Source organism: Streptomyces sp. NPDC049541 (genome assembly GCF_044465725.1).
Classification (GTDB): Bacteria; Actinomycetota; Actinomycetes; order Streptomycetales; family Streptomycetaceae; genus Streptomyces.
Window position 1 is genome coordinate 531,709 of the sequence record NZ_JBITLY010000006.1, and the last position, 52,984, is coordinate 584,692.

Sequence of the window (52,984 nt, forward strand, 5' to 3'; positions counted from 1 at the left end):
ACCACACACGTCTCGCACCCCCGCGGGAGCTCCGCGACGCGCGGGCCTGTCAGGGCTCGAACTCGTACCCGAGGCCGCACTGTCACGAGGTACCGCGGCGCCCCCGGGACCGACTCAAGCCCGGCGCGCGGGCACATGAGAGGGGCGCCGAGGAACCCACCCCCCTCCACACACGTCTCGCACCCCCGCGGGAGCTCCGCGACGCGCGGGCCTGTCAGGGCTCGAACTCGTACCCGAGGCCGCACTGTCACGAGGTACCGCGGGGCACCCGGGGCCAACTCAAGCCCGGCGCGCGGGCACATGAAAGGGGCGCCGAGGAACCCACCCCCCTCCACACACGTCTCGCACCCCCGCGGGAGCTCCGCGACGCGCGGGCCTGTCAGGGCTCGAACTTGTACCCGAGGCCGCGGACCGTCACCAGGTACCGCGGGGCACCCGGGTCCGGTTCGATCTTGGCGCGCAGGCGTTTGACGTGGACGTCGAGGGTCTTGGTGTCGCCGACGTAGTCGGCGCCCCAGACACGGTCGATGAGCTGCATGCGGGTCAGTACCCGGCCCGCGTTGCGCAGCAGCATCTCGAGCAGGTCGAACTCCTTGAGGGGCAGGTCGACCTTGGAACCGGAGACCGTGACCACATGGCGGTCCACGTCCATGCGGACCGGGCCGGCCTCCAGGGCGGCCGGGGTGACCTCCTCGGGCTCGCCGCGGCGCCGCAGGACGGCCCGGATGCGGGCGACCAGCTCACGCGAGGAGAACGGCTTGGTGACATAGTCGTCGGCTCCTATCTCCAGTCCGACGACCTTGTCGATCTCGCTGTCCTTGGCGGTCACCATGATGACGGGGACGTTGGAGCGGCCACGCAGCTGACGGCACACCTCGGTGCCCGGCAGGCCGGGCAGCATCAGGTCGAGGAGGACGAGGTCGGCGCCGTTGCGCTCGAACTCGTCGAGTCCGTCGGGGCCCGTGGTCGCGACCGCGACCTCGAAGCCCTCCTTGCGGAGCATGTACGACAGGGCGTCGGAGAAGGACTCCTCGTCCTCGACGACGAGCACTCGGGTCACGGAAGGACCTCCGGGGCGGGAAGCGGTTCGTACGGGGATGACTGGGGGGTGTTTCGGTCGGCCTCGTCGTCGAGATCGTCCGGGTCGGGATGGTGGTGCGCGCGGTCGCGGGCAGCCCCCGCCTCCGGCAGCCTCAGGGTGAACGTGGAGCCCTGACCCTCGGAGCTCCACACCGTGACCTCCCCGCCGTGCGAGGCGGCCACGTGCTTGACGATCGCGAGTCCCAGGCCCGTGCCGCCGGTGGCACGGGAGCGGGCGGGGTCCACGCGGTAGAAGCGCTCGAAGATGCGCTCCTTGTCCTTGTCGGAGATGCCGATGCCCTGATCGGTCACGGCGACCTCGATGTGATCACCGCCGGGTGCGGTCACCCGGCGGGCCGCTATGCCCACGCGGGTGCGGGCGGGCGAGTAGTTGACGGCGTTCTCCACAAGGTTGCCCAGGGCGGCGGCCAGCTGACCCCTGTTGCCCCAGACATACAGGTCGGCGGTGCCGCCGGCGGCCATGGTGATCTGCTTGGCGCCGGCCTGGTGGCGGCAGCGGTCGATGGCCTCGGCGACCAGTTCGTCCACCCGGACGGGTTCGGCGTCCTCGAGGGGGTCGTCGTTCTGCACCCGGGACAGGTCGATGAGTTCCTGCACCAGGCTGGTGAGCCGGGTGGCCTCGATCTGCATCCGGCCGGCGAAGCGCTGCACCGCCTCCGGGTCGTCCGAGGCGTCCATGACGGCCTCGGAGAGGAGGGAGAGAGCGCCGACGGGCGTCTTCAGCTCGTGGCTCACATTGGCGACGAAGTCGCGTCGTACCGCCTCGATGCGGCGAGCCTCGGTGAGGTCCTCGACCAGCAGGAGCACCAGCCGGGAGCCGAGCGGGGCCACGCGCGCGGACACGGCGAGCGCCTCGCCGCCCCGCCCTGTGCCCCGCCGCGGCAGGTCCAGCTCGACCTGGCGTATCTCCCCGTCCCGCCGGGTGTCCCGGGCCATCTGCAGCATCGGTTCCACGGAGAGCCTGCCACCGCGGACCAGGCCCAGGGCGTACGCCGCGGAGCTGGCCTTGACGACCGCGTCGGCCTCGTCGAGGACGACGGCCGAGGAGCGGAGCACGGACAGGACGGTGTCCACGCCCGGCGGAAGCACCGGGTCCGTGTGCAGGGAGGTGCGGGTGGGGCGCTTCTGCTCCCGCTCGCTCCAGCGGAACGCCAGCATGGCGATCACGCCGGTGAGCACCCCGGCGATCGCTGCCGCTGCGGCGACCGCCGCGTTCACGTCCATGCAAACAGGTTAGGCATGGGGTACGACATCACCACAGCCGTCGAGGTGCGAGCTCGAACACTCGTCGCCCAGAGTTCACCTTGGAGCCAGTGATGGTTCATTTGGGATGACGGAAACGGACGCGTGCGGGCCGGAACGTGGGAGCGTGGGGTGCGAAGCGCCGTTTTCGAACGGTCGGTTTTCGGCCGTCGGACGCACGAGCCCCTGCCCCGGCAGCCCCGAAGGACACGTAAGAGAGGGATCCCTGATGCGGGACGCGTACCACGAGGAACTGGATTCGATCGGCGACGGTCTGGTGGAGATGGCCCGGCTGGTCGGGTCGGCGATCGGGCGCGCCACGACCGCCATCCTCGACTCCGACCTCAAGCTGGCCGAGAACGTGATCGAGGCCGACAAGAGGGTCGACGAACTCCAGCACGATCTCGAGGCCCGGGCCATAGCCCTGCTGGCCCGTCAGCAGCCGGTGGCCACGGATCTCCGTATCGTCGTCACCTCGCTCCGTATGTCGGCCGACCTGGAGCGTTCGGGCGACCTGGCGCAGCACGTCGCGAAGCTCGCCCGCCTCCGCTTCCCGGAGCGTGCGATCCCGCACGACCTGCACGCGACCATCCTGGAGATGGGCCAGCTCGCGCAGCGTCTGATGGCCAAGGCCGCCGAGGTGATCATCACCAAGGACGTCGACCTGGCGCTCCAGCTGGAGCAGGACGACGACGAGATGGACCTGCTGCACCGCACCCTCTTCCAGCACCTGCTGGACGACCGCTGGCAGCACGGCATCGAGACCGCGGTGGACGTCACCCTCCTCGGCCGCTACTACGAGCGGTACGCGGACCACGCGGTGGCCGTCGCCAAGCGCGTGGTGTTCCTGGTGACGGGTGAGCACGCGGACGAGCTGCAGGCCGACATCCAGCCGGAGATCCAGCCGGTGGGCGGGGGGGACGGCGCGTAGGGCCGCGGGATCCCGGGGGCGTAAACCTCGACGGCGGGGCGTGCGGACGCCACAGTGCGCCGTTGATGCGCCCAGCAGAGCGGGCATGCAATGGGCACAGGCACCAGCCTCTAGGCCTCCAGGAGGACCCATGGCCGAAGCCCCCACCACGCCCGACCCGACGCAGGAGCGCGAGACGGACCAGCCCGCCGAGATCAGGAGCCTCCCGCTCTTCGGCGCATGCGGCTGCGGCTCGGGCTGCGGCTGCGGGTGCCAGTCGGGTAATCCCTGTCAGTGCGGCTGACCGCTCCGGTCGGTTTGCTACGACTCGTACGACGGTGAAGGGCCCCGGTGAGAGTGCCGGGGCCCTTTGCCGTAAGTCGCCCCGGGCTGCGTGCGAGCGCAGCATGGAAGCAGGGAAGCGGAGAAGCCGCCGTCGCAAGGATCGGAAGGAGGTGCGCTGCCATGGCGCAGTTCATGGACGTACACCACGGGATGAAGGGCATCACGGCCGAGCAGCTGCAACAGGCCCACCAGGCGGATCTCGCCATAGAGGAGGAAGAGGGCGTCCACTTCGAGAAGGCCTGGGCGGACCCCGAGTCCGGCACGGTCTACTGCCTCTCGGAGGCCCCCTCGGCGGAGGCGGTGCAGCGCATCCATGAGCGGTCGGGCCACAAGGCGGACGAGGTGCATGCGGTGCCGCTGTCCGTCTGACCTCGGCGCGTCATCAGCGAACGGCCCCCTGCCTGCGCAGTGCGCGGGCAGGGGGCCGTGACCGTAGGGAGTGCACCCGGAAGCAAGCGCGACTCATTCGCCCTTCTGGGTGAACAGGGCGATCAGGTCGCGGGCGGTGTTGGCCTCGGAGTCGATCCCGGGCATCTCGCCGCCCTCGAAGGTGGCCGCCTCGGCGCTGCGGGGGAACATGGCCTGCTCGTACTCGGCGAGGGCGGCCTCGATGTCGTCCGGGTGCGCGGCTATGGCCTTGCCGAGTTCGGCGCCGTCGAGCATGGCGAGGTTGGCGCCCTCGCCGTTGGGGGCCTGGAGATGGGCGGCGTCCCCGAGCAGGGTCACGCCCGGCACCCGGTCCCAGCGGTGCCCCGTCGGCAGGGCGTGCAGGGAACGCAGGACCGGCGCGGTGTCGCTGTCGGTGATCAGCCCGGTGAGCTCCGGTGCCCAGCCCTCGAACTCCGCCGCGATCCGTGAGAGCGCCGCGGCGGCATCGGAGAAGTCGATCGCGGCGAACCAGTCCAGCGGCTCGGCCAGCGCCACGTACATGTGCAGGGTGTCGCCGCTCTCCCGGTGGGCGAAGATCTCCCTGCCCGGTGAGGGCGCGATCATCATCCCGCCGCCGACCGCCTTCGCGGCGACGGGATGCCGGGTGTCGGCCTCGTACAGATAGGTCTCCACGAACGACGTTCCGGTGTACGTGGGTGTGGCGTCGGAGAGCAACGGCCGGACCCGTGACCATGCGCCGTCCGCACCGACGAGCAGGCTGGTGACGAGCGTCGTGCCGTCCGCGAAGGTCACCTCGTGGCGCCCCTCGCCGAGTGCGCGTGTGCCGCTGACCTTGTGCCCCCACCGGATGGTGCCCGCCGGGAGCGAGTCGATCAGCATCTTCCGCAGCTCGCCGCGCATCGCCTCGGGGCGTCCGCCGGTGCCGTCGTCGTCCTTGTCGAGCAGGACGGTCCCGTCCGGGTCGAGGACGCGCATCGCCTCGCGGCCCTCCAGGACGATGGCGCGGAACTCGTCCATCAGACCGGCGGCCTCAAGGGCGAGCTGCCCGTTGTAGTCGTGGATGTCGAGCATTCCGCCCTGTGCGCGGGCCGACGGGGAGGCCTCCGCCTCGTAGACGGTGGCCGGGATGCCGTGGACGTGCAGAACGCGGGCGAGCGTGAGTCCGCCGAGTCCGGCGCCGATGATCGTGACAGGTGTGTTCATGGTGACTCCTCAGGGATTCGGGCCGCCCGGCGAGCTCCGGCCGGCCCCTTCCCTGGAACGTGTCAGCCCCCACCGACGCGCCACCTACATCCACCCGACAGCCCCGAGGGGTCGCCTACATCCGCCCGACAGCGATCGGACTGGCCCCAAAAATCGAACACATGCTTGAATTCGGCCATGCGACCGTTTCCCGACGACCTCGCCCGGGCGCAGCAGGACTGGAGCGCCACCTACCGCCGGCTCGCGGAGCACCCTGGCCGCACCGAGCTGCGCCGGCGCCTGCACCAGCTGTCGGCCCAGCTGTACTTCCACCCCTACTGGCAGCAACGGCGCCCCAGCCCCGCAGCCTGGTGGGAACTGCGGGACCGGGGACGCTCACACGGAAACGCCAGTGGGCGGCTTCCTCGATGACTCGCTGGAGTGCAGGCCCGGACATCCCGGATGATCCTGAAGGCATGGCCGGACCGATTCGCGTGATCGTGCATCCACCGTCACCCACGGGAGGCCGACGCGTGCGCGTGGACGGCGAGATCCTCGGGCTGGCGTACAACGTGGCCGACGTCGCGGAGTTCCTCCGCCGGGCGGGGTTGGAGATCGACCCGGCGGACGTGGCGCAGTCACCGTGGATCGACTGGCGGGGAGTGGGGCCGGAACACTGGGGCCCGGAGGCGTGACGGAAGCCGCGATCACTCGCGGGTCGCCAGGGAGCCGGAAGACGTGCGCGCCTTCCTCCCTCGCCGACGCCGGTGCCAGCGGTCCGACAGCTCCTCGGTCGCGACGGCAGCAGCGGCCAACCCGGCGGACGCCGGCCAACTCCTGAACTCGTCGATGCCCAAGCCGACCAAGCGGATCACGACTGTCGTCAGGATCCACCGGACACCAACCCAGGCCGCCGCTTTGAAGCGTCTGCTTCCACCGGTCACGGGCTCAAGGCAGCCGGCCGCCGAGCGACGACCGGGCTGCGTCCGGACGGTTGCCCTGACAATGCCGACGGCTGTCAGAAGTCGTACGGCTTCTTGGTGCTCCAGTTCAGCACGTCGGCCTCGTTCCAGGTGAACTGCTGCTTCTGGCCCTTCATGACGACGGAGTAGAAGGGGCCGTCGTGGCCGTCCGCGCCCCGCAGCGCGATGGCGAGCGACTGCGCCGTGTGGTTCTTCGAGCCGTAGGCGAAGAGGTTCACCGCGCTGTAGGCCGTGCCTCCGGGCTGGAGCGTGATGTGCTTGTCGCCGCCCGGGTTGTCCTCCTTGGAGTGCGGCAGTGCGACGTCGTGGCCCTTCCAGTCGAGCACCACGGCCGGGTACGAGGTGACCCAGCAGGGCTTGGTGCCCTCGTTCACCGCGGTGATCAGCAGGTGGTCGCCCTGCTGACCGGCGAACCGGTGCACGGCGGTGACCAGCATCTCGTCTCCGCGGCACTGCTGGGCGCCGGCCGTCGTGCCCTTGCTCGCGCCGCCCGAGGCGGTTGCCGGGCGGGCCCCCTTCTCGGCGTTGCCGGCGCTGCCGGCTGCCTGCTGCGCGCTGCCCTTGCCGTCCCCCTTGGACGCGGACAGGTTCTGCGCGGTACCGCCGACGCGGTCGCCGCTCGCCGCCTTCGAGCCGTCCCCGGAACCGCCGCAGGCGGTCAGGCCCAGCGCCAGCGCGGCGGTGACGGCGGCCAGAGCGGCGGAACGGGCGGCGGTGCGCGTACGGTGCGTGGTCATGATGAAAGCTCCCCCATGGTCTGCTGTTTCGCTGCACCCCATGAGATGACGCCCCGCCAGGCATCGTTCAGCCGGATCTGTCCGCATTCGGTAACAGCAACAAGCCCCCTGTCCGCGGCGCCCAACCGCAGACAGGGGGCTTGATCAGTACGGCTTACTTCTTCTTGCCCTGGTTCTTGACCGCCTCGATGGCCGCCGCGGCCGCCTCCGGGTCGAGGTACTTGCCGCCGGGGGTGACCGGCTTGAAGGCGGCGTCGAGCTCGTAGTAGAGCGGGATGCCGGTCGGGATGTTCAGGCCCGCGATGTCCGCGTCCGAGATGCCGTCCAGGTGCTTGACCAGGGCGCGGAGGCTGTTGCCGTGGGCGGCGACGAGGACCGTGCGGCCGGCCAGGAGGTCCGGGACGATGCCGTCGTACCAGTACGGGAGCATGCGGACGACGACGTCCTTCAGGCACTCCGTGCGGGGGCGCAGCTCCGGGGGGATGGAGGCGTAGCGCGGGTCGTCGCTCTGCGAGAACTCCGTGCCGTCCTCGAGCGGGGGCGGCGGGGTGTCGTACGAGCGGCGCCACAGCATGAACTGCTCCTCGCCGAACTCCGCGAGGGTCTGCGCCTTGTCCTTGCCCTGGAGGGCGCCGTAGTGGCGCTCGTTCAGGCGCCAGCTGCGGTGGACCGGGATCCAGTGGCGGTCCGCGGACTCCAGCGCGAGCTGCGCCGTGCGGATCGCGCGCTTCTGGAGGGACGTGTGGACCACGTCGGGCAGGAGGTCGGCGTCCTTCAGGAGCTCGCCACCGCGGACTGCCTCCTTCTCGCCCTTCTCGTTGAGGTTCACGTCCACCCAGCCGGTGAACAGGTTCTTCGCGTTCCACTCGCTCTCGCCGTGGCGGAGGAGGATCAGCTTGTACGGTGCGTCGGCCATGTCCCAGAGCGTAATCCACGCATACGGGCCACAGGAGGCCCGCCCAGCAGGCGGACAGTTGACGGCATCCGTTAATTGAGTGGCCGGGCCGCTCCACCCATGCGTAAGTTGTGCATGCTGTCTGCGCCACTTACGTTCATGGGGGATTCTCGATGTCAGTCGCCGGTCTGAGACGCGCCGCCCGGGAGACCGTCTCCGGACTGCCCCGCGAGTTCTGGTGGCTGTGGACCAGCACCCTCGTCAACCGGCTCGGGGCGTTCGTCGCCACCTTCATGGCTCTGTACCTGACGATCGACCGCGGGTACTCCGCCTCCTACGCCGGTCTGGTCGCGTCCCTGCACGGGCTCGGCGGGGTCGTCTCCTCGCTCGGGGGCGGCGTCATGGCCGACAGGCTCGGGCGGCGGCCCACCCTGCTGATCGCCCAGTCGTCGACCGCCGTCTCCGTCGCCCTCCTCGGGTTCGTGCACGATCCCGTCGCCATCGCCGCCGTCGCCTTCCTGGTCGGCATGGCGTCCAACGCCTCCCGGCCGGCCGTCCAGGCGATGATGGCCGACATCGTGCGGCCCGAGGACCGGGTGCGGGCCTTCTCCCTCAACTACTGGGCCATCAACCTCGGGTTCGCCGTCTCCTCCCTGGCCGCGGGCTTCATCGCCGAGTTCAGCTATCTCGCCGGGTTCCTGATCGAGGCCGGGATGACGGCCGTCTGTGCGGTCGTGGTCTTCCTGAAGCTGCCCGAGTCACGGCCGGCCGCCGCCCTCTCCAAGGGGGTGCGGGAGGAGGCCGTCGGCCTCGGCACCGTCGTCCGCGACAAGCGGTACATGGGCGTCGTCGGGCTGTCGTTCCTGGTCGCGCTCGTCTTTCAGCAGGGGTCCGTCGGGCTGCCCGTCGCCATGGGAGAGGCCGGGTTCACTCCTGCCGACTACGGCATGGCCATCGCCGTCAACGGCGTGCTGATCGTCGCGCTGCAGATCCCCGTCACCCGGCTCATCGAGCGCCGGGACCCCCGGCGGCTGCTCGTCGTCTCGTCCCTGCTCGCCGGCTACGGCTTCGGGCTCACCGCCTTCGCCGGGTCGGTCGGCGTCTTCGCGCTCACCGTGTGCGTGTGGACTCTCGGCGAGATGGTCAACGCGCCGACGCAGACGGGGCTGGTCGTCCGGCTGTCGCCCGTACACGGGCGGGGGCGCTACCAGGGCGTGTACACGCTGTCGTGGTCCCTCGCCGCGCTGGTGGCTCCACTGATGTCCGGCGTGGTGATCGACCGGTTCGGGGCCGAGTGGCTGTGGGGGCTGTGCGCGGTCGTGGGCACGGCGGCGGCCGTCGGGTACGGCGCTCTGATGCGGCGGCTTCCGGCGACGGAGGCGACGGCTACGGTTCCGGCGACCACCGGGGCGGAAGTCGCGGCGGGATGAGGTGCCCGGCGCCCGGGCATGGAGGGCGTCGGAAAAGCCCCCGCCCGCACCGGGAACATCAAGGCGCGGGTCGGGGAATCGAGCAACGCCCGGCACACGGTGGTGCCCGGAAGCCCAGGCCCTGTCGTTTGGATCAGGTCGGCCGTAGGGAACCGCGCCTTGCAGCCGCCCCGAGCGGGGTCATGGGGGTCCCCCCGCTCGGGCGGAGCCGAGAGTGGGGGAGCGTGCAGCTGCAAGGCGGAGCAGGCTGTGACATCAGCCGCTGCCGCGGCGGGCGACGCGGAGCGATGGGGGCCCCTCCCGCTCGAGCAAAATCGAGAGTGGGGGAGAGTGACGACAACGCCGCTGGGGTCCCCCCACGCCCTTGAGGCAGTGGGGAGTGCGTGCCAGGGCCCGCGACGCCGAGCTGATCCAAATGGCAGGGCCTAGTTGAACGTCCCCTCCAGCTTGTCGAAGTCGGGGTCGCCGTTGACCTTGCCCACGTCGCTGGCCGGCCAGTCCTCGTGGCCGTCGGCGAGGGCCTGGGCCGCGCCTCCCAGCAGGACTGTCCCGGCGAGCGCGAGGGCGGCCAGCACGGCACGTGCACGCATGAGCGTCTCCTTCGGTAGGTGTGTGCTTGCCGGAGGTATGCCGCCCAGCCGCCGGGCGGGAAGCACCACCTGCGCACAAGCACCCGAATGCGTCGCACCAGGCACCACTCGTGCGGGCGTAGGAGAAGACATGACAGCGCCCCCCACCTGCGGTTGTCCGCCGGTGGAGGGCTTGTCGCCGTGGCTGTCGACCGGTGCCGGCGCTGTCAGGTCGCCGGCCGTCGGTCAGAAGCTGGCGCTCAGGCCGACCTGGTGCGGGAGGACACCGAGGGTGCCGCCGACGGTGCCGAGGGCCGTCGCCTTGAGCGAGTCGAGCTCGGCCAGGGCGTCCGCGCTGCTGAGCGTCGTGGAGCCGGCAGTGAGGGAGACCTGCGGGGCCAGACCACCGGAGACGGCGTCGAGGTCGGCGTCGGAGATCTCGGCGGTCTGAACCTGGGGAGCGGAGTTCATGCTGAAACTGCCCTTCGCATGGATGTGCCAGAGGGGGAGCGGCCCCGCGGGGGGACAGAAGGCGGGGTCGGTGCGCAGGATCAAACCACGGAGCGTGCCCGGCAGCCAGTGCGAAGGCGCCCGGAGCTGGGCAGTTGAAACGGCCGGCCACCCAAGCGTGTGGGGATGCACACGAATTGGGGGCAGCTTCTCTACACCTTGCGCCACACAGGGAGCCGACAGGTCTTGCCCCGGCTGCCACGAACAGGACAACCCCACATCAACAGAACTCATTCGCGCCGAAGTTGCGCACGGTTGCGCATTCACTGTGCAGATTCGGTCACGGATGCATCCGCGCGCCTTTCAGCACCTTGTCCACAGCGTTTCTCGGACCGTGAACCGCCATCCCCACCAGGTCCAGATCACCGGTCCCCACGGCTCGTACCGCCGCCCGGTTGTCGCGGTCGTTGCCCGTGGCGAACAGGTCGGACGTGAAGAGCGACCGCGGCAGGGCCCGGGACAGCGCCCGCCCGTGGGCCGCCGTCAGCGTCTCCTTCGTCCCCTCGAAGACCAGGACCGGCTGGCGGAACATCGGCAGGTACCGGACGCCGTCCGCGTCCTCGTACGGCTCGCCGATCACCTCGGGAACCGCCGTCCCCAGTCCGCTGACCAGGAACGCGGTCACGTTCAGCCGCTGCCAGGGCTCCAGGTCCTCCCGCAGCAGGACGGCGATCTTGGTGTCGAAGCGCATCGGTTCAGTGCTCATGCACCGAGACTGCCGACCGCCGCAGGACCCCGTCTTGTACGTTCTTTGCATGGCCGCTCAGCGCCCCCGGCAGGAGGTCTCCGCCTGGCGCCCCCGGATACCCGGCGTCGTGGAGGTCTTCCACGCGCACTTCACCGAGTACGCCTACCCGATGCACGTGCACGAGGCGTGGACGCTGCTCATCGTGGACGACGGCGCCGTGCGGTACGACCTCGACCGGCACGAGCACGGGACCCCGCACGACACGGTCACCCTCCTCCCGCCGCACGTACCGCACAACGGCTCCCCCGCCACCCCGCACGGCTTCCGCAAGCGCGTCCTCTATCTCGACGGCACCCAGCTGCCCGACGACCTCATCGGGGCCGCCGTCGACCAGCCGGACCTGCGCGACCCCGTGCTGCGGCGGCGGGTCGGGCAGTTGCACACCGCGCTCGCGCACGCCGGCGACGAGCTGGAGGCCGAGAGCAGGCTGACGTTCATCGGGGAGCGGCTGCGCTCCCAGCTGCGGCCGAGCGCCGCTGCCGACACCCCGCGGCCCGATCCCGTCCTCGCCCGTCGCCTGCGCGAACTCCTCGACGAGCGGGTCGTCGACGGACTCACCCTCGACGAGGCCGCGGGGCTCGTGCACGCCCATCCCGCGCATCTCGTACGGGCGTTCAGCACCGCTTACGGCATCGCACCGCACCAGTACCTGAACTCCCGCCGCGTCGACCGCGCCCGTCGGCTCCTGCTCGACGGCCGGTCGGCGGGAGAGGTCGCGACCGCCACCGGGTTCTTCGACCAGTCCCATCTCACCCGGCACTTCCGGAAGCTGGTGGGGGTGACCCCGGGGCGTTATGCGAAGAAGGTGTGACAAGGACCTCCTTGCGAGGCCCGCGGCCCTATCGTCCGGCTCATGGACTGGCATGAGTGGCACGATGCGTACGACTCACCCGACTCCTATCTGGGCCGGCGCCTGGCCCTCGTCCAGGAACGCATCCGGCTCGCCCTCGACGAGGCCCCACCCGGCCCGCTCACCGCAGTGAGCCTCTGCGCCGGCCAGGGCCGCGATCTGATCGGTGTGCTCCACGACCACCCCCGGCGGGCCGACGTCCGGGCCCGGCTGGTCGAGCTGGACGAACGCAACGTCACGGCGGCACGGGCGGCAGCGCGGGCCGCGGGACTGCCTGACGTCGAAGTCCTCGCCGGGGACGCCTCGCTGACCGACCACTACGCCCCTCTCGTGCCCGCCGACCTGGTCCTCGTCTGCGGAGTGCTGGGCAACCTGGTCGACGCCGACGTCGAGCGGACGATCGACCACCTCACGCAACTCTGCCGACCGGGCGGCACGGTCGTCTGGACCCGCACCCGGCACTTCGAGCCCGACCTGGTGCCCCGGATCTGCGCCTGGCTTGAGGAGCGCGGCTTCGAGCGGCTGTGGGTCTCCGACCCCAGCCTCGGCTTCGGCGTCGGAGCCCACCGCTTCGCCGGTGAACCCCAGCCACTGGACCCCGGGCAGCGCATGTTCGACTTCATCGGCTACGACACCCTGCGCCGCGCCCCGGTCACAGCTCCCGCTGCGCCTCGTACAGGTTCCGCGGCCGGACCTCGTCCGCCGTGGGATACAGCTCCAGCCGGGCATGCAGGTCCCCGGTGAAGTCCGGCACGTCGGTCTGGTCGAACTCCGTGACCTCGTTGACTCCGACGGTCGCGGAGTACGGCGCGAGCCCGTCGATCTTCACCAGGCCCGCCCTGCCGTTCGTCACCCGGATGTTCCAGTGGGTGAAGCGGGCGCCGTAGAGGGGGCCGGCGTTCGCGTCGCCGCCGTGGCGGCCGTTGTTGTCGAGGGTGATGTCGGTGCGGACGTCCGCGAAGGGCAGGCCCCGGTGGGAGTCGAAGGTGCCCATCTGCATGGTGCCGCGCGACCAGACGTTGTAGGAGGACAGGCCCTCGACGTTGATGCCGTGCAGCTGTGTCCCCTCGGGGGCCGGGACCGTGCGCTGTTCGATCGTGAAGTCCTCGATCAGGTTGTCGTGCGAGCCCTCGCGGCAGTAGTAGGGGTGGTGTTCGCCGCGACCGCCGACCCTGGTGCGGCGCAGGGTGCAGGAGGACGCGGCGACCAGCCCGAACCCGTTGTCGACGTTGCGCACGGTCACGTCGTCCACCCAGCAGTCGTAGGCGCACTGCAGCGTGACGCCGTTGTAGCCCTTGTCGAGGAGGTGCGGCGACTGGGGGGTCTCCATGACGTCGAGGGTGAGACCTTCGACGCCCGCTCCTGTCAACTCCCGTACATGCGTGGTGAGTTCGGGGTTCCATTCCGGGCGCAGGTCGAGCGGGAGCGGGCGCTCCAGCCTGACCCTGCGGCCGCGGACGCGGGCCACCCGGACCGGCCACTCGTAGGGGACGTACGACAGCAGCTTGGTCTTGTCCTGCCAGGAGTAGGCCGCCGGCCCGGGGCCGCCGCCCGACATGTGCTGGAGGAGGGTGTGGCCGGCGTCGTCGGCGATGCGCAGCAGGACCAGTCGGCCGGGGCGCAGCCGTGACGGGTCGGCGACCGTCACCGTCCAGTCCCCCTGCCGCGCGGGCTCCACGGCCGTCAGGGTCTCCCACTCGTCCCGCTTGTTGCCGGTCCAGCCCTCGAAGGGCCAGGCCTGGGCCCTGATGGCGGCGACCAGGGAGTCCCAACGGGCCTGCGGGGCCAGCCAGATCAGCCCTCCGGCCCAGGACCAGGCCGACTTGGTGCCGCCGTACCGGGAGCCGTAGACACCGATCAGCTCGGTGAGGCTCCTCGTCGCGTACAGCGTCGTACGGCCGCTTCCGGCGCCGCGCAGCACGACGTTGTCGTACCCGATGTGGATGAGGCCGTCGATGCGGAAGGTCCCCGGCCCGATGGTGACCGTGCCGCCGCCTGCCCTCCCGGCGGCGGCCAGGGCACGGTTGATCGCGGGGGCGCAGTCGGTGGAACCGCCCTCCTCGGCGCCGTAGTCGCGCACGTCGGCCACGGTGGGACGACGGGGGAAGCGCGCCGCCCCGCGCAGGCAGCCGGCCCGGCCGACGTACGGGATCTGCGGGTGGGTGAAGGGGGTGCGGGTGAACTCCCGCCAGATGCCGGGGACCTGGCCGCCGGTCGGGGCGGCGGAGGCGGGTGTACCGGTCGCCGCGGCGGCGGCCACAGCGGTGGCGCCGACGAGAAGGCTCCGTCTGGTCATGCCCTGGTGCGCCGTGCTCATTCCGTACGTCCTTTCCATGCGGCTCTTCATGGATGTGAACGACGTTCAGATCTACGTCGGCCGTGAGCATGCCACGAGGGCAGGTGCTCGGAAAGGGGGCGTGCGGGAGTTATTCAGCAGAGCGCTGGGTCAGATGAGTGAACGCGTCCAGGTTCCGCGTCGACTCCCCCCGCGCCACCCGCCACGCGTACTCCTTGCGGATCGCGGACGCGAAGCCGAGTTCCAGGAGGGTGTTGAAGCTGCCGTCCGCCGCCTCCAGGACCTGGCCGAGCAGGCGGTCGATCTCCTCGGGGGTCACGGCGGAGAGCGGGAGCTTGCCCGCGACGTAGATGTCACCGAGCTGGTCGACGGCGTAACTCACGCCGTACAGCTTGAGGTTGCGTTCCAGGAGCCAGCGGTGGACGCCGGACTCGTTCTCGTCGGGGTGGCGGATGACGAACGCGTTGACGGACAGGGAGTGGCGGCCGACCAGGAGGGAGACGGTCGTCTTCAGCTTGCGGGTGCCGGGGAGCTGTACGACGTAGGTGCCGGGGGCGGGGCTCTCCCATTCGAGTTCGGCGTCCTTCAGGACGCCCTCGATCACCTGGGCCGCTTTCTCTGCATCAGCCATGGTGGGAGCGTACGCGACGCCGGTGCGACTGCATCGCGGCCGCGTAGACGTCCGCCGTCGCGGCGGCCGCGGTGTCCCAGCCGAAGGACTGCGCGTGCCGGGCGGCGGCCGCCCCCATGCGCGACGGGAGCGTCGCGTCGTCGGCGAAGTCGGAGAGCACGCGCGCGTAGTCGGCCGGATTGTGGCCCCGTACGAGGAAACCGGTCTTCCTGTCGCTCACGGCCACCGGAAGTCCTCCGACCGAGGCCGCGAGCACCGGTGTGCCGGCCGCCTGCGCCTCGATGGCGACCAGGCCGAAGGACTCGCTGTAGGACGGCATGACGAGGACGGACGCGGCCCGGAACCAGTCCGCGAGCTGGTCCTGCCCGACCGGCGGCCGGAAGCGCACCACGTCCGCGATGCCCAGGCGGGCGGCGAGTTTCTGCAGGCCCTCGGGCTTGGCGAGGCCGCTGCCGCTGGGGCCGCCGACGATCGGTACGAGGATGCGGGAGCGCAGCTCGGGGCGCTCGTCGAGGAGGACGGCGACCGCGCGCAGCAGCACGTCCGGGGCCTTCAGGGGCTGGATGCGGCCCGCGAAGAGGGGGATCAGGGCGTCCTGCGGGAGGTCGAGGCGGGCGCGGGCGGCGGCGCGGCCGTCGGCCGGACAGAAGCGGTCCAGATTGACGCCCGGGTGGACCACGGCGACCTTGCCGGGGTCGGCCGAGTAGTGCCGTACGAGCTCGTCGGCCTCCTCGGCGGTGTTCGCGATGAGACGGTCCGCGGCCTCGACGATCTGGGTCTCGCCGATCACGCGGGCCGCGGGCTCGGGGGTGTCGCCGTCGGCCAGGTTGGCGTTCTTGACCTTGGCCATGGTGTGCATGGCGTGCACCAGGGGGGCGCCCCAGCGCTGGGCGGCGAGCCAGCCGACGTGGCCGGAGAGCCAGTAGTGGGAGTGCACGAGGTCGTAGTAGCCGGGGCGGTGGCCCGCCCAGGCCTGCATCACCCCGTGCGTGAAGGCGCACAGCTGGGCCGGCAGCTCCTCCTTCGCCAGTCCCTCGTACGGGCCCGCGTCGACGTGGCGGACGAGGACACCCGGGGCCAGCTCGACGCTCGGGGGGAGGGCGGCCGTGGTCGCGCGCGTGAAGATCTCGACCTCGATGTTGATCGCGGCGAGGCGCTGCGCGAGCTCCACGATGTAGACGTTCATGCCGCCGGCGTCACCCGTGCCGGGCTGGTGGAGCGGTGAGGTGTGCACGGAGAGCATGGCGACGCGGCGCGGGCGGCGGTGCAGCCTCAGCCGCGGGGGCGTTGCCTGGGAGCGTCGCCCGAGCCTGCTGACGTACTGGCTCACGTGGCGTTCCTCCTTGTGCGGGCATGCCTGGGGGAGGGCGTGGGGCGCCCTCCAAGGGGGGCAACAGCGCGGGGAGGGGTTCCCATTCCGGGGGGAGTGGATTTTGCCTAGGTATTACGGTCGGGGCTCAACCAAATCCAGTCCGTCGAGGGGGTCCCCCCGCTCGAGCGAAGCCGAGAGTGGGGGAGTTCGAGGACGAGGCCGTCAGGCCGAAAGCGGGGGTCTGGGGGCGGCATCCCCCAGGGCGGCCACTCCAGCGCCGGGCGAGCATCACCCCTGGCCGCATACCCTCGTACGCATGACATCCCGCACCACCCCCCGACCCGTCGGCACGGTCACACGCGGGACGACCAACCCCAACCGGCTGCGCCGCATGGACCGCTGGATCGCCGCCACGCACGGCGCCGAGCTGCGGCGCGCCGTCGATCCCGTCGCCGTCGACCTCGGCTACGGCGCCGCCCCCTGGACGGCCGTCGAACTCCTCACCCGGCTCCGCACGGCGGCGCCCCGCACGCGCGTGGTCGGCGTCGAGATCGAACCGGCCCGGGTGACGGCGGCGAAGCCGTATGAGCGCGACGGGCTCGCCTTCCGGCACGGCGGGTTCGAGATCCCCCTCCCCCAGCGGCCGCAGCTCGTCCGCGCGGCCAACGTGCTGCGCCAGTACGACGAGGCCGAGGTCGCCGCGGTGTGGCAGCGGCTGTGCGCACGGCTGGCCCCGGCGACCGCGCACTCCCGCGGCGGGCTGCTGGTCGAGGGGACCTGTGACGAGATCGGGCGCCGGCACGTGTGGGTCGCGCTCGGGCCCGAGGGGCCGCGGACGGTCACCTTCGCGACCCGGCTCGGCTCCCTGGACCGGCCCTCGGACCTCGCCGAACGCCTCCCCAAGGCGCTCATCCACCGCAACGTCCCCGGCGAACCCGTGCACGCCTTCCTGCGCGACTTCGACCGCGCCTGGTCCGCCGCGGCGCCCTACGCCGCCTACGGCGCCCGCCAGCGCTGGATCCGTGCGGTGCGGGATCTGACGTCCGACTGGCCGGTGACGGACCGGGCCGGGCGGTGGCGGCAGGGTGAAGTGACGGTGACCTGGGAGGCGTTGGCGCCCCGGAGCTGACCGGCCGTCACCCCTGACCTGCGGGGAACGATCTCCGTGAGTCGTTCGTCACAAAGGCGGGGAGATCGCGTAGGGCACGGAGGAGGGGGGAAATCCGACTTGCGTGCGGCTCTGTCGCTTTGCGCGCCGGCGTGGCACGATCCCCCAGGCACCGTAAGTTACTGACGGTAAATCAGCTTTGGGGGTAGCGGTATGGGTTCGGGCAAGCGCGGCCTCGTCGCGATGGCCGTGACCGTGGTCTGCGCGGTCACCGTGCTGGCGGCGCCGGGGACGGCGTTCGCGAATGCCGGCCGGACGCCCTCCCCCAGCACCTCTCCCTCCCCGGACCCGTCCGCCTCCGCGACTCCCGCGCCGAGCAAGGACCTCGAGGCGATCCGCGAGAAGCTCGACCAGCTCTACCACGACGCGGCCGTCGCCACGGACGCGTACAACGCGGCCGAGGAGAAGGCCAAGCAGCAGTCCGCCGCGATCGTCGACCTGGCGCAGAAGATCGTCAAGGGTCAGCGGAAGCTGGACGAGTTGAAGAAGCGGGCGGGCGCCGCGGCCGCCGCCCAGTACCGCACCGGCGGACTGCCCGACGAGGCCCAGCTGCTGCTCAGCGACAGCCCGCAGCAGTTCCTCGACGGCGCGGGCCGGGTGCTGGAGGGCGAACGCGCCACCAAGGGCCTGATCGTGGAAATGACCCGCACCCAGCAGGACTTGAAGCAGTACGCCGCGGACGCCGCCGACCAGTGGAACAAGCTGGAGGCGGGCCGCAAGGCGAAGGACGCCGCCCGGAAGAAGATCAAGCAGCAGATCGCGGCCGCCGAGAAGCTCGAGAGCCGGCTGGAGAAGAAGGAGAAGGAGCGCCTCGCCGAGCTGGAGCAGGATGCCGCCCTCCAGGCGCAGACCGCCTGGCTGGACTCCGGGATCCTCGACGAGATCAACGGCAAGGCGTCCGAACTGGGCAAGAAGGCGGTCGCATACGCCACGGCGCAGATCGGAAAGCCGTACGAATGGGGCGCCGAGGGCCCGGAGACGTACGACTGCTCGGGGCTGACCTCACAGGCCTGGGCGGCCGCGGGGCACGCCATTCCGCGCACCTCGCAGGAGCAGTGGAAGCAGCTGCGGCACGTCGACATCAAGGACATGCGGCCCGGCGACCTCATCATCTACTTCGACGACGCCAGCCATGTCGGGATGTACATCGGCGACGGCGCCATCGTGCACGCCCCGCGGCCCGGGCGGACGGTGACGATCACGGGGGCGGGGTCCATGCCGATCCTCGGGGTGGTGCGCCCTGACGCATAGGGAGGTTCGGCCGGGCGGTCGCGTGAACCCCGTCACGTGACCCACCGCACGCAGAACGCCCCCGCAAACCCGCGGTGGACGTGACGTTCGTCATTCCCGGCCCGCGTCCCTCCTGTCCAACTGCGGTACGGATCGCGGCATATGACAGCGGCGCCTGGCCAAGCAGCGTGTCTCACGCCATTCCTTTACGGCGCCGGCACCCGCTATGGTCCCCGTCGGTGGATCGAGATCTCTCGCTCCACCTGCCCTCGGGGGGAGGGAAGGAACTCAACAAGATGCCCGTACCCATACCGCGGCAGAGAGCGATCCCGGCCGCGGAGAGTGGTCAGGCGCAGGCCGCGCACCAAGGCGGCACCTCCACGGACCAGACCCCGCGCAAGGAAGCCACGGTCGACAAGAACGCCGCCACCGCCACGAACCTGACGCTGCTGCTGATCGAGGACGATCCCGGCGGCGCCACCGTCATACCCGAGCTGCAGGACTCGGCCGGCCGTCCGATCCGCGTCCGCGCCGCCCGCAACCTCACCGAGGCCGCGCGGCTGCTGACCGACGACGTCCACTGCATCCTGCTGGACCTCGCGCTGCCGGCCCCCGGCCGCAGCGATGACGACGACGAGCTCGCCGTGCTCAAGCACGTACTGGAGCTCGCGCCCCGGCATGCCGTCCTCGCGCTCACCGCCTCCGGCGACGCCGAGCGCGCCGCCGAGGCCGTGCGGGTCGGCGCCCAGGACTATCTCTTCCGGGACGAACTGGACGGCCGGCTGCTGAGCCGGGCGATCCGTTACGCCGTGGAGCGGAAACGTTCCGACACGGCGGAGCGGCGGCTCGCCGAGGGCCGGGTGCGGGCGCAGGAGAACCGGCGTCTGGAGCGGGGGCTGCTCCCCACCCCCCTGCTGGAGGGCTCGTCGCTGCGGTTCGCCGCCCGGTATCGGCCGGGGCGGTCGCGGGCGCTGCTCGGCGGTGACTTCTACGACGTCGTACGGACGCCGGACGGCACCGTGCACGCCATGATCGGCGACGTCTGCGGGCACGGCCCGGACGAGGCGGCACTCGGCGTGGAGCTGAGGATCGCCTGGCGGGCGCTGACCCTGGCGGGACTGTGCGGTGACGAGCTGCTCGGGACGCTGCAGCAGGTGCTGGAGCACGAGCGGTCCGACGACGAGATCTTCGCGACGCTGTGCACGGTGGACATCTCGCCGGACGAGCGGCGGGCCGGGCTGTGCCTGGCCGGGCACCCGTCGCCGCTGATCGCCCGGCCGGGGCGGCCGGCCGAGCTGCTGCCGTACGACAACAACGGGCCGGCCCTCGGGCTGCTGCCCGGGGCGCGGTGGCCTCGGATGCAGGTCGAGTTGGGGCGAGAGTGGAGCCTGATGCTCTACACCGACGGGCTGATCGAGGGGCGGCTCGGGGAGGGGCGCCTTGAGCGGCTGGGGCAGGACGGGATGGTGGAGATGGTCCGGCGGCAGTTGGCCGAGGGGTTGCGGGGCGAGGCGTTGCTTCGGGCTGCGGTGAACGAGGTTCGTGAGCTCAATGGGGGCGAGCTCACGGATGACGTTGCGGTGCTGCTGCTGGACCGCGGGGCTTGAGCGGAGCGCTTCAGCGGCCGCCGTTGTACGGACCGTAAGGCCCGTCGCTGCTGGAGCCCCTGCGGTTGCGGCCGCCGCCTGCCAGGCCTCGTAGGGCCGGGCGGACGTCGACCATGTAGACGATGCTGGCCACCAGGCCTATGGCGGGCAGGAACGACAGGATCGGGAAGATCAGGTTCACCACGAAGGCGAGGCCGAGGATGATCAGCCAGAACGGCTTGGTCTGCTTGCCGACCGCGCGGTAGCCGTCCTCGCGACGGATGGCCGCGTCGATCAGCGCGAAGCCGCTGAAAAGGATCAGGGCCATGCTCAGCAGCCACATCAACCCTGCGAATCCCTGCATCAGCACTACGTCCACCACCAGACTCGGCTTGTTCCTACGCGGTCACCGTACCCGTTCCCGAACACCGGCTACCCGCACAACGGGCCGGGCCCTCCAGGAGTGCCCGACCCGTTACCGATCACCCGTCCGTGTTACTTCGCGGGCGGCGTCGTCTTCTTGGCGGTGGTGGTGGTCTTGCGGGCCGGCGCCTTCTTGGCGGCGGGCTTCTTCGCCGGGGCGGCCGTGGCCTCGGCCGGCTTGGCGGCCTCTTCCTTGGCCGGCTCCGCCTTCGGCTCGACGGCGATGGCGAGGTCCTCGATCTCCTCGGCCGCCTCGCCACGCCAGGTCTTCACGGCCTGCTCGCCGTGCTCGGCGACCTTCTCGTAGGTCTCGCGGGCCTTCACGGCGTACTCGGCGGCGACGCCGACACCGCGCAGCGCGAGGTCCTGGGCCGACTCGCCGAGCTTCTTCAGGTCGGCGTCGATGGTGGAGCCGAGCTTCTTGATGTCACCGTCGAGGGTCGCCAGGAACTCGGTGACCTTGGCCTGGAGGTTCTCCTGGGTCTCCTTGACCTTGGCACCGGCCTCCTTGGCGCGGGCCTGGGCCTTCTCCTGGACGGCCTTCGGGTCGGTGGTGCGGACGGCCTCGAAACGGGCCGGGGCCTCAGCGCGCAGCTGCTCCACGAGGCCAGGCACCTTCTTGGCCTGCTGAAGGGCCAGGTCCGCGGTGCCGGCGGCGAAGTAGAGCGGCGTCGGGTCGCTGAGGGTCTTGCGGAGGTCGTCGGTGATGGCCATGGTGATGGTCCTCCCGGATCGCTTGCGCTTGAGGGTTTTGGTTGCCGCGGGCGGCGTGGCCGGTCTGCTCAACCGGTGGGCCGCTGCGGGTCGTGCGGTTCGGCATCGTTGCCGTCGGATGTGCGGGTGCGGCGCGTGTCGGACCTGCGTCCGTCGGCCGTGCGGGTCTTGCGGGTACGGCGCTCACCGTTCTGCTCGCCGTCGTCCTCGCGGGGGCGGCGTATCGCAGCGTCGGTGTCCTGGGCGTCCCGAATGTCCGTGGCGCCCTGGCCGGGCTCGGCGGACAGGACCACCGCGCCGACCTCCAGGGGCGCCTCGGTCACCTCGTCCGCCGCGGCGATCCCGAACCCGTTCTCCTTGCGGAAGGACTCGTAGATCTGGAGCAGCACCTGCTTCTGCCGCTCGTTCAGCGTGGGATCGGCGAGGATGACGGCACGCGTCTCCACCTCGTCACGGTCCCGCTCGGCGTCGAGGATGCCGGCGCGGACGTACAACGTCTCGGCGGAGATCCGCAGCGCCTTGGCGACCTGCTGCAACACCTCCGCGCTCGGCTTGCGCAGCCCGCGCTCGATCTGGCTCAGATACGGATTGGACACCCCGGCGGCGTCGGCGAGCTGCCTGAGCGACAGCTGCGCGGTGCGCCGCTGCTCGCGCAGGTACTCGCCGAGATTGCCGACGTTGAGCGATGCCATGCCTCCACCTTGCACCATCCTCGCTAACTATTGCAAGCAGCCGCTTGCAATAGTGCGCCATGCCACTCGGGAGGGTGCAGCACGGCAACCGCTCCGTGATCTCCGGGCATCCGCTCCGGCACCCACGCCGGTCGCGCAGCACGATCAAGGCTCCTAGCGTGGAACGTACGGCAGCAAGGAGGCGATGGGTGATGGGCCCTGACTGGCAGCTGCGCGAATCCGGCCCGGCAGACGCCGCCGACACGGTCCTGCTGCTTCCCGGGGGCATGTGCAGTGCCGACTCGTTCGCGGAGGTGATGGCACAACCCGAGCTCGGACGGCTGCGGCTGGTCGCCGCGACCATGCCGGGACACGCGGGGGCACCGCCTCTTGAGGACTGCAGCATGGCGTCTTACGCGCGGGTTTCGGCGGAGCTCGCGGCCGAGATCCGGGCGGACGTCGTGGCCGGGTTCAGCATGGGCGCGTGCGTCGCGGTGGAGATGGTCACCTCCGGCGCGTTCTCCGGCCCGGTCGTGCTGTCGGGCGTCAGCCTCAGCTCACCCGACGATCCGGCGTTCTTCCGCGCGCTCGTGGCGCTGGGCCGCGTACTCGGCGGCATCCCGGTGAGGCTGCTGGGCAAGGCCACCGGGGTGATGCTCAAGCACATGCGGATGTCCACGGAGCGTCAGGCCGAACTACGCGCCGACTTCGACAGGAACGACCCGGCGGTCATGCGGTTGATCCTGCTGGAGTACACGCGGTGGCTGCGCCAGGACGAGCAGCGGGCCGTCCGACTGTGCCAGGCGGGCGTGCCGACCTGGATCGTCCACGCCGAGAAGGGCGACGGCGGGCTCACCGACGCCGAGCGCCGCACCCTGGAGCGCTGCCCGAACGCCCGTCTGGTGACGCTCCCGGGCTCGGTGTTCTTCCTCCCGGTGGAGGCCCCCGAACCGCTGGCCGCCGCCATCGCCGAGGCCGTCGCCCACACCACCCGCCGGTAGCCGACGGGCAGCCGGTTCAGCAGCATCAGCCCTCGAACCCCCGCTCCGCCAGGATCTTGTCGACGCGTGCCCGGTGTGCCGCCTCCCACGCATCCGGCGACTCGCCGGCCTCCTTCGCGAGCCTGGCCCGGGCGGCCGTGAGCACCTCGGCACCGCGGGCGGCGGGCACGACGACGACGCCCTCCTCGTCGGCCACGACGATGTCGCCCGCCTCGACGCGTACCCCACCGCACGTCACCGGCTCGCCCAGCGGCCGTACGGCTGACTTGGCGCCCGGGATCGGGATGACACCGCGGGCGAACACCGGGAACCGTGCCTCCCGAACCTCGGCCAGATCGCGGATCAGCCCGTCGAGCACGAAGGCCGCGACACCGCGCCGCTGGGCGACGGCGCAGACGTTGCCGCCCGCGAGCGCCCAGTCCAGGTCGCCGGACTCCACGACGACGACCGATCCGGGCCCGGCGCGGTGGATGGCGGCGTGCAGCATCAGGTTGTCGCCGGGCGGGCAGCTGACGGTGAAGGCCGGTCCGGCCACCCGCTCGTGCGGCCCCCACAGGGGGCGGATCCCGATGTCCATGACCTGTCCGTGGCCCAGGAGGTCGGCGAGGGTGGTGGTGGGAACGGCCCGGAACTCGGTGGCGTCAGTCATACGTCGGACGTTATCGTCCGGGCATGACTGCCGGGTCGGCCTTGTGCCGTGAGCGAGTTGGGTGCCCGGCCTCTGAGTGAGGCCACGGCGGGCGCGAAGCCCGCCTCTTTCTCTGCGCCGCCTTCGAATCCTTCGGAAGACACCAGCTGCAGAGAAAGAAGAGAATGCCCGACGACGACAACAAGAAGTTCATCGACTTCAACCAGCAGGTCATCGACGAGTTCCGCGCCCACCACGGCCGCGTCGGCGGCCCCTTCGAGGGTGGCCGGCTGCTCCTGCTGACCACCACCGGCGCCCGCTCCGGCACCCCGCACACCACTCCCGTCGCCTACTTCCCAGACGGCCCCGAACGTGTCCTGGTCATCGCCTCCGCGGCCGGCTCCCCCAAGCACCCGGACTGGTACCACAATCTCCTCGCCCACCCCCGGGTCACCGTGGAGAGCGGTGTGTTCACGTACGAGGCCGAGGCCGTCGTACTGACAGGCGAGGAGCGGGAGCAAGCCTGGGCGCGGGCGGTGGAGGCCGACCCCGGCTGGGCGGAGTACCAGAGGAAGACCGAGCGGATCATCCCGGTGGTCGCCCTGCACGCGATCACGGACGGTGGCCCCGGGCAGATCAACGCCTCCTCGCCGGGCGAGGCGATCAAGGTGGTGCACGACGCGTTCCGCCGTGAACTCGCCCTGATCCGCAAGGAGATGGCGGCGGGCAACGGCACCCTCGGCGCCCAGCTGCGCGTCAACTGCCTGACCTTCTGCCAGGGGCTGCACAACCACCACACCGGCGAGGACACGATGATGTTCCCGTTCCTCGCCGACCGTCGCCCCGAAGCGAACCCGGTACTCAAGCGCCTGAGCGAGGAGCACGAGCAGATCGCCGTCCTGGTGGCGGAGCTGCGCCGCGCGCTGGCCGCCGAGGACCCGGCCGCCGCCCGCGCCGAGGTCGAGCGCCTCACGCTCGACCTCGAAGCCCATCTGACGTACGAGGAGCAGGAGTTGATCCCCCTCCTCGACGCCCCCGCCTGACCCTCGGGCGGCCGCACCGACCTCGGCCCTCCGGGCTAGAACGGCAGCGGCCGCCCGTGCACCACATCCAGCCGCGACACCGCCCGGGTCAGCACGACATACAGCCGGTGCAGCCCGCGCGCCTCCGCCTCCGCGATCGCCGCGGGCTCGACGGCGACGACATGGTCGTACTCCAGTCCCTTGACGAGCCCCGCCGGTACGACGGTCACGCGGGCGCCGAGCTCCTCCGGTCCCGCGGCCTCGATCCCGGCCGCGCCGAGCGCCTGTGTCACCCGTTCCACATCGGCGTCGGCGGCGACGACCCCGACCGATCCCTCATGACCGAGCGCCTCGCGTACGGCGTCCACGACCGCACCCGGCAGATCGGCCCCCGCCTCCCGCACCCTCAGCGCTCCGTCCCTGCGCAGCGACCGCCCCGCCGGAACGTCGACGTCCAGCCGCTCCAACAGCCGGTTGGCGAGCGCGACGACGGCCCGAGGCACCCGGAAGCCGGTGGTCAGCGGCACCACGGCCGCGTCCGGTTTCCCCAGGTGCCGCAGGACCGTGTCCCAGGAGCGCGCCGCCCAGGGCGTGGTCCCCTGCGCCAGATCGCCGAGCACGGTGAGCGACCCGAAAGGCGCCCGCCGCGCGATGGCCCGGCACTCCATCGGGGAGAGGTCCTGCGCCTCGTCGACGACGACATGGCCGTACCCCTCGGGATGCCCGATGAGCCCGGCGACCTCGTCGAGAAGCACCAGGTCGGCGGCCGACCAGCGAGCCGACTTCCACGACCGCGGGGGCTTGTCCCACAGGAGTGCCCGCTGCTCGTCGGCGTCCAGCAGCCCGTCGGCGGCGACAGCCAACGCCCTTGGTTCTGCGAACAGTCGGGCAACGACCTCCTCGGCCCGCACCCGCGGCCACACGGCGTCGACGTACTCCCGGACCGCCCGCGCCCGCGAGATCCTCTGCACCCAGGCGTTCGACTGCGGCCCGGCCCGCCGCTCGGCCTGCTCCTGGATGCACCGCACGACCCGCATCCGCACCCGCTCACGCCCGATCCCGTACGGCGGCTCCTCACGCCGTGCGCCCTCGACGATCCGCACGAGTTCACCGGCCCCGACCCGCCACCGGTAGGAACCGTCGTCCACGGACAGCGGCTCGACCCCCTCGCTGGAGACATGCGCGTACAGCGCCCGGCGCAGCACCTCCGCCATCCGGGCGTCGTGCTTGACGACGGCGGCCCGTTCGCTGTCGGTCCCCCTGACCGGGTGCGCGGCGATCTCCTCCTGGAGGGTCGACTGCCGTACGCCCGTCTCGCCGAGGGCCGGAAGCACCTGGGAGATGTAGGAGAGGAAGGTCCGGTTGGGCCCGAGGATGAGCAGTCCGCCGCGCTTCATGCGCTGCGGATGGGTGTAGAGGAGATAGGCGGCCCGGTGCAGCCCGACGGCGGTCTTTCCGGTGCCGGGAGCACCCTGCACGCACACGGAGACGCCCAGATCCCCTCGTACGAGATCGTCCTGCTCGGGCTGGATGGTCGCCGCGATGTCCCGCATGGGGCCGACGCGGGGCCGCTCGATCTCCCGGGCGACGATGTCGCTCGCCCGGGACTCGCCCCGGTCGAGGTGCTCGTCCTCGAGGCCGGTGAGGTCGGCGGAGTCGCCGCGGCTGCCGGGGGCCCAGCCGAACCTGCGCCGGACCGCGACGCCCTGCGGGTCGCCGGCGCTCGCCTGGTAGAAGGCGCGGGAGACGGGCGCCCGCCAGTCGACGACCAGCGGCGGGGCGGCGACGTCCTCACTGATCCGCAGCCGCCCGATGTGCAGCGACTGCTCGGCGGTGTCCAGCCGCCCGAAGAACAACGGCCCTTCGGGCAGCTCCCGCATCTCCTTCGCCCGACTGCGCAGCCGGTACCCGAGCACCTCGGCGTCGGCACCGGAGGCGGAGACGTCCTCCCCGGTGACGACCTGCTCCTGGGCCCCGTCGACCATGGCGGCGAGGGCGCTGCGGCAGCGGTCGTGATGGGCGCGTTCGCGGTGGAGGGACTCTTTCAGGGCGGGCGGGGCGGGGTCGGCTGACGTCATGGGCACAAGCGTACCCAACTAACGTAACCGGGTTAAATATTTTACCGAGTCTCACCTATGCGAGATGCGGCAGGCCCGCCGCCAGCACCCCGAACGCCCGCTCCGCCGCGGCCAGGGCATCCGCCCGTACGTCCTCCACCCGCTCCCCGTCGGCGATCCGCCGCCAGTTCTCCATGGCCAGAATCCGCTGCACGGCAACGATCTGCCCGGCGGCGAGCCGGGCCTCCAGCCCACCGCCGAGGACTTCGGCCAGGGCGGCCTCGGACCGCTGCTGGTAGGCGTACACGCGGGCGACGAGGGAGGGGGTGCCGTAGAGGAGGGAGTGAAAGGCGAGGACGTGCGGATGGTCGTTGAGCCCGGTGACCGGATCGCCCCGCTCCAGCCCGTCGAGAAAGTGCCGCCGCAGCGCGGCGAGCGGCGTGGGCCCCCCGGCCACCACCCGAGCGGCCTCCCCCTCGTGATCGGCGATCCGGTGCAGGACGAGATCCTCCTTCGCCGGGAAGTACCGAAAGAGGGTCGGCTTGGAGATCCCGGCGGCTGCGGCGACCTCGGCGACGGACACGGCATCGAAGCCGCGCTCCAGGAACAGCCGGACGGCGATCTCGGAGACCTCTTGATACATCCGCTGCTTCTTGCGTTCACGCAGGCCGGGCCCAGGGGAGGCCGTCTCGCTCATGAGAAGAGCTTACGCAGCGGGTCAGCACCCATGTTCCAGGTGCTGTCGAACGAGTGCCCTCATGATCTGCGCCCGGGTCGGCAGCGTATCCAGGCCGAGCGGCTCGGCCGCAGCCGCCAGGACCTCTTGGAGTCGCCAGGCGGCCCGGGGCAACGCCACCCAGTGGAACTCCGGTCCGCGGCTCAACGACGTCGTGGTGCGGATGACGTCGGTGAACACCGACTGCGCTCGCTTGAACGCGAGGAGCCTCGGCAGGTCCTCCGCCCAGCCGTACGAGCTTCCGCGCCTGACACGCTCCACCACCCGGCACCACTCCTGGGCCATGCGGACTCCCTGAACAGGCGGATACCGCATCAGGTACAGGTGCGTGGCCAGGTCATAGAGGGGGTCGCCGAGCGTGGCCAGCTCCCAGTCGATCACCCAGAGCCGACCCTGTGGATCGAGTATGAGGTTCTTGCGGTGCAGGTCCGCGTGGAGCAGGCAGAACGGCCGGGTCCTCATCCCGGACACGCGCTTCCTGAGCCAGGTGAATGACTCGTGCGTCAGGCCGAGTTCATGGAACAGGCCCTCGAAGCGCGGCAGGTTCCTTGCGTAGACCTGCTCCTGCATGAAGACGATCAGGAGGTCCAGGAAGCCGTCGGTGTCACCGTCCGCGGCACGGTCCTCGTGCTCACAGCGTCGTTCGGCCCAGAGATCCTCCGGTCTGATGCGCACCGTTTCGTGGAACAGGTCGACGATCTGGTCGAACACCGAGTGAGGAACCCGTCCGCCCGCCATACGGCGTGTGGGGAGGGTGCGACCCTCGATGAACCTCTGAAGTCCGACGCCCTCGACCGCGACGACATCGGGGATCGGCGTGATGTGCCCCGCCAGGCTGCGCAGCAGTTGCTCTTCGGATGCGAAGCAGCGCCGGTCGAGCCAGAGGACCCCCTCGCGCGGCTCGCGGAACTTGACGGGCAGCTTTCCGCCCGGCAGCAGGAGCACGTACGTCTCGTGGTGATAGCCCTCCAGGGGACCCTTGATGACCTTGGCGCCGGTCAACAGGTCGTCATCGACGCGCCGCCTCGCCCACAGCGCCGACTCCAGGCTCATGGGCACCCCTCTCCCACAGCTCGCCGGACAAAGGAGCGTACGCCTCCAGCACGACTTCGGTCCCGGCCTGTCGCAGCCGGGCTCTCTTCGCCTCGTTCCTGCCGTACCCGATGAACCGGACGTCCGCCCGTGCGGCGGCCTCGACGTCCGCCGGGGTGTCCCCGATCATCACCGCCGCCTCCGGCGGGAGGTCCAGGCTGCGCAGAGCTCGCAGCAGGACGTCCGGGTGGGGCTTCATCAGGTCGGGGTCGGCGGTCCGGCCGTGGATGACCGTGAAGTGCTCGCGCAGGCCACGGGAGCGGAGGTAGAGGTCGGCCGCGAGCGGCGAGTTGTTGGTGACGATCGCCAGGCGCAGCCCGGCCCCGACCAACCTGCGGACGAAACTGTCCGCATCCGGCGTGGGCCAGGCGGACCACGCCGCCTCCATCTCCCCCACCGTCACGCACCGCTCCAGTGTGTCCACCACGGCCGCGAGGTCCTCGTCTGTGACGCCGAGAGCGCCGGGGTCCGCCTTCCATCGGGCCCCGTGGATCGCGCGCAGCACCAAGTGGGGGTCCTTGTGGTTCAGTTCCTCCCCCGTCAGCAGGTGGGTGAGGCCGAAGTCAGCGACGAGAGCCCGCAGCCGGTCGGCCAGCACGATCGAGGAGCCCTCAGGAAACAGCCGGCAGACGGGCCCGTCGAAGTCGAAAAGGACACACCGGGTGCGCGCACCGTCCTTGCCGTCCGAGCCGTCCCCGAAGAGCATCCGCGCGGCGGCTACCCCAGCAGCCATGCCGTCCCGATCAGCCACGTCGCTCCGATCAGCCACCGCGCCGCCGTCGCGACCGCCCCGCCCCGCGGATGCGGGCTCTGCGGCTTGTCGTTCCGCTGTTCGCGCGGTTCGTCCCATCCACGGGACCCCTTCCTGCTTCCGGCGGCCATCGCGGCCCGCTGCTCCGACGCGTGCCATCGCCTCAGCGCCACCACGGCCTCTTCCTCGTCCACCTGGAGATACGGGAGCCCCAGCGGCTCCCGGGCGCGCCGTACCGCCCTGCATATCCGGGTGGCGGCGCCGGCGAACTCCTGGTCCGTCGGGTGGTCCGACAGGGTGAGGGCTGCGCGCATCACATCGGGGAACACCGACTGGGCGTATTCGAAGCCCAGGTACACGGGCAGGTCGTCGGCCAGGCCTTGCGTCACCGCCGAGTGCCCGGTGCGGTGCATCGCCTCGGCCCACCGCTGGACCATGTGGTCCCGTTCCGTCTCCTCGTAATCCATGCGTACGACATGGATGGCCAGGTCGTGCAAAGGGTCGCCGTACATGCCGAGTTCCCAGTCGATGACCACGATCTGTTCGCCGTCCAGCCCCGGGGTGAGCACGAGGTTGCCCCGATGGACATCGGTGTGGAGCAGGATGAACGGCCGCGAGGTCAGAGACGGCACGGCGCGCAGGAAGCGCTCCATCGCGTCGTCCGGGATGCCCACCGCGCGGAACAGTTCGCCGAAACGCGGCAGGTTGGCCCAGTGCACCCGGGACGCGACGAACCGCGCCAGATGATGCAGGAAGCCCAGGCTGTCCCCGGAGAGGGGCCAGTTCGGCGGCCGGGGCGGGAGGACGTCCGGCGGGACGTCGGCCAGCTCGGCGAAGAAGTCGGCCAGCTGCGCCAGCCGGTCCATGCCGATCGTTCCCTTCCCCACCGCGTCGGACAGCACGCGTCCGGGCACATACGAGTACACGGAGAGCTCCCCGAAGTCCGCGAGACAGCGCGGTGTGCGACTCACGTAGGGCGCGACGGCTTTCAGAATGTCCGACTCGTGTGCCCAGGTCCGCTGGACCACCTCGATCGTCTGGAGGGGCGTTCGGAACTTGGCCCGGACCTGGCCGGACCGTTCGCCCAGCAGCCGGGCCAGCGGCTGTCCGAGCTTCTGGACGTGGTTCATGTTGTGGTGACCCATGATCACCATTTCCTGGGCCGTCCGAAGGCGATATTCAGCGACGATACGCGCGAACAACCCATGCCCTCGGCGGAGCAGTTGGAGCGACATGAGGCGGCACGGTACTCCATCGAATGCCCGATCCCACGTGGTGTCACTATGTGGACGACCTCCTGTCACGGACAGTCCGCAGCGTGGGTTCACTCGCTTGCGAGCACGTCCCAGACCTTGTCGAACCAGGACTGCCAAGTGGTCACGGCGGCCGAGGCCTGCGAGTCCTCGCTGCTGTCCTTGACGATGTAGGTGAACGGCGCGCCGAAACCCTCCACGTCGATCGCCTGGACGTCCTTGTCGAGTGCCCGCAGGTTGACGGGCCGTTCGACCGGCATGTACGGAGCGAACAGGACTTCCTCGCCGTTGAGCAGGTAGAGCTTGAGTGTCGGCGTCAGCCGCACATGGCGGACCTCCAGGTCGACGTCCTTCACCTTGCGCTCGGCCCTGAGGTCGTAGAGCTTTGTGTGGATGGCGGCCGTGTTCCACTGGGTGGTCTCCAACAGGCGCTGGTGTACGGCCTCTTCGTACTGAGGGTCCACGGCCTCGGGGTAGGGCCGCTCCCTCAGGTTCTCGGCAGGCAGCAGCATGCGCAGGGCGATGTGATGCGGAGCAGGCACCAGACCGCCGCGAATGCGTTGCTCCTGCCGGTCGATGTGCCTGTTCAGCGTCTCGGATGTCAGGGTGAAGACGTCCAGGACGACCTCGTCCCTTTCGAAGGCCTTGTCGATCACGGCCCCCAGCGACACGCTGTCCCCGCTGACGGAGGGGATGAGCGACCCGGTCCTGATGACCCTGGAGCCACTCCCCCGTCGTGACTCGATCCAGCGCTCGTTGACGAGCGTCTTCAGCACCCTCTGGACGGTGTCGCGGGAGACACCGAACTCGACCGCCAAGTCGCGCTGAGGCGGCAGATTCGAGTTGAGCGCGTACGTCCCGTTGGTCAGGCGGTTCAGCAGTTCACCCTTGACACGCTCGAACTCGGCGCCGCCTCCGTCCCCGGCCCGCTCTTCGACCTGCCCGTTGGGTCCTTCGCTCACGCAGCGATCGTACTCCTCCAGTCCGGAACCAGCCCACTTCTGGGATCGACAAGTAAGCCGATCGGCCGAAGGTTAGTCGATCAGTCCAGTTGGGCAGGTAACCATCAGGCAACCCATCCAATTGACAGGCACGTGCAGGGATGTGCGAGGGGAGGAAGCGGTGACGATCACGACGAGCCTCTCCGAGCAGGGCCGCTCAAGGCCCGGCGAGCACCCCCAGCACTTCGTCCAGGGAGTGCACCAGGAACCCGGCTCCCGCCTCCCGCAGCTCCTTCTCCTTCCTCTCGTTGCGCGCGTAGCCCAGGAAGGCGACGCCGGCACGCCGGGCCGCCTCGACGTCCGGGGGCGAATCGCCGAGCATCAGAGCGTCCGAAGGGGTCGCCCCGAAGGCACGCAGTGCCTGCTCAAGGCAGTGTGGATGCGGCTTGAGCAGGCCCGGGTTCCGGGTGCGCCCGCAGACATGCGCGAAGCAGTCGTCCAGTCGTCGCCCCTCCAGGTACTTCCGCACCGCCAGGGGGGAGTTGTTCGTGGTGACGGCCAGTTGCGCACCACTCGCCGCCCAGGTGCGGACAAGCGGGTCCGCGTAGTGGGTGGGCATGGAGGACGATACGGCCTTGAGTTCCTCGCGAGTGAGCCGCTCCTCCAGGGAGGTCACCAGACCGCTTCCCGGACGCCGGCGGCCGACCGCCCGCAGCACGTCCCAGGGATCGGTCGTCTGCCTCTCCTCGTCGGTCAGCAGATGCCCTGCCTCCAGGCCGTCGAGCCACTGGACGAGTCCGCGGGCCACGCCGTCCGCGCTGTGTCCGGCAAACACACGGCAGATGGGGCCGTCGAAGTCGAAGAGCACGTAACGGGCTCGCGTGATCAGTTGCTGGAGGTTCTCCGTCTGTGTCGCCACCGGTTCAGTCTGCGCCACACCCGGTGGTCGACGGCATCCGGCCCACGGGCGACATCAGCTCAGCGTCAGGTCCGTCGTGATGGTTTTCCAGAGGGCGTCGAACCACTTCCGGGATTGCTCCACAAAAGCGGCGTCCCGTTGGCCCCCTCTCTGCTCGAAGGAGAAGAGGAGCGACATGCCGCCCAAGGCGTCGTACATCTCGAAGGTTTCGCTGCCCCACTCCTCCTCCCGCTTGGTGATCATGTAATACCCGATCAGCGCCTCGGAGCCGTTGAGCAGGTAGAGCTTGACGGGTGGGGTGAACGGCAGGGCGCGGAAGGTGACGTGCACGTCGATGCCGTACGTGCTGCGCAGGGCCAACAGGTTGTGCCGAAGCACCTGGCCCTGGGCGTTGCGCATGGCCAGCCAGCGCTGATGGACAGGGTCGTCGTCGTCACGGCCGTCGACCGGGACCGGGAACGCGAGGTTGATGTCGCGCGACGGCAGCAGGATGCGGACCTCGACGGACCTGGGTCGGAGGCGGCCCTCGTGGATGAGGCGGAGCGGCTCTCCCAAGGCCAGCATCAACGTCTCCGCCGTGAGGCAGGCCGCGTCGATCCGCACCTCCTCCGCCTCGAACGCCGCAGCCAGGCGTGGGGCGAGGCTCACCATCGTCGGCTGGGGTTCGTCACCGTTCCGAGGAGGTACGGCGATCCGCGGCGGGCTCCCCTTGCTGACGTTGCTGAGCAGCCCGTCCTCCTGGAGGGCGCGCAGAGCCTGGCGGACCGTGCCCCGCTCCACGCCGAACTCGTCGGAGAGTTCGGCCTGGGTGGGCAGCCGGTCCCCCGCCTTGAGGTCGCCCGAGCGGATGCGTTCCCGGAGGATGTCGGCGATCTCCTCGGGCGAGTGCCTTCTCCTGCCGTTCACTGCCACGTTCTCCTGGGTCACGACCAAACGCTACAACTGCGACCCATCCGCAGGGACTTGTTCGGAAGCTGTTCTCAGATGTCGGCCAACTCGGAGCAACTCAAGACGACTGGCAACCAACTTCGCCAAGTTGGCCGAGTCATCAGGTCGAAGGAGGCACCGCCGTGCCCGTGATCGCCTTCCTGCTCGCCGTCTGCGTCATGACCCTCGACCAACTCGCCCAGTGGCGGTACGGCCCGGTCGGCATCGTCGCGCTGATACTGCTCGCCGTCGGGATCAGGGCACGCAACCACACCTGCAGCACCATCGGCGCGGTGGTCCTGGCCCTGCTGGTCACAAGGCCGGCGTTGTGAACCGGCCGGGATCAGCTCTCCAGCGAGAGATCCGAACTGATTGTCTCCCACAGGGCGTCGAACCACAGCTGCGACTGCTCCACGAAGGTGGTGTCACGCAGGCCGGCGCCTTGCGCGAAGGCGAACAGCATGGACTGTGTGCCCTCGGCGGCGTACGTCTCCAGGCGCTCCTGATCGACCTGCTCCTCGCGCCGCGTGAGCGTGTAGTACGCGAAGAGCGCCTCCGTGCCGTTGAGCAGGTACAGCTTCACGGGCGGGGTGAAGGGCAGGGCGCGGAAAGAGACATGCACGTCGATGCCGTGCGTGCTGCGCAGGGCGAGCAGGTTGTGACTGAGGACCTGGCCCTGAGCGTTGCGCTGGGACAGCCAGCGGCGCTGCAGCCGGCCGTCGGCGGACGCGTCCACCGGTGTCGGGAAGGCCAGGTCGATGTCGCGGCTGGGCAGCAGGACGCGGACGTCCACCTTGGCCGGTTTCAGTCGCCCCGCATGGATCTGGCGCAGGGGTTCGCCAATCGCGAGGTTGAGGGAGACGGCGGTCAGACAGAGCGCGTCGATCTCCACGTGCGGGGCCGCAAAAGCCTCCGCCATACGCGGGGCCAGCCCCGCCATCGTAGGCGTCGGCGGGGCCCCTGGGCCGCCCAGGGGCCTGCCGACGCCCAGGTGGGAGGCGACGGTCGCGGGGCTTCCCTTCGACACGTTGGTGAGCAGGTTCTCCGACTGCAGGATGCGCAGCGCCTGTCGGACCGCGCCACGCTCGACGCCGAACTCGTCGGCCAGCATCGCCTGGGTGGGCATGCGCTGCCCCGGCCTGAGCACACCGGCCTTGATCCGCCCACGCAGTTCGTCGGCCACCGCTTTGTGCGACGGCTCAGGCCGCGGGGCCCGCTGCTGCCCGTTGGGTGGGGCGTCGTCCGCGTTCACATCGGAAGATTACAACTTCGAGCCATCTTTCGGCAGTTATCCAGAAGATGGTAACCAGAGACTTCCAACTAAGCATAACTTGGAGTAAGTTGGTAACCAACTTACTCAACATGGTTGCACTTTCCGGTGGTTGGTTGTTCTGGCGGCTCAGCACCTCATATCGGCGGAGCCCGCTCCGCCGCTCGGAAGGATGAACTCCATGCCTCTCGTCGCCCTCGCCATGGCGGCCCTCGCCATCGGATTCGAGCAGCTCATCCAGTGGAGGTACGGGCCGATGGGCATCATCGCCTTCGTCGCCCTGTCCCTCGGACTCAAGGCCAGGAACACCGCGATCAGCGGCCTGGGAGCAGTGATCCTCGTGATGCTGCTCGCCCAACCGAGCTGACTTTCCGTCGGCCGGACCCGTTTCCGGCTGGCCGGGCTCCCTTCCGGAGGGGAGCCGGGAGCCCGGCCAGTCTGTGCCAAGCGCACAGTCACAACTGAACACCGACAACAGAACAGCTCCGCAGCACAGCCACAACCGAAGAGATCTGATCGCACAGTCACAACTTCAGAGCACAGCTACGGATGAGTCATCGACACCGCCTGCCGGAAGGAGGCCTCAGAACATGTCCGGGCACCAAGGCCGCCTGGACGTACGCAGCAGGGCGTCGGCCACCTGGGCGGCGCCCGCTCGTTCTTCCCGCACCCGGCCCAGTGCCGCAAGCCTCAGCGCCGACTCGTCGCCCAGCCACAGCCGCGCCAACTCAGCGACAGGCAGGGAGAGTTCGGCGCTGCTTGTCGTCGGCGTGCAGGACGCGCCCTGCGGCGAGGCCTCCAGCCGGTAGCGCCCGCCGGTGAACCCACCGGGGTCGCTCACCTCCAGCACCACCGAGCCCGCACCCTCGTACGTCCGCGCCTCCAGAGCCCGTACGACGTCCAGGATCCGAACCCACAACCAGTCCGTCTGCGAGGTGATACCGGCGGCTCTCGGGTCCGGCAGCAGGAGAGGAAGCAAATCGTCGGGGGCCCGCTGACCACTCTTGAGGCGGGTGACCCAGTCGATCGAGGCGAGGTAGCGCCACAGGGCCTGCTCGGCGGCCGGGGTCGTGGTGATCAGGCCGCGGACCGTCGCCGTGTCGGCCGGCTGCTTGGCGTCACCCCAGTTGTCGTCCACCTCGTACGCGACCAACCCCTCCAGCGTGCCGTCGGCCGAGCGGTACGCGGCGAAGAAGGGCTCCGTCCACTTCGGGTCGACACGCACGGCACCGGTGTTGAGCTGCCACCACCAGTCACCGCGGCTGACAGCGCCCGGGGTCGCGCGGCGGAAGCGGTCGTGCAGCTCAGGGCCGATCTTGCGGACGTCCTCGGGGTCGACCAGGTCGATACGGGCGCCACCCTCCGGGCCCGACCAGCGGGTGTCGAGGCCGGTGCGCGGGAGATCGACGGTCCACTCGGCGGCGGAGGTGGCGGGGCCGAAGCCGAAGCGGCCGTAGATCGGGTACTCGGCGGCGATGAGCGTGGCCACGACGTCCCCGCGCTCCTTCGCCGCGGCGAGGTCCCGGTTCATCATGCGGGTGAGCAGGCCGCGACGGCGGTGGGTGGCCGTGACGGTGACGCCGGAGACGGCGTCGGCCTCGACCGCGGCGCCGCCCACCGCGGTGACCTCCTGGGCGAAGGAGCGGAACGTCGCCACACACCGGACCCCGTCGAAGGCGCCGAGGTAGCGTCCGGGCTCGAACTGGGTGCGGCGGGACTCGACTTCGGTCTCCCAAGGGGTGGGCCCCTGAAGGAAACCGGCCTTCACCGCGCGGATCCATTCGGGGAATTCGGCCTCGGTGATCGGGCGGACGTCGATAGCGGAGTGTGCGGAGGTCATGAGGGCCACGGTAGGTGGCGGGAAGGAGGACGTCGCACGAATTTCAGTGCAGCTCGCGCACCAGTTCCAGGAGCGGCTGCAGGGAGGACACGACGGTCTCGGCACCCGCGTTCCTGAGCAGGCACGCGGACGTCTCGGTGCGCGCATGGCCGAGGAAGGGTATGCCCGCCCGCCGTGCCGCCTCGTGGTCCCCAGGGCTGCCACCGATCACCAAAGTGGCTGAAGGGGTGGCGCCCATGGCGTGTACGGCCTGGTTGAGGATGTGCGGATGCGGTTTCAGCAGGTCGAGGTTGCTCGTACGACCGTAGATGTGCGGGGCGAAGCAGCCGAGCAGCTGACGGCCGCCGAGATACCGGGTCACCGTACGCGCGGAATTGTTGGTCACCACGGCGAGCCGCGTGCCGACGGCTGTCCATGTGCGTATCAGCGGATCCGCCCAGACCGTGGGGTACGCGGTCCGGGCCGCCTCGAGTTCGTGCTGCGTCAGCAACTCCTCCAACTCGCCCAGCAGATCACTGCACGGACGGCGCTCGTTGACCGCGTGCAGGACGACCTGCGGATCCGGGTGCTGCCTCTCCTCTGGCGTCAACAGCCCCCGAAACCCCTGACCCTCCAGCCAGGACACCAAGCACGCTGCGACATCCCGTGCCGGATACCCCGCGAACAGGCGGCAGATCGGCCCGTCGAATGCGAAGAGGACGAAGCGGGCTCGGACGATCAGCTCGCGCAGGTTCTCCGCATCTGCTGCCACCGGTTCCGTCTGCGCCGTATCAGAGGTCACCAGAAGAGTGTCGGCCCAGCGGCGGTGGTTTCCCAGAGGGCGTCGTACCGTCACACGAGCAGGTCGTCCACCTGAGCCTCCCCGTCCCGGTACCGTCGCGCGATCTCGGCGCTGCACTCGTCTGTCGTGTGCTGCAGTCGCTGCCGGCGCCGGGAGACCTGCTGCTCGTACCCGACGAGACGGCCCATCGCGGTGTTCAGCTCCAGGTCCGTGCGTGCGGCCAGGTCGGAGAGTTCGACCTCGGCAAGCATGTCGGCAGCCAGCTGCCGATACTCCTCGCTGTGGGGTGTGCCCAGGGTGACGTGGCGGGCCGAGGAGCGGTGGCGGGCCGGGGCGTCCGTGAGGATCTCCGGGAGGCGCTCGACGACGGAGGCCGCTCCTGCAGGCGACCTCCGCGCCAGCTCGGCGCGCAGGATGTCGATTCGGCCCTGGAGCAGTCGCCGTACATAGCTGAGGTCCGCCTCGTCGCGCTGCGCGTCCCTGCGCAGGGTGCGCAGTTCGGGCAGGCTCAGCACGGCCAGATCGTGCTCGGGCGGACCGTCGGGCAGTCGCGGGCCGCCGAGGCTGTCCCCGCTCTCTCTGCCTTCCCCGCTGTCCGGGCTGTCCGTGCGCTGCACGGGCGGCCGCAGCGGCGCCCGCTCTCCCGCGCGGATCAGCGAGACAACCCCAGGAGGCTGCCCAGTACTCGGTGTGCTCATGTGCCTCAACCGTCCCCTCGACCGGCGTGTGGGAGCATCGTGCCACCCCAAGTGGCCGCTATGTGACCGAGTGCCCCCGAACAGCCCCAGATGGGGGGTTAAGGATCATTGACGAACCCCTCAGCGGGTCGCCCCCGTCCGCACGGCATCATGGCTGCATGCGAGCAGTGGTGCAGAGGGTCGACGGCGCGAGCGTCGTCGTCGACGGCGAGACGGTCGGGGAGATCCGTGGTGAGGGCCTGTGCGCCCTGGTGGGAGTCACACACGAGGACACCAAGGAGAAAGCGGCGCAACTCGCGCGCAAGCTGTGGTCGATCCGCATGCTGAATGACGAGAAGTCGTGCAGCGACATCGACGCCCCGCTCCTCGTCGTCAGCCAGTTCACGCTCTACGGCGACGCCCGCAAGGGCCGCCGCCCCACCTGGAACGCCGCCGCGCCGGGGGACGTCGCCGAGCCCCTGGTCGACGAGGTCGTCGCCCAGCTGCGGGCACTGGGCGCGACGGTGGCCACGGGCCGGTTCGGCGCCAAGATGCGGGTGTCCCTGACGAACGACGGGCCGTTCACCGTTCTGCTGGAGATGTGAGCGGCCAAAGGCTACAACCTGTCGTCGTCTTAGGGCAGTTCTTCGAGAGTTGTTTATCAGTGGGGACCAGGTGGGGATAACTTAATCGTAGTTGGTTGCCAACTTGATGGAGTTGGCGGAAGCTTCTCCCTGTCAGCCCAGGTGAGCCAGGCGTTCGACCCCATGGCAGCCGACTCCCGGAACCCGTAGCAGCGGGTTCCGAAGACAGGGGCGGCCCCAGCCGGATCACTTCCCGGCCGGGGCCCCAGTCGTGCTTTCGGTACGGCAGACGGCGGACCCCCGTCTCCCTTGTTCTTCCGCCCCAAATCCCGTACAGCCGCACCGTGTTGGAGTACCCCGCCGACGGGCATCTCTCGGAGCACGGAATATGCGGCTGCTACCGCGTCCTCCGAGTCTCACCTGGGCTGAAAACGCGTTGAAGGGAGAAGCGGCATGGAACACCGACCACCCGCAGGACAGACCCCGGAGGACCCGCCCACGCCACCACCGCAGGCCACCGGCCCCGGCGTCGCGCGGCTTCCCATGTCGAACGCGATCACGGCGGTGATCATCGCTGTCGCGACCCTGGTCGGCGGCATCACCGTGCTGCTGGTGATGCCGGGCGTGATGGAGGCCCTCGGCACTGCCGTGACCATCACCGGCTCGGGCTTCGCCCTGGCCGCCAAGGTCGCCGTACCACGCTGACAACGGGGGACCTACGGCTCGACGATCACTTCCTGCGCCGCCGCCGTGTCCCCCGCCACCAGCCGCGCGTCCACCGGGACGTTGCGCTTCACCAGGGCCAGTGCGACCGGGCCCAGCTCGTGGTGGCGTACGGAGGTCGTGATGAAGCCGATCTTGCGGCCGTCGGGGTCCTCGTCAGCGAGGCGGATCTCCGTGCCGGGCGTGGGGAGGTGGACCTCGCTGCCGTCCAGGTGCAGGAAGACCAGGCGGCGCGGCGGCTTCCCCAGGTTCTGCACCCGAGCCACCGTCTCCTGGCCCCGGTAGCAGCCCTTCTGCAGATGCACCGCCGTACCGATCCAGCCCAGCTCGTGCGGGATGGTGCGGTGGTCGGTCTCGAAGCCCAGGCGCGGGCGGTGCTGTTCGACGCGCAGCGCCTCGTACGCCAGGATCCCGGCGGGCGGGCCGGCCTTCTCCGCGTACGACTCGAGGTCCGTGCGCGGGAGGAACAGGTCGCGGCCGTACGGCGTCTCGCGTACGGCGACGCCCTCCGGCACCTCGGCGATCGAGCCAGCCGGCAGGTACACGACCGCGAACTCGGCCGTTCGGTCGGCCACTTCGACCTTGTAGAAGAACTTCATCGACTCCAGGTACGCGATCAGCGCGTCCTGGGTGCCCGGTTCGACATGCGCCCAGACCGTCTCGCCGTCGTCGACCAGATACAGCGCATGCTCGATGTGCCCGTGCGCGGACAGGATCAGCGCCTCGGTGGCCTGGCCGGCCGGGAGGTCGCTGACGTGCTGGGTGAGGAGCAGGTGCAGCCAGCTCAGACGGTCCTCGCCGGTGACGGTGACGACCCCGCGGTGCGAGAGGTCGACGAAACCGGTGCCGTCGGCGAGGGCGCGCTGCTCGCGGAACAGTTCGCCGTAGTGGGCGGCGACGCCTTCGTCCACGCCCTCGGCGGGGACGGCGCCGGGCAGGGACAGGAGGGGGCTCTTCATATGCACAAGCCTACGACTCGGTAGTTGAACTCTTCAGCGAGCAGTCCCGGCATCTGCCGAAGATCGCGAAGTGCTTCATGTCCGTCTCGAAGCCGAACTCCCGCCGCAGCTTCGCGGTGAACTCGGCGGCCACCGACACATCGGCCTCGATCACGTTCTGGCAGTCCCGGCAGACCAGGTGGATGTGGTGGTGCCGGTCCGCGAGGTGGTACGTCGGCGCCCCGTGCCCGAGGTGGGCGTGGCTGACGAGGCCCAGCTCCTCCAGCAGCTCCAGCGTCCGGTAGACCGTGGAAATGTTGACCCCCGACGCCGTCTTCTTCACTTCCGTGAGGATGTCGTCGGGGGTCGCGTGCTCCAGGGCGTCCACGGCTTCGAGCACGAGTTGCCGCTGCGGCGTCAGCCGGTAGCCGCGCTGCCTGAGGTCGCTCTTCCAGTCGGTGCTCACCACACCGAAGAGTCTAGAACTACTTGTACTTGTCAGAACTACTCGGAAAACGCCACGGGGCTGCTCGGCACGGCCGGACTACTTGAAGAACGCGATGCCGTCGTCCGGCATGTCGTCCGGCAGGGCCTTGGCCCAGCGCTCGACGTCCTCCGGGGTGACGACCTTCTTCAGGTGCGCCGACATGTAGGGGCGCAGCTCGACCTCGGGGGTCTGCTTCTCGCCGACCCACATGAGGTCGCTCTTGACGTAGCCGTACAGGCGCTTGCCGCCGCTGTACGGGCCGGAGGCGGCCGTCCGGGCGACCGCGTCCGTGACCAGGTCGATCTGCGGCTTCTTGTCGGCCATCTCGCCGTACCAGATCTCGACGACACCGTCGTCGCGGACCATCGTCACCTCGACCTTGCGGTCGGCGTCGATGCGCCAGAAGCCGTGCTCGGACTCCAGCGGGCGGACCTTGTTGCCGTCGTTGTCCAGCACCCAGGTGCGGGACTGGTACTCCAGGAAGTCCCGGCCGTCATGGCTGAAGGTGACCTCCTGCCCGAAGTTGCACTTCTCGGCACCGGGGAAGTCGTGCACGCCCGCGCCCGCCCAGCTGCCGAGCAGGAAGGCGAGGGGGACGAGGTCCTTGTGGAGGTCGGACGGGATCTCGATCATGGGTCGGCAGTTCCTTGAGGGGACCTTGATGGGGGTCAGCGCTGGCCCTGGTACAGCTTCTTCACGGTCAGCCCGGCGAAGGCGAGGACGCCGACGCAGACCAGGATCAGCAGGGCTTCGAAGAATGCCTCAAGCACGGGGTGCTCCTTGATGAGCTGAGGGTGGGCGGTACACAAAGGCCGGGCCCCAGCTTACGCGGCCGGGGTCCGGCACTCCTTGTGAGGTACGCCCAAGCGGGACTCGGGCGGACGTCAGCCGAGCAGTTCGCTCTGCAGGGCCACCGTCTGCCGGAACGGTACGGCCTTCGCCGCACCCTTCCTGGACTGCAGGATCACCGCGAGGACGTCACCGGCGGAGAGGTATCCCTGCCGGGTCTGCTCGGCGCCGTGCGGCCTCTCCTCGAGGTAGACGGAGTAGTTGACATTGTGGTCGTGGGCCTCGGCCGGGAAGTCCGTGTCGAAGACGGAGCCGTCCGCGCCGCGCACCTGCTGTCGGGGGCCGTCGATCGGGGCCTCTTGGGAGAACAGCTGGTCCACGACCTCCGCCGTGCCGAACTGCAGCAGGTAGACGCGGGTGCGCGTGCCGTCCGGCGTGGTCCAGCCGCGGGCCGCGATGTGCCGCAGACCATCGTCGACGATCTCCTGCCGCAGGTCGTCGCGGGCGGAGCCCGGAGCGAACTCGGCCAGGAAGTCCTTCGTCGCCAGCCAGCCGTCCTTGCCGCGCAGCTTCTCGTCCTGCACCGCTCCCCGGGGTGCGGGCAGGACGAGTTCACGCAGGTCGGCGTAGTGGGCGCCGGCCGTGTTGTCCTCGGCGAAGGGCCCCGGACTGCCGGAGGGCAGCGGCGGCCTGACGAGCGTCGGGTAGTCCCAGCGTCCGTCCGACTGCGTCGCCAGCCCCGGTACGTCGGTCCGCTTCATCGACTGGATGCCGTACGCCGTCCCCGCACCGGCCGCCGCGAACACCACGACGGCGGCGGTCCAGCGAAGGGCCGCGTTCAGCACTCGGCGGTTCTTCCTCGCCGGGGCGGGGGCCGGGTCCTCGTCCGGGGCCGACGGCTGCGGCGGGACCACAACGGCCTGCGGCTCGCTCTGCACGGTGGGCTCGGTCTGCACGGTGGGCTCGGTCTGCACGGTGGGCTCGGTCTGCTCGGTCTGCTCGGTCTGCTCGGTCTGCTCGGTCTGCTCGGTCTGCTCGGTCTGCTCGGTCTGCTCGGTCTGCTCGGTCTGCTCGGTCATACGGCCTCTCCCGGCTCGGCGATGCGGTCGAGCTGGTCCTTCAGGAGCTGCGCGATCCCCTTGGAGTCGAACGGCTTGACCCCGTCCGCGGTGACGGTGACCAGCACGTTTCCCCGGTAGGCGGAGCAGAACATCGCCTCCAGGTCCTCGCTGGAGTCCTTGGGCGGCAGGAAGCACGCGGCGTCCTTGTAGCCCTCGATCTTCGGCCCCTTGCGGAAGACGTCGAGCCTGTCGAGGAACTCGTTCTGGGACGCCGAGATGTTCCGGACGGCGGCCCTGTTCTTCATCTGGGACAGCTGGATGTTCACGGCTACGGCGGTGTCCGAGAAGAACTCGCTGCCGGCCCCCTTGACGTAGCTGCGCATCGCCATGCCCTCGATGTGCTGCTTGTCGATCAGCTTCTCCAGCTGTCTGCGCTGGGTGCGCGGCAGGTTCCGCAGCGACTCCTTGCGCAGGGCGGTGGCCTGGGCGCCGCTGAGCTCGGTGTCGGCGGCGAAGTTGCCGAGGTCGGGGCCGGGTTTCCAGCCGTCGGTGTAGGTCAGGAGCATCCCGGAGAGCCCCTTGGCGCGGGCCTTCTTCTCGCTCTCGGCGCTCTTCTGCTTCGGGAACTTCCAGACGGCCGCACCGGCGTCGCGATCGGCGCCGTTCACGGTGACGACGGTGTAGCCGACGCCGACGGCCACTGCCACGGCCAGCAGGGCGGACCCGGCGACGGCAACGATACGGCCACGACGGCGGGGCCTGCCGACGGGGGCGGCGGGCTGCTCGGAAGCGACGGTGAGCTCAACCGGCTGCACCGGCTCGACCGCCTGTACCGGCTGTACCGGCTGCACCGGCTGCACCGGCTCGACCGCCTGTACCGGCTGTACCGGCTGTACCGGCTCGACCGCCTGTACCGGCTGTACCGGCTCGACCGGCTCGACTGCCTGTACCGGCTCACCCGCCTGTACCGGCTCATCCGGCTCGACCGGCTGTACCGGCTCGACCGGCTCGACCGCCTGTACCGGCTCACCTAGCTCGACCGCCTGTACCGGCACGACCGGCTCGACCGCCTGTACCGGCACGACCGGCTCACCCGCCTGTACCGGCACGACCGGCTCACCCGCCTGTACCGGCACGACCGGCTCGACCGCCTGTACCGGCACGACCGGCTCGACCGGCTCGACCGGCTCGAGCGGCTCGACCGGCTGGACCGGCTGGACCGGCTGGACCGGCTCGTTGACGTTCTCGCTCACAGCCGCTCCATCTGCCGCTCGGCCAGGTCCATGATCCTGGCCTTGGTGATCGGCTTGGTGTCGTAGATCCAGACCTCCATGGCGATGTCACCGCGGTACGCGTGGGCCTCCGCGCTGTACAGCGGCACATAGCCGGCCTTGGTGTCCGGACGGTTGTGGACGTACGCCATACCGCTGCCCGTCCCCGGGACGGACCAGCTGTCGGTGCCGGACTCCCGGTCCGCCCAGTACTGGCTGTTGTCGCTGGAGTCGGCGGCCTCCAGGGACTCCTGCTGGCGGAACTGGACCAGCCGGATCTCCACGGTCTGTCTGCCGTCGGTCTCCCAGCCGGTGACCGCCGCGCGGCGGAACTCGTCGCGGACGAGGTTGCCGAACATGGTGCCGGGCTTCTCGAAGTCCTCGGCGTACTCGGTCAGGTCCATCCAGCCGTCGCCGCCGGCCAGCCAGGCCGCCGTCTTCGCGCCGCCCGGCTTCTTCAGCAGCAGCTTGCGCAGGTCACCGTCGGTCTTCACCTGGCGGTCCTGGGCGGCGGACAGCGGTGCGGGTGCCTTGCCCGTCGCCTGTGAAAGCTTCGGCTGTGACAGCGGGGGCAGGGCCGTCGGGCTGCGGTCGGCCTGGATCAGATAGCCGGTGCAGGTGCCGGTGACCACGCCGAGGAGTGCGGCGCCGGCGATGAGCAGAGCGGTGCGGCCGCGGCGGCCGGACGCATCCGGCGCAACCTCCGCAACCGGCGCTTCGACCACCTCTTCGGGTACTTCCAACACGTCCCCCCACAAACTTGAAGCGCGCATTCCGTACGCGCGCTCACAGGAGACCCATGGCCGGCACTGCTGGTTGTAGGGGCGTTGATTACGATTCGGCCATGGCGAAGAAGCTCGTGATCAAGGTGACGGCGGGCGCCGACGCGCCCGAGCGGTGCTCGCAGGCGTTCACGGTGGCGGCGGTGGCCGTGGCCAGCGGAGTCGACGTCTCCCTGTGGCTGACCGGCGAGTCCGCATGGTTCGCCCTGCCGGGCCGCGCCGCCGAGTTCGAACTCCCGCACGCGGCCCCGCTGCCCGACCTGCTCGACGCGATCCTCGCCGCCGGCCACGTCACGCTGTGCACCCAGTGCGCGGCCCGCCGGGACATCACGGAGAAGGACGTCATCGAGGGCGTACGGATCGCGGGGGCGCAGGTGTTCGTCCAGGAGGCCCTGGGCGACGAGACGCAGGCTCTCGTCTACTGAGACGCGCCACGGAGCCGGTCTCCTGAGACGCTTCTACGGAGCCGGTCCGCCGAGCCGCTAGGACCTCGGCCGCTTCTTGCCGTCCAGCTCGTCCCACCACTCGTCGGACTTCGGATCGCCGGACGGATCGTCCCACCAGCGGTCGTCCGGACCCCGGCGGTTGGCGACCATGGCGGCGACCGGAGGGATGACCATCGCCACCACGCACATCCCGACCGCCACCGGGACCGACCAGATGCGTACGACTCCCCAGGCCAGGACGAACAGCGTGATGCAGGTGCCCATCATGGCGAAATAAACGTGACGCCGACGTGCCAGCATGCCTCCAGCGTAGGCCCGGGCACGCCGAAGGGCCGCACCCCGGGGGGTGCGGCCCTTGGGTGGTCGGCGGGTCAGACCGCGATCGCGACCTCCGCGAGGCCGCCCTGCTGGGCGACGACGGTGCGGTCCGCGGTGGCGCCGGGGACGAGGGCGCGGACGGTCCAGGTGCCCTCGGCGGCGTAGAAGCGGAACTGTCCGGTGGCGGAGGTCGGGACCTCCGCGGTGAACTCACCGGTCGAGTCCAGGAGGCGGACGTAACCGACGACGGGCTCGCCGTCCTTCGTCACCTGGCCCTGGATGGTGGTCTCACCGGGCTTGATCGTCGAGGCGTCCGGGCCGCCGGCCTTCGCTCCACACATGTCTTTCTCCAAGAGGGGTCTGACCGGAGGAAGGCCGGTCGGGATTTGCGGGTTGGGTCTTACTTGTTGGCGCCGAGCTCGATCGGGACGCCGACGAGGCTGCCGTACTCGGTCCACGAGCCGTCGTAGTTCTTGACGTTCTCGACACCGAGCAGCTCGTGCAGGACGAACCAGGTCAGGGCCGAGCGCTCACCGATGCGGCAGTAGGCGATGGTGTCCTTGGACAGGTCCACCTGCTCCTCGGCGTAGAGCTCCTTGAGCTCGTCGTCCGACTTGAAGGTGCCGTCGTCGTTGGCGTTCTTCGACCACGGGATGTTGCGGGCGGTCGGGACGTGACCCGGACGCTGCGACTGCTCCTGCGGCAGGTGCGCGGGGGCGAGCAGCTTGCCGGAGAACTCGTCGGGCGAACGCACGTCGACCAGGTTCTGCGAACCGATCGCGGCGACGACGTCGTCGCGGAAGGCGCGGATCGCCTTGTTCTGGGGCTTGGCCTTGTAGGTGGTCTCGGCGCGCTCCGGGATCTCCTCGACCAGCTCGCGGGCGTCCAGCTCCCACTTCTTGCGGCCACCGTCGAGGAGCTTGACGTTCTCGTGACCGTAGAGCTTGAAGTACCAGTAGGCGTAGGACGCGAACCAGTTGTTGTTGCCGCCGTAGAGGATCACCAGTGTGTCGTTGGCGATGCCCTTGGCGGACAGGAGCTTCTCGAAGCCCTCCTGGTCGATGAAGTCGCGGCGGACCGGGTCCTGAAGGTCCTTGGTCCAGTCGATGCGGATCGCGTTCCTGATGTGGTTCTTCTCGTAGGCGGACGTGTCTTCGTCCACCTCCACGATCGCGATGCTGGGGTTGTCGAGGTTGGCCTCGACCCAGTCGGCGTCGACCAGGACGTCGCTGCGGCTCATGCTCTTTCTCCTCCGGGGCAGTTGCGGCGGGGCGTGCGAGTGCAGGGGGTGCGGGGTGCCTCCGGCGGAGTGCCGGGGCGCGCACGGGTGCCCTGAGCAGGGCGGGGGATGCGGAGGTCTGCGCCTTCCGCTCAGAAGGGGCGACAGAGCATGGCGGCGACGCGGCACAGGTCGACTGCCCGCCGCTTCGTGAGATCCGCCTGTCGCTTCATGCGGTCGATCGTAGGGACGGACAGCGGGGCGTGTCACCGGGGTGTCGTATCGTGAGATGCGATCGTCCGGAATGTGAGAAGCGATCACTGCGCGGGGTGCATCGGCACGGTCCGCGGGCGGATCTGTTGGTCATCACATCTACGGTGCGGACGCGAACGTCTCGCCTTTCGGACGCTCGGCGTCCACCGCCCGTCGTCCTACCCCGCGAGCCTGACGTTCGAACCCTTCACCGTGATCTCCACACCGTTCTTCGCAGCCTGCACACTGTCCAGCTTCACACCGCCGGGGAGTTGGTGGATGGCCTGCTGGAAGTCGGTGATCGCCCGGATGCGGGAGTCCGCGAGGTCGACGACCAGCTTGGGCAGGTTGTCCGCGTGCACCTTGACGGTGTCGCCGTCCACGCTCACCGAGCTGAGCACGGGGTACGTCTGCGTGGCGCCCATGGCGGTGACCTTGATGTCCACCTTGATCTTGCCGTTGCCGCCGTCGGAGAGGCCGACGACCTGGGCGTCGATGCCGGGGAAGATCCGTGTCGGCTCGGACTTGGCCGCCTTGAGGAGTTCGTCGTAGGCGATGGTGGCGGTGCCCGTCGCGGTGGTCGCGGTGGCGGAGCTGTAGTCGCCGGAGAACTTGACGCCCTTCATGTCGGCCTTCAGGTCGTCGATACGGATCGTCTTCGGGCCGCCGTTGCCGCTGGTGGCGGTGCCGGTGTCGGCCTCGTAGTCCTTGATGCCGATCTCGACGTCGTCCAGCTCGCCGGAGGCGGCCTGGGTGAGGAAGGGGAAGCCCTTGATGGACACGTCCGGGGTGGTGGCGAGGTTCTCCGTGGTCTTCACCTTGTCCGCCGCCTCGTTCTCGGCGAAGTGGACCGCGACGCGGTCCGCGATCACGAAGAGGCCGCCCAGGACCACGACGACGATCAGAAGTATTCGCAGGGCGCGCATGCGGTGTTTCCCCCACCTGGCCGGACGACGACGGTTGTGACGACCGGGTGGCCGTCCAGCGCGAGCGTAACCCTGCACTTGGATTTGATCAGGGAGTTGTCGATCAGCTGTGACAGAGCTTGCCGTTCTCGAACGCCGGACGGGCTGGGTTACGCCAGCGCCCGGCCCAGCATGAACACCACCGGTGCCGCCGCGGTCAGCGGCAGGGCCACGCCTGCTGTGAAGTGGACGAATCTCGACGGGTAGTCGTAGCCGGCCACGCGGTGGCCGATCAGGGCGCAGACTGAGGCGCCCGCGCCGAGGAGTGCGCCCTTCGCGCCGAAGCCGGTCATCCCGCCGACCGCGATGCCGGCCCCCGCCGCGGCGAGCAGCGAGACCACGACCGACGCCGGGGTGGGCAGCGGCAGGGCGCGGGCCAGGACCGCCACCGCCACGGCGGCCGCGCCGACGGTCACCGCGTCCGGTTCGGCCGCCAGATATCCGGCTGCGACGATGGACAGCGCCGCCGAGGCGACGGTCGCCATCAGGCCGTACATCCGCTCGTCCGGGTTGGCGTGCGAGCGCAGCTGCAGGACCAGGGAGAGCAGCACCCAGACGCCGAGGGTGCCCAGGATCGCCGCGGGGGCGTTCTCCCGGCCCGCCACCAGCACCGCCACATCCGCGGCCAGCGCGCCCAGGAAGGCCAGCGCGATGCCCTGCCGGGCCGGCCACATGCCGTTCAGCCGGAACCAGCCCGCCGCGGTGACCGCCTGCAGGGCGACGAGCGGGACGAGCAGGGCGTACGAGCCGACCGCCGCCGCACCGGACACGAGCAGTCCCAGCAGCGCCGTGAGCCCGGCCGGCTGCATGCCCGGCTCGATGATGGGCGAACGCCCCTCCTCACGGGCACGCTGGGCGTCCGTGATGCGGGAGTTCCCGGCGAGCGTCGCTGACCCGTAGTCGGAGTCGGCCTCGGCATCCTCCCCGCCGCCTTGGGCAGTCGTCCCTCCCCCAGTGCCTGAAGGGCCTGGGGGGACCCCCAGGCGGGACGGGTGGGCAAGGCCACCACCGCCGGGGGCGTCGTACCCGGGGTCAACTGCAGCTCCGGTCCCGGCATACCCCTGCGGCTGTGCCGCCTCCCACGTCTGCGCCTGCCACTGCTGCGTGTACTGCTGGTACGGCTGCGCCTGGGCGGCGTGCGCGTCGTCGTACCCCTGGTACCCCTGATACCCCTGGTACGGCTGCTGCTGGTGCTGCTGCTGATACGGGTCGTACGCGTCGTACGAACCCTCGTACGGCTGGTCGGTCATCGTCACCCTCCTGCGAACGGCGGGAGCACCTCGACCGTGCCGCCGTCGGCCAGCCGTACCGTCTCATGTCCGCGGGTGCCCACGGGATCACCGTCGATGAGGAACGAGCATCGCTGCAGGACGCGCGTGAGTTCTCCGGGGTGTCGCGCGCGCACGGCGTCGAGCGCCTCGGCGAGGGTGGCCGCGTCGTACGGCTCCTCGGCGACCCCGGCCGCGGCCTTCGCGGCGGCCCAGTAGCGCACCGTGACCTTTGGCATCCGGTTCCTCAAGTAGTGGATCGCCGACTGGTGCATCGGCGGTGTACACGGTCAGGCTAGCCCGCCTGCGCGGCACCCCAGGCCCCGATCCGGGCCAGCAGGTCGTCGGTGGCCGCGTGTTCGGCGTGACCCATGCCGTGCTCCAGCCAGAGTTCGCCCCGGTCACCGGCGGCGTCGGCGAGCATGCGCGGGTGGTCGACCGGGAAGTAGCCGTCCCGGTCGCCGTGCACGATCAGCAACGGCGTCGGGGCGATCCGCGGTACGGCCTCCACGGGCGACAGCGGCACAGGGTCCCACTGCCGGTGGTGGATCCGGGTACGGAATCCGTAGCGGCCCACCAGCCGCCCCTCGGGCCGCGTCACCAGCCAGTGGAGCTTCCGCATAGGGGCGGTGCCCCGGTAGTACCAGCGGGCGGGGGCACTCACCGAGACCACGGCGTCCGTCGCCGCCTCCGTGCGCCCCTCGCGCCCCTGTCCGTACAGCGCCGCGTGCCGCAGCACCACGGAGCCGCCCATCGAGAAGCCGACCGTCACCACGCGCGCGTGCCCGAACCCCCGCGCCCACTCCGCCGCGGCCGCCAGGTCGAGCACCTCCCGGTCGCCGACCGTCGAGCGGCCGCCCGAGGCGCCGTGGCCGCGGAAGGAGAACGTGACCACGGCCCCGTACTGCGCGAACGCCTCCGCCACCCGTCGAACATGCGGCCGGTCCACATCGCCCGTGAACCCGTGGGCCACGACGAACACCGGAACAACGGAAGGTGACGTGGAGGCGTCGTATACGGCCGCGCCCGGGTCGTATACGGAATCGATCGCAATCCCGTCGTCAGTGCGCAGAAACGTACGGAAAGGCCCCTGTCTGCCCGTCTCAGAATTCGGACGAACGGTGGATCGCGCCACATGACCTGCCGGAGTGATGCTCATGTGGGCTATTCTGCTGGGCAGAGGACTCGGGCAGCGTAGCCCCCGGGTCCTTTTGTGCTTTCGGAAGCGTTGTATACGAAGCGGGAAACTCAAGGTGACCGCAGGTGTACGGGGCTTTTCGGGATCGCAGAGCAGGTGATGCACCACACACGTCCTCGCAGGGACCGAGGAGGAACCAGACGTATGAGTTCTCTGCTGCTCCTGACCAATGCCCTCCAGCCGTCGACGGAGGTGCTCCCCGCCCTCGGTCTGCTCCTGCACAACGTGCGAGTGGCTCCGGCGGAGGGCCCCGCCCTCGTCGACACCCCCGGTGCCGACGTCATCCTCGTCGACGGCCGCCGTGATCTGCCCCAGGTCCGCAGCCTGTGCCAGCTGCTGCGCTCCACGGGCCCCGGCTGTCCGCTCGTTCTGGTCGTCACCGAGGGCGGCCTCGCGGCCGTCACCGCCGACTGGGGCATCGACGACGTGCTCCTCGACACCGCAGGTCCTGCGGAGGTCGAGGCACGACTGCGGCTGGCCATGGGCCGGCAGCAGATCGTCAACGACGACTCCCCCATGGAGATCCGCAACGGCGACCTGTCGGTTGACGAGGCGACGTACTCCGCGAAGCTCAAGGGGCGGGTCCTCGACCTCACCTTCAAGGAGTTCGAGCTCCTCAAGTACCTCGCACAGCACCCGGGCCGCGTCTTCACACGCGCCCAGCTGCTGCAGGAGGTCTGGGGCTACGACTACTTCGGCGGCACCCGCACGGTCGACGTCCACGTACGACGTCTGCGCGCGAAACTGGGCCCCGAGCACGAGTCGCTGATCGGGACCGTCCGGAACGTCGGTTATCGATTCGTTACTCCCGAGAAGGCCGATCGCGTCTCCGACGAGGCCAAGGCCAAGGCAGACCGGGCAAAGGCGGAGGATGCGGACGAGACCGCCGCACTGGACACCGCCGAGGTGTCGGCCGAGGCATAGCGGACCGCCGGAAGGGGCATTGCTTCCGCACGGCTTCCACACAGCCGGCGCGGGGGCAAGCTCCTTCTCGCCCTGCCCAGAGCAGGTATATCCGCGTAGACTCCGCGCGTGGCCAAGGTGACTCGGGATGATGTGGCGCGGCTGGCGGGAACTTCGACCGCCGTCGTCAGTTACGTCATCAACAACGGACCCCGGCCGGTCGCCCCGGCCACGCGCGAGCGTGTCCTCGCCGCCATCAAGGAGCTGGGGTACCGACCGGACCGGGTCGCCCAGGCGATGGCGTCCCGGCGTACGGACCTCATAGGCCTGATCATCCCGGACGCGCGCCAGCCCTTCTTCGGGGAGATGGCGCACGCGGTCGAACAGGCCGCCTCCGAGCGCGGGAAGATGGTGCTCGTCGGCAACACCGACTACGTCAGCGAGCGCGAGGTCCACTACCTGCGCGCCTTCCTGGGCATGCGGGTCTCGGGGCTGATCCTCGTCTCGCACGCCCTCAACGACCAGGCCGCAGCGGAGATAGACGCCTGGGACGCCCGGGTGGTCCTGCTGCACGAGAGGCCCGAGGCCATCGACGACGTCGCCGTCGTCACCGACGACCTGGGCGGCGCCGAGCTCGCCGTACGCCACCTCATCGAGCACGGCTACGAGTACGTCGCCTGTATGGGCGGCACCGCCGAGACCCCGGCGGTCGGCGACCCGGTCTCCGACCACGTCGAGGGCTGGCGGCGCGCGATGGGCGAGGCCGGGATCTCCACCGAGGGGCGGCTCTTCGAGGCGCCGTACAACCGCTACGACGCGTACCGCGTGGCGCTGGAGATCCTCTCCGGGCCGCAGCGGCCGCCCGCGATCTTCTGCTCCACCGACGACCAGGCGATCGGCGTGCTGCGGGCCGCCCGCGAGCTGCGGATCGATGTGCCGGGTCAGCTGGCGGTCGCCGGCTTCGACGACATCAAGGAGGCGGCGCTGACCGACCCGCCCCTGACCACGATCGCCTCGGACCGCTCCGCGATGGCCCGGGCGGCCGTGGACCTCGTACTCGACGACGGGCTCAGGGTGGTGGGGGCGCGGCGGGAACGGCTCAAGCAGTTCCCGTCACGACTGGTCACGCGGACCTCCTGCGGCTGCGCATGAGGGCCGTGCACCGGCGCATGAAAGGTGTCTGAAGGCTCCCGCCGGGCTGCGGGAAGCCTCTTTATATCGGGCAAACAAGGTTCTGCCGGGCTTCTCAGCCGGCACTCAGGAAGCTCTCATGGTCACGGTTCAAGCTCGTTGTCATGACCGAGAGCTTCCGCCGCAGCGGCGAGTACGAGAGCTATGACGGCTACGGGAACCCGCAGCAGGGCGCCCCGCAGCACGCCTCCTCCCCTGTGAACCCCGAGTGGCCGCCCCCGCCGGCGCAGCCGCCGGTGCAGCAGGCCATGGTCGAGCCGGCCCACGCTCCGGCACCGAGGAAGCGGACCCGGGGCCCCCTGGCCCTGCTGGCCGCCGTGGCGATCGTCGCCGCGGCGATCGGCGGCGGCACCGCGTACGCCTTCCAGGAGCTGACCGGCAACGACACCGTCGCCACCAGCAGCACCAGCACCAATGTGGTGCCGGCCGGCAAGAAGGGCGACGTCGCCACCATCGCCGCGGCCGTCAGCCCGAGCGTGGTCGAGATCAACGCCACCCTGGACAACGGCTCCTCGACCGGCTCCGGGGTGATCATCACCAGCGGCGGCGAGATCGTCACCAACAACCACGTCATCGCCGGCGCCTCGTCGATCAAGGTGACGACCAGCAACGGCAAGAGCTACACCGCGAAGGTGGTCGGCACCGACAGCAAGAAGGACCTCGCCCTGATCAAGCTGGAGGGTGCGTCCGGGCTGAAGGCGGCGACCCTCGGCAACTCCAACGGGGTGCAGGTCGGCGACACGGTCGTGGCGATCGGCTCCCCCGAGGGCC

General features: G+C 70.2%; 61 protein-coding genes (1 of these 61 cut by a window edge). 20 read left to right on the top strand and 41 right to left on the bottom strand.

Features of this window, described 5'->3' with window-relative positions:
- Positions 1 to 379: 379 nt before the first annotated feature.
- Together ACIBW9_RS24990 and ACIBW9_RS24995 are read right to left on the bottom strand one after the other, a co-directional pair.
- On the bottom strand, positions 380 to 1,060 hold the full coding sequence (locus tag ACIBW9_RS24990) for a response regulator transcription factor (RefSeq protein WP_015659563.1): 681 nt from the start codon (positions 1,058 to 1,060) through the stop codon (positions 380 to 382).
- Positions 1,057 to 2,325: a sensor histidine kinase gene (locus ACIBW9_RS24995; protein ID WP_398958520.1), complete on the bottom strand. Its 1,269-nt coding sequence runs from the start codon at positions 2,323 to 2,325 to the stop codon at positions 1,057 to 1,059. Before ACIBW9_RS24995 ends, ACIBW9_RS24990 begins: the two co-directional genes overlap by 4 nt.
- Positions 2,326 to 2,572: 247 nt before the next feature.
- On the opposite strand from ACIBW9_RS24995, the gene phoU reads away from it, so the two are divergent.
- Together phoU and ACIBW9_RS25005 are read left to right on the top strand one after the other, a co-directional pair.
- Complete coding sequence (gene phoU, locus ACIBW9_RS25000) at positions 2,573 to 3,274, top strand: phosphate signaling complex protein PhoU (RefSeq protein WP_398958521.1); 702 nt, start codon at positions 2,573 to 2,575, stop codon at positions 3,272 to 3,274.
- 444 nt (positions 3,275 to 3,718) lie between these two features.
- Positions 3,719 to 3,967, top strand: coding sequence for an SCO4226 family nickel-binding protein (locus ACIBW9_RS25005; protein ID WP_389087131.1), 249 nt, complete (start codon positions 3,719 to 3,721; stop codon positions 3,965 to 3,967).
- A gap of 93 nt (positions 3,968 to 4,060) precedes the next feature.
- On the opposite strand, the gene ACIBW9_RS25010 is transcribed toward ACIBW9_RS25005, so the two are convergent.
- The gene (locus ACIBW9_RS25010) at positions 4,061 to 5,191 is read right to left on the bottom strand and encodes an FAD-dependent oxidoreductase (protein ID WP_398958524.1); all 1,131 of its coding nucleotides are present in this window, start codon (positions 5,189 to 5,191) and stop codon (positions 4,061 to 4,063) included.
- Positions 5,192 to 5,368: 177 nt separating this feature from the next.
- Between ACIBW9_RS25010 and ACIBW9_RS25015 the strand changes: the two genes are divergently transcribed.
- Positions 5,369 to 5,602, top strand: coding sequence for a hypothetical protein (locus ACIBW9_RS25015; protein ID WP_398958526.1), 234 nt, complete (start codon positions 5,369 to 5,371; stop codon positions 5,600 to 5,602).
- 44 nt (positions 5,603 to 5,646) lie between these two features.
- Positions 5,647 to 5,865, top strand: coding sequence for a hypothetical protein (locus tag ACIBW9_RS25020; RefSeq protein ID WP_351480637.1), 219 nt, complete (start codon positions 5,647 to 5,649; stop codon positions 5,863 to 5,865).
- 323 nt (positions 5,866 to 6,188) lie between these two features.
- On the opposite strand, the gene ACIBW9_RS25025 is transcribed toward ACIBW9_RS25020, so the two are convergent.
- Both ACIBW9_RS25025 and ACIBW9_RS25030 read right to left on the bottom strand, forming a co-directional pair.
- Positions 6,189 to 6,890, bottom strand: coding sequence for a DUF4232 domain-containing protein (locus tag ACIBW9_RS25025; protein WP_398958528.1), 702 nt, complete (start codon positions 6,888 to 6,890; stop codon positions 6,189 to 6,191).
- Between the two features lie 154 nt (positions 6,891 to 7,044).
- Complete coding sequence (locus ACIBW9_RS25030; protein WP_389087096.1) at positions 7,045 to 7,806, bottom strand: phosphoglyceromutase; 762 nt, start codon at positions 7,804 to 7,806, stop codon at positions 7,045 to 7,047.
- A gap of 152 nt (positions 7,807 to 7,958) precedes the next feature.
- Here ACIBW9_RS25030 and ACIBW9_RS25035 point away from each other — a divergent pair, with 152 nt between their 5' ends.
- Positions 7,959 to 9,215 (top strand): MDR family MFS transporter, encoded by a 1,257-nt coding sequence (locus ACIBW9_RS25035; protein ID WP_398958530.1) that lies wholly within the window; start codon positions 7,959 to 7,961, stop codon positions 9,213 to 9,215.
- Positions 9,216 to 9,640: 425 nt separating this feature from the next.
- On the opposite strand, the gene ACIBW9_RS25040 is transcribed toward ACIBW9_RS25035, so the two are convergent.
- The 3 genes from ACIBW9_RS25040 to ACIBW9_RS25050 all read right to left on the bottom strand — a co-directional run bounded on the left by ACIBW9_RS25040 (position 9,641) and on the right by ACIBW9_RS25050 (position 11,000).
- Positions 9,641 to 9,805, bottom strand: a complete 165-nt coding sequence (locus ACIBW9_RS25040) for a hypothetical protein (RefSeq protein WP_398958532.1) — start codon at positions 9,803 to 9,805, stop codon at positions 9,641 to 9,643.
- Positions 9,806 to 10,030: 225 nt separating this feature from the next.
- Positions 10,031 to 10,255 carry a hypothetical protein gene (locus ACIBW9_RS25045; protein ID WP_398958534.1) on the bottom strand — a complete coding sequence of 75 codons (225 nt, stop codon included), beginning with the start codon at positions 10,253 to 10,255 and terminating at the stop codon, positions 10,031 to 10,033.
- A gap of 319 nt (positions 10,256 to 10,574) precedes the next feature.
- On the bottom strand, positions 10,575 to 11,000 hold the full coding sequence (locus ACIBW9_RS25050) for a DUF2000 family protein (RefSeq protein WP_398958536.1): 426 nt from the start codon (positions 10,998 to 11,000) through the stop codon (positions 10,575 to 10,577).
- Positions 11,001 to 11,049: 49 nt separating this feature from the next.
- Here ACIBW9_RS25050 and ACIBW9_RS25055 point away from each other — a divergent pair, with 49 nt between their 5' ends.
- The gene (locus ACIBW9_RS25055; RefSeq protein ID WP_398958537.1) at positions 11,050 to 11,853 is read left to right on the top strand and encodes an AraC family transcriptional regulator; all 804 of its coding nucleotides are present in this window, start codon (positions 11,050 to 11,052) and stop codon (positions 11,851 to 11,853) included.
- 42 nt (positions 11,854 to 11,895) lie between these two features.
- Positions 11,896 to 12,636, top strand: coding sequence for a methyltransferase (locus ACIBW9_RS25060; RefSeq protein WP_398958539.1), 741 nt, complete (start codon positions 11,896 to 11,898; stop codon positions 12,634 to 12,636).
- On the opposite strand, the gene ACIBW9_RS25065 is transcribed toward ACIBW9_RS25060, so the two are convergent.
- The 3 genes from ACIBW9_RS25065 to mshA all read right to left on the bottom strand — a co-directional run bounded on the left by ACIBW9_RS25065 (position 12,545) and on the right by mshA (position 16,149).
- Positions 12,545 to 14,209 carry a glycosyl hydrolase family 28-related protein gene (locus tag ACIBW9_RS25065; RefSeq protein WP_398958541.1) on the bottom strand — a complete coding sequence of 555 codons (1,665 nt, stop codon included), beginning with the start codon at positions 14,207 to 14,209 and terminating at the stop codon, positions 12,545 to 12,547. The two genes, ACIBW9_RS25060 and ACIBW9_RS25065, sit on opposite strands and share 92 nt — an antisense overlap.
- Before the next feature lie 109 nt (positions 14,210 to 14,318).
- Positions 14,319 to 14,819: a YbjN domain-containing protein gene (locus ACIBW9_RS25070; RefSeq protein ID WP_398958543.1), complete on the bottom strand. Its 501-nt coding sequence runs from the start codon at positions 14,817 to 14,819 to the stop codon at positions 14,319 to 14,321.
- Positions 14,812 to 16,149, bottom strand: coding sequence for a D-inositol-3-phosphate glycosyltransferase (gene mshA / locus ACIBW9_RS25075; protein WP_398958545.1), 1,338 nt, complete (start codon positions 16,147 to 16,149; stop codon positions 14,812 to 14,814). The genes ACIBW9_RS25070 and mshA overlap by 8 nt, the downstream gene beginning before the upstream one ends.
- A gap of 298 nt (positions 16,150 to 16,447) precedes the next feature.
- Between mshA and ACIBW9_RS25080 the strand changes: the two genes are divergently transcribed.
- The 3 genes from ACIBW9_RS25080 (at position 16,448) to ACIBW9_RS25090 (ending at position 20,136) form a co-directional block, all read left to right on the top strand.
- Positions 16,448 to 17,260 carry a class I SAM-dependent methyltransferase gene (locus ACIBW9_RS25080; protein ID WP_398958546.1) on the top strand — a complete coding sequence of 271 codons (813 nt, stop codon included), beginning with the start codon at positions 16,448 to 16,450 and terminating at the stop codon, positions 17,258 to 17,260.
- A gap of 192 nt (positions 17,261 to 17,452) precedes the next feature.
- Entirely contained in the window at positions 17,453 to 18,550 is a 1,098-nt protein-coding gene (locus tag ACIBW9_RS25085; RefSeq protein WP_398958548.1) for an NlpC/P60 family protein, read from the top strand.
- A 275-nt stretch (positions 18,551 to 18,825) separates the two neighbouring features.
- Positions 18,826 to 20,136 (top strand): PP2C family protein-serine/threonine phosphatase, encoded by a 1,311-nt coding sequence (locus tag ACIBW9_RS25090; RefSeq protein WP_398958550.1) that lies wholly within the window; start codon positions 18,826 to 18,828, stop codon positions 20,134 to 20,136.
- 10 nt (positions 20,137 to 20,146) lie between these two features.
- Here ACIBW9_RS25090 and ACIBW9_RS25095 read toward each other — a convergent pair whose 3' ends face one another.
- From ACIBW9_RS25095 to ACIBW9_RS25105, 3 genes are all read right to left on the bottom strand, one after another.
- On the bottom strand, positions 20,147 to 20,479 hold the full coding sequence (locus ACIBW9_RS25095) for a DUF2516 family protein (RefSeq protein ID WP_398958552.1): 333 nt from the start codon (positions 20,477 to 20,479) through the stop codon (positions 20,147 to 20,149).
- A 131-nt stretch (positions 20,480 to 20,610) separates the two neighbouring features.
- Complete coding sequence (locus ACIBW9_RS25100) at positions 20,611 to 21,252, bottom strand: hypothetical protein (RefSeq protein ID WP_398958553.1); 642 nt, start codon at positions 21,250 to 21,252, stop codon at positions 20,611 to 20,613.
- A gap of 68 nt (positions 21,253 to 21,320) precedes the next feature.
- Complete coding sequence (locus tag ACIBW9_RS25105) at positions 21,321 to 21,944, bottom strand: helix-turn-helix domain-containing protein (protein WP_398958556.1); 624 nt, start codon at positions 21,942 to 21,944, stop codon at positions 21,321 to 21,323.
- Positions 21,945 to 22,135: 191 nt separating this feature from the next.
- Here ACIBW9_RS25105 and ACIBW9_RS25110 point away from each other — a divergent pair, with 191 nt between their 5' ends.
- Positions 22,136 to 22,924, top strand: coding sequence for an alpha/beta fold hydrolase (locus ACIBW9_RS25110; protein WP_398958558.1), 789 nt, complete (start codon positions 22,136 to 22,138; stop codon positions 22,922 to 22,924).
- A gap of 25 nt (positions 22,925 to 22,949) precedes the next feature.
- Here the strand turns inward: ACIBW9_RS25110 and ACIBW9_RS25115 are convergent, their stop codons facing one another.
- Entirely contained in the window at positions 22,950 to 23,573 is a 624-nt protein-coding gene (locus ACIBW9_RS25115; protein ID WP_398958560.1) for an RraA family protein, read from the bottom strand.
- A 164-nt stretch (positions 23,574 to 23,737) separates the two neighbouring features.
- Here ACIBW9_RS25115 and ACIBW9_RS25120 point away from each other — a divergent pair, with 164 nt between their 5' ends.
- Positions 23,738 to 24,595 (top strand): nitroreductase/quinone reductase family protein, encoded by an 858-nt coding sequence (locus tag ACIBW9_RS25120; RefSeq protein ID WP_398958562.1) that lies wholly within the window; start codon positions 23,738 to 23,740, stop codon positions 24,593 to 24,595.
- A 35-nt stretch (positions 24,596 to 24,630) separates the two neighbouring features.
- On the opposite strand, the gene ACIBW9_RS25125 is transcribed toward ACIBW9_RS25120, so the two are convergent.
- The 8 genes from ACIBW9_RS25125 to ACIBW9_RS25160 form a co-directional block, all read right to left on the bottom strand.
- The gene (locus ACIBW9_RS25125; RefSeq protein ID WP_398958564.1) at positions 24,631 to 26,652 is read right to left on the bottom strand and encodes a HelD family protein; all 2,022 of its coding nucleotides are present in this window, start codon (positions 26,650 to 26,652) and stop codon (positions 24,631 to 24,633) included.
- A 55-nt stretch (positions 26,653 to 26,707) separates the two neighbouring features.
- The gene (locus ACIBW9_RS25130) at positions 26,708 to 27,328 is read right to left on the bottom strand and encodes a TetR/AcrR family transcriptional regulator (protein WP_398958566.1); all 621 of its coding nucleotides are present in this window, start codon (positions 27,326 to 27,328) and stop codon (positions 26,708 to 26,710) included.
- Positions 27,329 to 27,349: 21 nt separating this feature from the next.
- Positions 27,350 to 28,420, bottom strand: a complete 1,071-nt coding sequence (locus ACIBW9_RS25135; RefSeq protein WP_398958568.1) for an aminoglycoside phosphotransferase family protein — start codon at positions 28,418 to 28,420, stop codon at positions 27,350 to 27,352.
- Complete coding sequence (locus tag ACIBW9_RS25140) at positions 28,377 to 29,192, bottom strand: HAD family hydrolase (protein WP_398958570.1); 816 nt, start codon at positions 29,190 to 29,192, stop codon at positions 28,377 to 28,379. Before ACIBW9_RS25140 ends, ACIBW9_RS25135 begins: the two co-directional genes overlap by 44 nt.
- Positions 29,177 to 30,355, bottom strand: a complete 1,179-nt coding sequence (locus ACIBW9_RS25145; protein WP_398958572.1) for a phosphotransferase family protein — start codon at positions 30,353 to 30,355, stop codon at positions 29,177 to 29,179. The genes ACIBW9_RS25140 and ACIBW9_RS25145 overlap by 16 nt, the downstream gene beginning before the upstream one ends.
- Before the next feature lie 179 nt (positions 30,356 to 30,534).
- The gene (locus ACIBW9_RS25150) at positions 30,535 to 31,425 is read right to left on the bottom strand and encodes a winged helix-turn-helix domain-containing protein (protein ID WP_398958574.1); all 891 of its coding nucleotides are present in this window, start codon (positions 31,423 to 31,425) and stop codon (positions 30,535 to 30,537) included.
- 196 nt (positions 31,426 to 31,621) lie between these two features.
- Entirely contained in the window at positions 31,622 to 32,323 is a 702-nt protein-coding gene (locus tag ACIBW9_RS25155) for an HAD family hydrolase (RefSeq protein ID WP_398958576.1), read from the bottom strand.
- A gap of 54 nt (positions 32,324 to 32,377) precedes the next feature.
- On the bottom strand, positions 32,378 to 33,256 hold the full coding sequence (locus ACIBW9_RS25160; RefSeq protein WP_398958578.1) for a GntR family transcriptional regulator: 879 nt from the start codon (positions 33,254 to 33,256) through the stop codon (positions 32,378 to 32,380).
- 137 nt (positions 33,257 to 33,393) lie between these two features.
- Between ACIBW9_RS25160 and ACIBW9_RS25165 the strand changes: the two genes are divergently transcribed.
- On the top strand, positions 33,394 to 33,582 hold the full coding sequence (locus ACIBW9_RS25165; protein ID WP_398958580.1) for a hypothetical protein: 189 nt from the start codon (positions 33,394 to 33,396) through the stop codon (positions 33,580 to 33,582).
- An 11-nt stretch (positions 33,583 to 33,593) separates the two neighbouring features.
- Here the strand turns inward: ACIBW9_RS25165 and ACIBW9_RS25170 are convergent, their stop codons facing one another.
- Positions 33,594 to 34,433: a winged helix-turn-helix domain-containing protein gene (locus ACIBW9_RS25170; RefSeq protein WP_398958725.1), complete on the bottom strand. Its 840-nt coding sequence runs from the start codon at positions 34,431 to 34,433 to the stop codon at positions 33,594 to 33,596.
- A gap of 268 nt (positions 34,434 to 34,701) precedes the next feature.
- On the opposite strand from ACIBW9_RS25170, the gene ACIBW9_RS25175 reads away from it, so the two are divergent.
- Positions 34,702 to 34,887 (top strand): hypothetical protein, encoded by a 186-nt coding sequence (locus tag ACIBW9_RS25175; RefSeq protein ID WP_398958582.1) that lies wholly within the window; start codon positions 34,702 to 34,704, stop codon positions 34,885 to 34,887.
- A 216-nt stretch (positions 34,888 to 35,103) separates the two neighbouring features.
- On the opposite strand, the gene ACIBW9_RS25180 is transcribed toward ACIBW9_RS25175, so the two are convergent.
- From ACIBW9_RS25180 to ACIBW9_RS25190, 3 genes are read right to left on the bottom strand one after another with little or no spacing between them, the layout of a single operon-like run.
- Positions 35,104 to 36,360 carry a GNAT family N-acetyltransferase gene (locus tag ACIBW9_RS25180; protein WP_398958584.1) on the bottom strand — a complete coding sequence of 419 codons (1,257 nt, stop codon included), beginning with the start codon at positions 36,358 to 36,360 and terminating at the stop codon, positions 35,104 to 35,106.
- A gap of 43 nt (positions 36,361 to 36,403) precedes the next feature.
- Entirely contained in the window at positions 36,404 to 37,141 is a 738-nt protein-coding gene (locus ACIBW9_RS25185) for an HAD family hydrolase (protein ID WP_398958585.1), read from the bottom strand.
- 50 nt (positions 37,142 to 37,191) lie between these two features.
- Positions 37,192 to 37,839 (bottom strand): aerial mycelium formation protein, encoded by a 648-nt coding sequence (locus ACIBW9_RS25190; protein WP_398958587.1) that lies wholly within the window; start codon positions 37,837 to 37,839, stop codon positions 37,192 to 37,194.
- A 158-nt stretch (positions 37,840 to 37,997) separates the two neighbouring features.
- On the opposite strand from ACIBW9_RS25190, the gene dtd reads away from it, so the two are divergent.
- Positions 37,998 to 38,423 carry a D-aminoacyl-tRNA deacylase gene (gene dtd, locus ACIBW9_RS25195; RefSeq protein ID WP_398958589.1) on the top strand — a complete coding sequence of 142 codons (426 nt, stop codon included), beginning with the start codon at positions 37,998 to 38,000 and terminating at the stop codon, positions 38,421 to 38,423.
- A gap of 432 nt (positions 38,424 to 38,855) precedes the next feature.
- Positions 38,856 to 39,107, top strand: a complete 252-nt coding sequence (locus ACIBW9_RS25200; protein ID WP_398958591.1) for a hypothetical protein — start codon at positions 38,856 to 38,858, stop codon at positions 39,105 to 39,107.
- An 11-nt stretch (positions 39,108 to 39,118) separates the two neighbouring features.
- Here ACIBW9_RS25200 and ACIBW9_RS25205 read toward each other — a convergent pair whose 3' ends face one another.
- From ACIBW9_RS25205 to ACIBW9_RS25230, 6 genes are all read right to left on the bottom strand, one after another.
- Positions 39,119 to 40,084 (bottom strand): YgfZ/GcvT domain-containing protein, encoded by a 966-nt coding sequence (locus ACIBW9_RS25205; RefSeq protein WP_398958593.1) that lies wholly within the window; start codon positions 40,082 to 40,084, stop codon positions 39,119 to 39,121.
- Between the two features lie 10 nt (positions 40,085 to 40,094).
- Positions 40,095 to 40,532, bottom strand: coding sequence for a Fur family transcriptional regulator (locus ACIBW9_RS25210; protein WP_099929821.1), 438 nt, complete (start codon positions 40,530 to 40,532; stop codon positions 40,095 to 40,097).
- 75 nt (positions 40,533 to 40,607) lie between these two features.
- On the bottom strand, positions 40,608 to 41,183 hold the full coding sequence (locus tag ACIBW9_RS25215) for an FABP family protein (RefSeq protein WP_344399504.1): 576 nt from the start codon (positions 41,181 to 41,183) through the stop codon (positions 40,608 to 40,610).
- 251 nt (positions 41,184 to 41,434) lie between these two features.
- Positions 41,435 to 42,418, bottom strand: a complete 984-nt coding sequence (locus ACIBW9_RS25220) for a hypothetical protein (protein WP_398958595.1) — start codon at positions 42,416 to 42,418, stop codon at positions 41,435 to 41,437.
- The gene (locus tag ACIBW9_RS25225; protein ID WP_398958597.1) at positions 42,415 to 43,653 is read right to left on the bottom strand and encodes a DUF4573 domain-containing protein; all 1,239 of its coding nucleotides are present in this window, start codon (positions 43,651 to 43,653) and stop codon (positions 42,415 to 42,417) included. The genes ACIBW9_RS25220 and ACIBW9_RS25225 overlap by 4 nt, the downstream gene beginning before the upstream one ends.
- The gene (locus tag ACIBW9_RS25230) at positions 43,650 to 44,417 is read right to left on the bottom strand and encodes a hypothetical protein (RefSeq protein ID WP_398958599.1); all 768 of its coding nucleotides are present in this window, start codon (positions 44,415 to 44,417) and stop codon (positions 43,650 to 43,652) included. Before ACIBW9_RS25230 ends, ACIBW9_RS25225 begins: the two co-directional genes overlap by 4 nt.
- Before the next feature lie 98 nt (positions 44,418 to 44,515).
- On the opposite strand from ACIBW9_RS25230, the gene ACIBW9_RS25235 reads away from it, so the two are divergent.
- The gene (locus tag ACIBW9_RS25235) at positions 44,516 to 44,878 is read left to right on the top strand and encodes a DsrE family protein (protein WP_030941521.1); all 363 of its coding nucleotides are present in this window, start codon (positions 44,516 to 44,518) and stop codon (positions 44,876 to 44,878) included.
- 57 nt (positions 44,879 to 44,935) lie between these two features.
- Here ACIBW9_RS25235 and ACIBW9_RS25240 read toward each other — a convergent pair whose 3' ends face one another.
- The 8 genes from ACIBW9_RS25240 to ACIBW9_RS25275 form a co-directional block, all read right to left on the bottom strand.
- A complete protein-coding gene (locus ACIBW9_RS25240) occupies positions 44,936 to 45,199 on the bottom strand; it encodes a DUF3099 domain-containing protein (RefSeq protein ID WP_115907338.1) in 264 nt (87 codons plus the stop codon).
- A 71-nt stretch (positions 45,200 to 45,270) separates the two neighbouring features.
- Positions 45,271 to 45,558: a DUF1416 domain-containing protein gene (locus ACIBW9_RS25245; protein ID WP_003991226.1), complete on the bottom strand. Its 288-nt coding sequence runs from the start codon at positions 45,556 to 45,558 to the stop codon at positions 45,271 to 45,273.
- 59 nt (positions 45,559 to 45,617) lie between these two features.
- Entirely contained in the window at positions 45,618 to 46,457 is an 840-nt protein-coding gene (locus ACIBW9_RS25250; protein WP_398958602.1) for a sulfurtransferase, read from the bottom strand.
- Between the two features lie 131 nt (positions 46,458 to 46,588).
- On the bottom strand, positions 46,589 to 46,669 hold the full coding sequence (locus tag ACIBW9_RS25255; protein WP_350751515.1) for an Ms5788A family Cys-rich leader peptide: 81 nt from the start codon (positions 46,667 to 46,669) through the stop codon (positions 46,589 to 46,591).
- A gap of 198 nt (positions 46,670 to 46,867) precedes the next feature.
- Entirely contained in the window at positions 46,868 to 47,614 is a 747-nt protein-coding gene (locus ACIBW9_RS25260) for a DUF2993 domain-containing protein (protein ID WP_398958604.1), read from the bottom strand.
- 149 nt (positions 47,615 to 47,763) lie between these two features.
- Entirely contained in the window at positions 47,764 to 48,903 is a 1,140-nt protein-coding gene (locus ACIBW9_RS25265; protein ID WP_398958606.1) for a hypothetical protein, read from the bottom strand.
- A gap of 2 nt (positions 48,904 to 48,905) precedes the next feature.
- Positions 48,906 to 49,160: a MoaD/ThiS family protein gene (locus ACIBW9_RS25270; protein WP_123966014.1), complete on the bottom strand. Its 255-nt coding sequence runs from the start codon at positions 49,158 to 49,160 to the stop codon at positions 48,906 to 48,908.
- Positions 49,161 to 49,216: 56 nt separating this feature from the next.
- On the bottom strand, positions 49,217 to 50,080 hold the full coding sequence (locus ACIBW9_RS25275; protein WP_398958608.1) for an alpha/beta hydrolase: 864 nt from the start codon (positions 50,078 to 50,080) through the stop codon (positions 49,217 to 49,219).
- A 183-nt stretch (positions 50,081 to 50,263) separates the two neighbouring features.
- Between ACIBW9_RS25275 and ACIBW9_RS25280 the strand changes: the two genes are divergently transcribed.
- The 3 genes from ACIBW9_RS25280 to ACIBW9_RS25290 form a co-directional block, all read left to right on the top strand.
- Entirely contained in the window at positions 50,264 to 51,043 is a 780-nt protein-coding gene (locus ACIBW9_RS25280) for a winged-helix domain-containing protein (protein ID WP_398958610.1), read from the top strand.
- Positions 51,044 to 51,151: 108 nt separating this feature from the next.
- Positions 51,152 to 52,174, top strand: a complete 1,023-nt coding sequence (locus ACIBW9_RS25285; RefSeq protein ID WP_398958612.1) for a LacI family DNA-binding transcriptional regulator — start codon at positions 51,152 to 51,154, stop codon at positions 52,172 to 52,174.
- 143 nt (positions 52,175 to 52,317) lie between these two features.
- A protein-coding gene (locus ACIBW9_RS25290; RefSeq protein ID WP_398958615.1) for a S1C family serine protease crosses the window boundary here: on the top strand, positions 52,318 to 52,984 show its 5' portion. The gene runs 392 nt beyond the window's last position; only the first 667 of its 1,059 coding nucleotides appear in the window; the start codon lies at positions 52,318 to 52,320; its stop codon lies beyond the right edge, outside the window.

Excerpts from the sequence above, each read along its gene's own strand:
- ACIBW9_RS25265 (WP_398958606.1), bottom strand. The coding sequence starts at position 48,903 with ATGACCGACCAGCCGTACGAGGGTTCGTACGACGCGTACGACCCGTAT.
- ACIBW9_RS25065 (WP_398958541.1), bottom strand. The coding sequence starts at position 14,209 with ATGAGCACGGCGCACCAGGGCATGACCAGACGGAGCCTTCTCGTCGGC.
- ACIBW9_RS25130 (WP_398958566.1), bottom strand. The coding sequence starts at position 27,328 with ATGAGCGAGACGGCCTCCCCTGGGCCCGGCCTGCGTGAACGCAAGAAG.
- ACIBW9_RS25140 (WP_398958570.1), bottom strand. The coding sequence starts at position 29,192 with ATGGCTGCTGGGGTAGCCGCCGCGCGGATGCTCTTCGGGGACGGCTCG.
- phoU (WP_398958521.1), top strand. The coding sequence starts at position 2,573 with ATGCGGGACGCGTACCACGAGGAACTGGATTCGATCGGCGACGGTCTG.
- ACIBW9_RS25025 (WP_398958528.1), bottom strand. The coding sequence starts at position 6,890 with ATGACCACGCACCGTACGCGCACCGCCGCCCGTTCCGCCGCTCTGGCC.
- ACIBW9_RS25120 (WP_398958562.1), top strand. The coding sequence starts at position 23,738 with ATGCCCGACGACGACAACAAGAAGTTCATCGACTTCAACCAGCAGGTC.
- ACIBW9_RS25055 (WP_398958537.1), top strand. The coding sequence starts at position 11,050 with ATGGCCGCTCAGCGCCCCCGGCAGGAGGTCTCCGCCTGGCGCCCCCGG.
- ACIBW9_RS25035 (WP_398958530.1), top strand. The coding sequence starts at position 7,959 with ATGTCAGTCGCCGGTCTGAGACGCGCCGCCCGGGAGACCGTCTCCGGA.
- ACIBW9_RS25240 (WP_115907338.1), bottom strand. The coding sequence starts at position 45,199 with ATGCTGGCACGTCGGCGTCACGTTTATTTCGCCATGATGGGCACCTGC.
- ACIBW9_RS25190 (WP_398958587.1), bottom strand. The coding sequence starts at position 37,839 with ATGAGCACACCGAGTACTGGGCAGCCTCCTGGGGTTGTCTCGCTGATC.
- ACIBW9_RS25095 (WP_398958552.1), bottom strand. The coding sequence starts at position 20,479 with ATGCAGGGATTCGCAGGGTTGATGTGGCTGCTGAGCATGGCCCTGATC.
- ACIBW9_RS25100 (WP_398958553.1), bottom strand. The coding sequence starts at position 21,252 with ATGGCCATCACCGACGACCTCCGCAAGACCCTCAGCGACCCGACGCCG.
- ACIBW9_RS25015 (WP_398958526.1), top strand. The coding sequence starts at position 5,369 with ATGCGACCGTTTCCCGACGACCTCGCCCGGGCGCAGCAGGACTGGAGC.
- ACIBW9_RS25280 (WP_398958610.1), top strand. The coding sequence starts at position 50,264 with ATGAGTTCTCTGCTGCTCCTGACCAATGCCCTCCAGCCGTCGACGGAG.
- ACIBW9_RS25020 (WP_351480637.1), top strand. The coding sequence starts at position 5,647 with ATGGCCGGACCGATTCGCGTGATCGTGCATCCACCGTCACCCACGGGA.
- ACIBW9_RS25205 (WP_398958593.1), bottom strand. The coding sequence starts at position 40,084 with ATGAAGAGCCCCCTCCTGTCCCTGCCCGGCGCCGTCCCCGCCGAGGGC.
- ACIBW9_RS25235 (WP_030941521.1), top strand. The coding sequence starts at position 44,516 with ATGGCGAAGAAGCTCGTGATCAAGGTGACGGCGGGCGCCGACGCGCCC.
- ACIBW9_RS25255 (WP_350751515.1), bottom strand. The coding sequence starts at position 46,669 with ATGAAGCGACAGGCGGATCTCACGAAGCGGCGGGCAGTCGACCTGTGC.
- ACIBW9_RS25200 (WP_398958591.1), top strand. The coding sequence starts at position 38,856 with ATGGAACACCGACCACCCGCAGGACAGACCCCGGAGGACCCGCCCACG.
- ACIBW9_RS25070 (WP_398958543.1), bottom strand. The coding sequence starts at position 14,819 with ATGGCTGATGCAGAGAAAGCGGCCCAGGTGATCGAGGGCGTCCTGAAG.
- ACIBW9_RS25245 (WP_003991226.1), bottom strand. The coding sequence starts at position 45,558 with ATGTGTGGAGCGAAGGCCGGCGGCCCGGACGCCTCGACGATCAAGCCC.
- ACIBW9_RS25115 (WP_398958560.1), bottom strand. The coding sequence starts at position 23,573 with ATGACTGACGCCACCGAGTTCCGGGCCGTTCCCACCACCACCCTCGCC.
- dtd (WP_398958589.1), top strand. The coding sequence starts at position 37,998 with ATGCGAGCAGTGGTGCAGAGGGTCGACGGCGCGAGCGTCGTCGTCGAC.
- ACIBW9_RS25215 (WP_344399504.1), bottom strand. The coding sequence starts at position 41,183 with ATGATCGAGATCCCGTCCGACCTCCACAAGGACCTCGTCCCCCTCGCC.
- ACIBW9_RS25105 (WP_398958556.1), bottom strand. The coding sequence starts at position 21,944 with ATGGCATCGCTCAACGTCGGCAATCTCGGCGAGTACCTGCGCGAGCAG.
- ACIBW9_RS25080 (WP_398958546.1), top strand. The coding sequence starts at position 16,448 with ATGACATCCCGCACCACCCCCCGACCCGTCGGCACGGTCACACGCGGG.
- ACIBW9_RS25125 (WP_398958564.1), bottom strand. The coding sequence starts at position 26,652 with ATGACGTCAGCCGACCCCGCCCCGCCCGCCCTGAAAGAGTCCCTCCAC.
- ACIBW9_RS24995 (WP_398958520.1), bottom strand. The coding sequence starts at position 2,325 with ATGGACGTGAACGCGGCGGTCGCCGCAGCGGCAGCGATCGCCGGGGTG.
- ACIBW9_RS25110 (WP_398958558.1), top strand. The coding sequence starts at position 22,136 with ATGGGCCCTGACTGGCAGCTGCGCGAATCCGGCCCGGCAGACGCCGCC.
- ACIBW9_RS25270 (WP_123966014.1), bottom strand. The coding sequence starts at position 49,160 with ATGCCAAAGGTCACGGTGCGCTACTGGGCCGCCGCGAAGGCCGCGGCC.
- ACIBW9_RS25045 (WP_398958534.1), bottom strand. The coding sequence starts at position 10,255 with ATGAACTCCGCTCCCCAGGTTCAGACCGCCGAGATCTCCGACGCCGAC.
- ACIBW9_RS25220 (WP_398958595.1), bottom strand. The coding sequence starts at position 42,418 with ATGACCGAGCAGACCGAGCAGACCGAGCAGACCGAGCAGACCGAGCAG.
- ACIBW9_RS25005 (WP_389087131.1), top strand. The coding sequence starts at position 3,719 with ATGGCGCAGTTCATGGACGTACACCACGGGATGAAGGGCATCACGGCC.
- ACIBW9_RS25085 (WP_398958548.1), top strand. The coding sequence starts at position 17,453 with ATGGGTTCGGGCAAGCGCGGCCTCGTCGCGATGGCCGTGACCGTGGTC.
- ACIBW9_RS25030 (WP_389087096.1), bottom strand. The coding sequence starts at position 7,806 with ATGGCCGACGCACCGTACAAGCTGATCCTCCTCCGCCACGGCGAGAGC.
- ACIBW9_RS25050 (WP_398958536.1), bottom strand. The coding sequence starts at position 11,000 with ATGAGCACTGAACCGATGCGCTTCGACACCAAGATCGCCGTCCTGCTG.
- ACIBW9_RS25145 (WP_398958572.1), bottom strand. The coding sequence starts at position 30,355 with ATGGGTCACCACAACATGAACCACGTCCAGAAGCTCGGACAGCCGCTG.
- ACIBW9_RS25010 (WP_398958524.1), bottom strand. The coding sequence starts at position 5,191 with ATGAACACACCTGTCACGATCATCGGCGCCGGACTCGGCGGACTCACG.
- ACIBW9_RS25090 (WP_398958550.1), top strand. The coding sequence starts at position 18,826 with ATGCCCGTACCCATACCGCGGCAGAGAGCGATCCCGGCCGCGGAGAGT.
- ACIBW9_RS25260 (WP_398958604.1), bottom strand. The coding sequence starts at position 47,614 with ATGCGCGCCCTGCGAATACTTCTGATCGTCGTCGTGGTCCTGGGCGGC.
- ACIBW9_RS25060 (WP_398958539.1), top strand. The coding sequence starts at position 11,896 with ATGGACTGGCATGAGTGGCACGATGCGTACGACTCACCCGACTCCTAT.
- ACIBW9_RS25250 (WP_398958602.1), bottom strand. The coding sequence starts at position 46,457 with ATGAGCCGCAGCGACGTCCTGGTCGACGCCGACTGGGTCGAGGCCAAC.
- ACIBW9_RS25275 (WP_398958608.1), bottom strand. The coding sequence starts at position 50,080 with ATGAGCATCACTCCGGCAGGTCATGTGGCGCGATCCACCGTTCGTCCG.
- ACIBW9_RS25135 (WP_398958568.1), bottom strand. The coding sequence starts at position 28,420 with ATGAGCCTGGAGTCGGCGCTGTGGGCGAGGCGGCGCGTCGATGACGAC.
- ACIBW9_RS25175 (WP_398958582.1), top strand. The coding sequence starts at position 34,702 with ATGCCTCTCGTCGCCCTCGCCATGGCGGCCCTCGCCATCGGATTCGAG.
- ACIBW9_RS25040 (WP_398958532.1), bottom strand. The coding sequence starts at position 9,805 with ATGCGTGCACGTGCCGTGCTGGCCGCCCTCGCGCTCGCCGGGACAGTC.
- ACIBW9_RS25180 (WP_398958584.1), bottom strand. The coding sequence starts at position 36,360 with ATGACCTCCGCACACTCCGCTATCGACGTCCGCCCGATCACCGAGGCC.